This window comes from Aliikangiella coralliicola (genome assembly GCF_007004725.1).
Lineage (GTDB): Bacteria > Pseudomonadota > Gammaproteobacteria > Enterobacterales > Kangiellaceae > Aliikangiella > Aliikangiella coralliicola.
On record NZ_ML660165.1, the window covers coordinates 57,672 to 115,342 of the forward strand.

The 57,671-nt window shown below is 41.8% G+C and carries 46 protein-coding genes and 1 pseudogene (1 of these 47 only partly in view); 15 read left to right on the forward strand and 32 right to left on the reverse strand.

Translation table 11 applies throughout. The annotated features are described in order from the left end of the window. The 4 genes and pseudogenes from FLL46_RS13625 to FLL46_RS13640 form a co-directional block, all read right to left on the reverse strand. Window positions 1-3,711: the 5' portion of an invasin domain 3-containing protein gene (locus FLL46_RS13625; protein ID WP_483923581.1), read on the reverse strand. It extends 13,734 nt beyond the left edge of the window; the window shows 3,711 of its 17,445 coding nt (coding positions 1-3,711); the start codon lies at window positions 3,709-3,711; the stop codon falls past the left edge of the window. Between the two features lie 48 nt (window positions 3,712-3,759). Then, window positions 3,760-5,382: pseudogene (locus tag FLL46_RS27990) on the reverse strand (Ig-like domain-containing protein); the annotation flags it as partial. Window positions 5,383-5,757: 375 nt separating this feature from the next. Continuing rightward, window positions 5,758-6,096, reverse strand: coding sequence for a PilZ domain-containing protein (locus FLL46_RS13635; RefSeq protein WP_142894274.1), 339 nt, complete (start codon window positions 6,094-6,096; stop codon window positions 5,758-5,760). Between the two features lie 292 nt (window positions 6,097-6,388). Then, window positions 6,389-7,291 carry a recombination-associated protein RdgC gene (locus FLL46_RS13640; RefSeq protein ID WP_142894276.1) on the reverse strand — a complete coding sequence of 301 codons (903 nt, stop codon included), beginning with the start codon at window positions 7,289-7,291 and terminating at the stop codon, window positions 6,389-6,391. Between the two features lie 345 nt (window positions 7,292-7,636). Here FLL46_RS13640 and FLL46_RS13645 point away from each other — a divergent pair, with 345 nt between their 5' ends. The 6 genes from FLL46_RS13645 (at window position 7,637) to FLL46_RS13670 (ending at window position 13,955) form a co-directional block, all read left to right on the forward strand. After that, window positions 7,637-8,164: a phosphatase PAP2 family protein gene (locus FLL46_RS13645; RefSeq protein WP_142894278.1), complete on the forward strand. Its 528-nt coding sequence runs from the start codon at window positions 7,637-7,639 to the stop codon at window positions 8,162-8,164. 68 nt (window positions 8,165-8,232) lie between these two features. Continuing rightward, window positions 8,233-9,303, forward strand: a complete 1,071-nt coding sequence (locus tag FLL46_RS13650) for an MJ1255/VC2487 family glycosyltransferase (RefSeq protein ID WP_142894279.1) — start codon at window positions 8,233-8,235, stop codon at window positions 9,301-9,303. A 284-nt stretch (window positions 9,304-9,587) separates the two neighbouring features. After that, a complete protein-coding gene (locus tag FLL46_RS13655; protein ID WP_142894281.1) occupies window positions 9,588-10,337 on the forward strand; it encodes a GGDEF domain-containing protein in 750 nt (249 codons plus the stop codon). Between the two features lie 222 nt (window positions 10,338-10,559). Further along, on the forward strand, window positions 10,560-11,312 hold the full coding sequence (locus tag FLL46_RS13660) for a GGDEF domain-containing protein (RefSeq protein ID WP_168204159.1): 753 nt from the start codon (window positions 10,560-10,562) through the stop codon (window positions 11,310-11,312). A 195-nt stretch (window positions 11,313-11,507) separates the two neighbouring features. Further along, a complete protein-coding gene (locus FLL46_RS13665) occupies window positions 11,508-12,029 on the forward strand; it encodes an aminoacyl-tRNA deacylase (RefSeq protein ID WP_142894284.1) in 522 nt (173 codons plus the stop codon). A 231-nt stretch (window positions 12,030-12,260) separates the two neighbouring features. Beyond that, window positions 12,261-13,955, forward strand: coding sequence for a methyl-accepting chemotaxis protein (locus FLL46_RS13670; RefSeq protein WP_210418705.1), 1,695 nt, complete (start codon window positions 12,261-12,263; stop codon window positions 13,953-13,955). 125 nt (window positions 13,956-14,080) lie between these two features. On the opposite strand, the gene FLL46_RS13675 is transcribed toward FLL46_RS13670, so the two are convergent. The 8 genes from FLL46_RS13675 to FLL46_RS13710 all read right to left on the reverse strand — a co-directional run bounded on the left by FLL46_RS13675 (window position 14,081) and on the right by FLL46_RS13710 (window position 24,402). After that, window positions 14,081-16,516, reverse strand: coding sequence for an ABC transporter permease (locus FLL46_RS13675; RefSeq protein WP_142894286.1), 2,436 nt, complete (start codon window positions 16,514-16,516; stop codon window positions 14,081-14,083). Continuing rightward, window positions 16,516-17,292, reverse strand: a complete 777-nt coding sequence (locus tag FLL46_RS13680) for an ABC transporter ATP-binding protein (protein ID WP_142894288.1) — start codon at window positions 17,290-17,292, stop codon at window positions 16,516-16,518. Before FLL46_RS13680 ends, FLL46_RS13675 begins: the two co-directional genes overlap by 1 nt. A gap of 90 nt (window positions 17,293-17,382) precedes the next feature. Then, complete coding sequence (locus tag FLL46_RS13685; RefSeq protein ID WP_168204160.1) at window positions 17,383-18,534, reverse strand: efflux RND transporter periplasmic adaptor subunit; 1,152 nt, start codon at window positions 18,532-18,534, stop codon at window positions 17,383-17,385. A 308-nt stretch (window positions 18,535-18,842) separates the two neighbouring features. Then, on the reverse strand, window positions 18,843-19,634 hold the full coding sequence (locus tag FLL46_RS13690; RefSeq protein ID WP_142894292.1) for a LytR/AlgR family response regulator transcription factor: 792 nt from the start codon (window positions 19,632-19,634) through the stop codon (window positions 18,843-18,845). Continuing rightward, the gene (locus FLL46_RS13695) at window positions 19,631-20,794 is read right to left on the reverse strand and encodes a sensor histidine kinase (RefSeq protein WP_142894294.1); all 1,164 of its coding nucleotides are present in this window, start codon (window positions 20,792-20,794) and stop codon (window positions 19,631-19,633) included. Before FLL46_RS13695 ends, FLL46_RS13690 begins: the two co-directional genes overlap by 4 nt. Before the next feature lie 568 nt (window positions 20,795-21,362). Further along, window positions 21,363-22,532 carry a hypothetical protein gene (locus FLL46_RS13700; protein WP_142894296.1) on the reverse strand — a complete coding sequence of 390 codons (1,170 nt, stop codon included), beginning with the start codon at window positions 22,530-22,532 and terminating at the stop codon, window positions 21,363-21,365. A 274-nt stretch (window positions 22,533-22,806) separates the two neighbouring features. Then, window positions 22,807-23,823, reverse strand: coding sequence for a GGDEF domain-containing protein (locus FLL46_RS13705; RefSeq protein ID WP_142894298.1), 1,017 nt, complete (start codon window positions 23,821-23,823; stop codon window positions 22,807-22,809). Between the two features lie 141 nt (window positions 23,824-23,964). Further along, window positions 23,965-24,402 carry a DUF3293 domain-containing protein gene (locus FLL46_RS13710; protein WP_142894299.1) on the reverse strand — a complete coding sequence of 146 codons (438 nt, stop codon included), beginning with the start codon at window positions 24,400-24,402 and terminating at the stop codon, window positions 23,965-23,967. Between the two features lie 237 nt (window positions 24,403-24,639). Here FLL46_RS13710 and FLL46_RS13715 point away from each other — a divergent pair, with 237 nt between their 5' ends. Both FLL46_RS13715 and FLL46_RS13720 read left to right on the forward strand, forming a co-directional pair. After that, window positions 24,640-26,229 (forward strand): peptide MFS transporter, encoded by a 1,590-nt coding sequence (locus FLL46_RS13715; RefSeq protein ID WP_142894301.1) that lies wholly within the window; start codon window positions 24,640-24,642, stop codon window positions 26,227-26,229. A gap of 168 nt (window positions 26,230-26,397) precedes the next feature. Then, window positions 26,398-27,237 carry a substrate-binding periplasmic protein gene (locus tag FLL46_RS13720; protein ID WP_142894303.1) on the forward strand — a complete coding sequence of 280 codons (840 nt, stop codon included), beginning with the start codon at window positions 26,398-26,400 and terminating at the stop codon, window positions 27,235-27,237. Window positions 27,238-27,287: 50 nt separating this feature from the next. Here the strand turns inward: FLL46_RS13720 and FLL46_RS13725 are convergent, their stop codons facing one another. After that, on the reverse strand, window positions 27,288-28,613 hold the full coding sequence (locus FLL46_RS13725) for an APC family permease (RefSeq protein ID WP_142894305.1): 1,326 nt from the start codon (window positions 28,611-28,613) through the stop codon (window positions 27,288-27,290). Window positions 28,614-28,890: 277 nt separating this feature from the next. Between FLL46_RS13725 and FLL46_RS13730 the strand changes: the two genes are divergently transcribed. Then, a complete protein-coding gene (locus FLL46_RS13730; RefSeq protein WP_142894307.1) occupies window positions 28,891-29,436 on the forward strand; it encodes a hypothetical protein in 546 nt (181 codons plus the stop codon). Between the two features lie 164 nt (window positions 29,437-29,600). On the opposite strand, the gene FLL46_RS13735 is transcribed toward FLL46_RS13730, so the two are convergent. After that, window positions 29,601-30,443, reverse strand: coding sequence for an SIR2 family NAD-dependent protein deacylase (locus FLL46_RS13735; RefSeq protein WP_142894309.1), 843 nt, complete (start codon window positions 30,441-30,443; stop codon window positions 29,601-29,603). A 37-nt stretch (window positions 30,444-30,480) separates the two neighbouring features. Beyond that, a complete protein-coding gene (def, locus tag FLL46_RS13740) occupies window positions 30,481-31,017 on the reverse strand; it encodes a peptide deformylase (RefSeq protein WP_142894311.1) in 537 nt (178 codons plus the stop codon). A 318-nt stretch (window positions 31,018-31,335) separates the two neighbouring features. Between def and FLL46_RS13745 the strand changes: the two genes are divergently transcribed. Next, window positions 31,336-32,109 carry a hypothetical protein gene (locus FLL46_RS13745; RefSeq protein WP_142894314.1) on the forward strand — a complete coding sequence of 258 codons (774 nt, stop codon included), beginning with the start codon at window positions 31,336-31,338 and terminating at the stop codon, window positions 32,107-32,109. Window positions 32,110-32,141: 32 nt separating this feature from the next. Then, complete coding sequence (locus FLL46_RS13750; protein ID WP_142894315.1) at window positions 32,142-32,786, forward strand: site-2 protease family protein; 645 nt, start codon at window positions 32,142-32,144, stop codon at window positions 32,784-32,786. A gap of 45 nt (window positions 32,787-32,831) precedes the next feature. On the opposite strand, the gene FLL46_RS13755 is transcribed toward FLL46_RS13750, so the two are convergent. From FLL46_RS13755 to FLL46_RS13780, 7 genes are all read right to left on the reverse strand, one after another. Then, window positions 32,832-33,755: a tetratricopeptide repeat protein gene (locus tag FLL46_RS13755; RefSeq protein ID WP_168204161.1), complete on the reverse strand. Its 924-nt coding sequence runs from the start codon at window positions 33,753-33,755 to the stop codon at window positions 32,832-32,834. Further along, window positions 33,748-34,161 (reverse strand): hypothetical protein, encoded by a 414-nt coding sequence (locus FLL46_RS27000; protein ID WP_168204162.1) that lies wholly within the window; start codon window positions 34,159-34,161, stop codon window positions 33,748-33,750. The genes FLL46_RS13755 and FLL46_RS27000 overlap by 8 nt, the downstream gene beginning before the upstream one ends. A gap of 17 nt (window positions 34,162-34,178) precedes the next feature. Then, a complete protein-coding gene (locus tag FLL46_RS13760; RefSeq protein ID WP_142894318.1) occupies window positions 34,179-35,495 on the reverse strand; it encodes an ATP-binding protein in 1,317 nt (438 codons plus the stop codon). A gap of 247 nt (window positions 35,496-35,742) precedes the next feature. Continuing rightward, entirely contained in the window at window positions 35,743-36,321 is a 579-nt protein-coding gene (locus tag FLL46_RS13765; RefSeq protein ID WP_142894320.1) for a hypothetical protein, read from the reverse strand. Beyond that, window positions 36,318-36,896, reverse strand: coding sequence for an RNA polymerase sigma factor (locus FLL46_RS13770; RefSeq protein WP_142894322.1), 579 nt, complete (start codon window positions 36,894-36,896; stop codon window positions 36,318-36,320). The genes FLL46_RS13765 and FLL46_RS13770 overlap by 4 nt, the downstream gene beginning before the upstream one ends. A 120-nt stretch (window positions 36,897-37,016) precedes the next feature. Then, window positions 37,017-37,247 carry a DUF1653 domain-containing protein gene (locus tag FLL46_RS13775; protein WP_142894323.1) on the reverse strand — a complete coding sequence of 77 codons (231 nt, stop codon included), beginning with the start codon at window positions 37,245-37,247 and terminating at the stop codon, window positions 37,017-37,019. Window positions 37,248-37,255: 8 nt separating this feature from the next. After that, window positions 37,256-38,053, reverse strand: a complete 798-nt coding sequence (locus tag FLL46_RS13780; RefSeq protein ID WP_142894325.1) for a tetratricopeptide repeat protein — start codon at window positions 38,051-38,053, stop codon at window positions 37,256-37,258. A 523-nt stretch (window positions 38,054-38,576) separates the two neighbouring features. Here FLL46_RS13780 and FLL46_RS13785 point away from each other — a divergent pair. Further along, window positions 38,577-38,891, forward strand: a complete 315-nt coding sequence (locus tag FLL46_RS13785) for a hypothetical protein (protein WP_142894327.1) — start codon at window positions 38,577-38,579, stop codon at window positions 38,889-38,891. A gap of 140 nt (window positions 38,892-39,031) precedes the next feature. Here the strand turns inward: FLL46_RS13785 and FLL46_RS13790 are convergent, their stop codons facing one another. Next, window positions 39,032-41,449, reverse strand: coding sequence for a S9 family peptidase (locus tag FLL46_RS13790; protein ID WP_142894329.1), 2,418 nt, complete (start codon window positions 41,447-41,449; stop codon window positions 39,032-39,034). Window positions 41,450-41,848: 399 nt separating this feature from the next. Here FLL46_RS13790 and FLL46_RS13795 point away from each other — a divergent pair, with 399 nt between their 5' ends. Continuing rightward, on the forward strand, window positions 41,849-42,736 hold the full coding sequence (locus tag FLL46_RS13795) for a BPSS1780 family membrane protein (RefSeq protein WP_142894331.1): 888 nt from the start codon (window positions 41,849-41,851) through the stop codon (window positions 42,734-42,736). Window positions 42,737-42,744: 8 nt separating this feature from the next. Beyond that, entirely contained in the window at window positions 42,745-44,457 is a 1,713-nt protein-coding gene (locus FLL46_RS13800) for a sensor domain-containing diguanylate cyclase (RefSeq protein WP_142894333.1), read from the forward strand. 129 nt (window positions 44,458-44,586) lie between these two features. Here the strand turns inward: FLL46_RS13800 and FLL46_RS13805 are convergent, their stop codons facing one another. Further along, entirely contained in the window at window positions 44,587-45,318 is a 732-nt protein-coding gene (locus FLL46_RS13805) for a hypothetical protein (RefSeq protein WP_142894335.1), read from the reverse strand. Window positions 45,319-45,334: 16 nt separating this feature from the next. After that, window positions 45,335-45,817: a YajQ family cyclic di-GMP-binding protein gene (locus tag FLL46_RS13810; RefSeq protein ID WP_142894337.1), complete on the reverse strand. Its 483-nt coding sequence runs from the start codon at window positions 45,815-45,817 to the stop codon at window positions 45,335-45,337. A gap of 506 nt (window positions 45,818-46,323) precedes the next feature. On the opposite strand from FLL46_RS13810, the gene mgtE reads away from it, so the two are divergent. After that, window positions 46,324-47,712 (forward strand): magnesium transporter, encoded by a 1,389-nt coding sequence (mgtE, locus tag FLL46_RS13815; protein ID WP_142894339.1) that lies wholly within the window; start codon window positions 46,324-46,326, stop codon window positions 47,710-47,712. A gap of 71 nt (window positions 47,713-47,783) precedes the next feature. Here mgtE and FLL46_RS13820 read toward each other — a convergent pair whose 3' ends face one another. The 7 genes from FLL46_RS13820 to FLL46_RS13850 all read right to left on the reverse strand — a co-directional run bounded on the left by FLL46_RS13820 (window position 47,784) and on the right by FLL46_RS13850 (window position 57,639). After that, on the reverse strand, window positions 47,784-49,115 hold the full coding sequence (locus tag FLL46_RS13820) for a dipeptidase (RefSeq protein ID WP_142894341.1): 1,332 nt from the start codon (window positions 49,113-49,115) through the stop codon (window positions 47,784-47,786). A gap of 183 nt (window positions 49,116-49,298) precedes the next feature. Further along, window positions 49,299-50,789 (reverse strand): ribosome biogenesis GTPase Der, encoded by a 1,491-nt coding sequence (gene der / locus FLL46_RS13825; RefSeq protein WP_142894343.1) that lies wholly within the window; start codon window positions 50,787-50,789, stop codon window positions 49,299-49,301. A gap of 440 nt (window positions 50,790-51,229) precedes the next feature. Beyond that, window positions 51,230-52,366: an outer membrane protein assembly factor BamB gene (bamB, locus tag FLL46_RS13830; RefSeq protein WP_142894345.1), complete on the reverse strand. Its 1,137-nt coding sequence runs from the start codon at window positions 52,364-52,366 to the stop codon at window positions 51,230-51,232. Further along, a complete protein-coding gene (locus tag FLL46_RS13835; protein WP_168204163.1) occupies window positions 52,366-53,118 on the reverse strand; it encodes a YfgM family protein in 753 nt (250 codons plus the stop codon). Before FLL46_RS13835 ends, bamB begins: the two co-directional genes overlap by 1 nt. A 115-nt stretch (window positions 53,119-53,233) precedes the next feature. After that, window positions 53,234-54,517, reverse strand: coding sequence for a histidine--tRNA ligase (hisS, locus tag FLL46_RS13840; protein WP_142894349.1), 1,284 nt, complete (start codon window positions 54,515-54,517; stop codon window positions 53,234-53,236). A 238-nt stretch (window positions 54,518-54,755) separates the two neighbouring features. Beyond that, window positions 54,756-55,142: a hypothetical protein gene (locus FLL46_RS13845; RefSeq protein WP_142894351.1), complete on the reverse strand. Its 387-nt coding sequence runs from the start codon at window positions 55,140-55,142 to the stop codon at window positions 54,756-54,758. 481 nt (window positions 55,143-55,623) lie between these two features. Next, a complete protein-coding gene (locus FLL46_RS13850; RefSeq protein ID WP_142894353.1) occupies window positions 55,624-57,639 on the reverse strand; it encodes a beta-propeller domain-containing protein in 2,016 nt (671 codons plus the stop codon). Between the last annotated feature and the right edge of the window lie 32 nt (window positions 57,640-57,671).

A 57,671-nucleotide genomic window follows, 5' to 3' on the forward strand; every position in this document is an offset into this window, starting at 1 on the left:
ATCATTTCCGGAACGATTCGCGTAAAGCAGAGAGACCTGATCAGCAATCACAACGCCATTGTTCACTTCGATTCGATGGCTAGACGCACCGTTCTGAAGAAAAAGATTAGGTTCAGAACCTGACTCTAGACCAATGTGACCTTCCACAACCTTATTACTTGTTCCATAACCATCGTATCTGCCGCTATCCGAATTAGTGTCATCCCAGTAATAAATAATTTTACGCTCGCCAACCTCATTGAATCGGACCAGGGTAAAAATAGTGTAATTGCTATTATTTTCCAGGTTGGGTAAATTCCCGACGAATTCCAGGTAATCAATTGACCCTTCGTTATCTCCTCGAAATTCAACCGCAGGATTAAAATTAGCCGCAACACCAGAGCTTAAGGTATAGTAAGGTTGGTTTGCGCTTACTCCCTGCGTCGCGTTAACAGAACCGCCGGACTGATCTGTCCATGACGAAATATTGCTTCCCTCTACCGTTGTTGAAGTACCCGCATCGGCTTTAAGCCACAACTGTATATTGGGAACCACCCCGCCGGGGCCGCTAGACAGAAAAGTCACTGCTGCATTATCAGTAATCGCCGCCGCGTTAATAGTGCCGGTAATCGTCACGGCCTCGGCAACAGTATTGGTAAGTGTCGCAGTGTAAGTGCCGTCACCATTATCGACCACCGAACTTAAACTCGCACTGCCTGTCACGGCCAATAAAACAGTATCACCACCAATTATCAGATTATGACCGTTAGCATCTTTGGCTTGCACGGTAATAGTTGAAGTGCTGGTTCCATCAGCAAGTACACTGGTCGGCGCCGCGGTAATCGTAGTGTTGGTGGCGTCAGGTGGTAACTCTGTCGTGACTGAAAGCGCTGCAAGAGAAAAAATTGCACCATCGGCTAAATTCACCGCAGTTGACCATAAATCACCTGAGGTATTCGTTAAAATAACCGGGGTTTCATCGGATAAATCTGCATCACCATCAGTATCATGCACTAAATAATGGTCGGCTCCAGCTGTTAACCCAGGAACGTCAAAATCCCCATCGCCTACATCAAATTGGATATTGAGCGAACCGACAGTACCTGTTTCTTCTATTTTCCATTGGCGGGATAAAATTCGGAAGTTAGTCGGTGCGCCGGTTGATGTCCAAATGGCTGCGCCATTGTTATTACCGACTATCGCATAGTTGCCATTGCCTAAGGCCGTTCGTCCTACATCAAGGTTAGATGACGTAAAATCATTGTCATTCGCCAAAGTAACAATCGCATCAACTTCAATCGATTTCGAAACTTTCTGATTGAGTATCGAGGTATCATCCTGACCCAAACCAAAGATATCATTCCAGTAACTCACATCAGTCCAAACGTCAGCACCAGCGCTGTTTTTATAACTGGTAATGGTGGTGTCGAGTGTGATCCCGTATTTAATAGCTAGATAAGAATAGATTTGTTGGCTATAAGCACTAGTGACATTGGTATCATAAACGATAACCTCGGCAAGACGACCATCCATTTGGTTGCCGCCACCAGTCGTTGATAAACTGTCGCCTATCAACATTGTCGTAAAACTGTTGATATCTCCATCAAAATCATCAACAGAGTAACTCGCGGTACCATCCAACTTTGCATCAAGTCGAGTTGTAAATGTATTGCTTCCACTCCGCTGCAGGCTGCCAATATAAGCGATCCCAACTGATAGAAATTCAGCAAAATCAGTAGACTCACCGTCAATTTGAGTCCGTTGAACCTCTCGATTACGCCCACCAAACGAGAAATCGTTACTTCCCAGGTTGCCGATAAAGCTATTGTCGTCTGATACAATATCTAATTCATAAACGACAAACATGCTAAAAGTGCCAGAACCTGGAATATTCAGATTATCTGCAATACTCATGAAAGTTCCGGTCGGCTCTGCGCCATCAAAATCCAGTCCCGGATTGAAATTGATCGATGGACTAATCAAAGCCGGTTGAACCGATCCAGTTCCCTGAGTTGCGTGATTAGTGTTACCACTTTGGTCATCCCACTGACTGACACTACCACCGCTTTCGGTAATACCCACATCAGCTCTAAGCCACAGTTGTATATCGGAAACCACCCCGCCAGGGCCGCTAGACAGAAAAGTCACTGCTGCATTATCAGTAATCGCCGCTGCGTTAATCGTGCCGGTAATCGTCACGGCCTCAGCAACGGTATTGGTAAGTGTTGCAGTGTAAGTGCCGTCACCATTATCTGTCACTGAACTTAAACTCGCACTGCCTGTCACGGCCAATAAAACAATATCACCACCAATAATCAGGTTATGACCGTTAGCATCTTTGGCTTGCACGGTAATAGTTGAAGTGCTGGTTCCATCAGCAAGTACACTCGTCGGCACCGCGGTAATCGTAGTGTTGGTGGCATCAGGTGGTAATTCTGTCGTGACTGAAAGCGCTGCAAGAGAAAAAATTGCACCATCGGCTAAATTCACCGCAGTTGACCATAAATCACCTGAAGTATTCGTTAAAATAACGGGGGTTTCATCGGATAAATCTGCATCACCATCAGTATCATGCACTAAATAATGGTCGGCTCCGGCTGTTAACCCCGGAACATCAAAATCCCCATCGCCTACATCAAATTGGATATTGAGCGAACCGACAGTGCCCGTTTCTTCTATTTTCCACTGGCGGGATAAAATTCGGAAGTTAGTCGGTGCACCGGTTGATGTCCAAATGGCTGCGCCATTGTTATTACCGACTATCGCATAGTTGCCATTGCCTAAGGCCGTCCGTCCTACATCAAGATTAGATGAGGTAAAATCATTATCGTTAGCCAACACCATAATGCTGTCTGAACTACTTGAACGCGAAACTTTCTGATCCAGTGTAGAAGTATCGTCTTGGCCAATCCCAAAAATATCGTTCCAATAACTCACGTCTGTCCAGATATCAACGCCGGCACTATTTTTATAACTGGTTGCCGATGAACTTAAAGTCACGCCATACTTAAGCGCAAGATAGGATTCGATCTGATTTTTTTGCGTCGCTGACAAAGTGGTGTCATAAACAATGATTTCTCCGATTCCACCAACAAAGTATCGACTTGTGCTGCTGCTTGAAGCGTTGTGCCCACCCACCCTGGAGTAACCGATATTAAGTGCTCCTCCGGTAAAGGTATCAGAACTGGTTGCTCCACCATCTTGCCCGACGAATGCGGTGTTGCCGGCCCGGTTTGAATAAAACAATGAAACCTGATCGGTTACAACACTACCACTAGAAACATTAATTTCATTACTCCCCGACCCATCATTCTCGAGGTAAAAATTAGGTAGTGAGCCTGATTCCAATCCAACATGGCCTTCTAAAATACCAGTATCACCAAAACCATTGTAATCACTAGTGTCGATATCAGCTTCATTCCAGTAATAGATAATGTGACGTCCGCCGACTTCTTTGAGTCTGGCTAAAGTAAAAATGGTGTAATTGCTATTACTGTCCAGGTTAGGTAAATTGCCTGTGAACTCCAGGTAATCAATAGAACCTTCGTTATCACCTCTAAACTCAACCGCGGGATTGAAGTTAGTTGCGACGCTGGCATTTAGTGTGTAGTAAGGCTGATTGCTAGCTGTTCCCTGAGTTGCGTTAACTGCGCCACCAGATTGATCATTCCATGAAGAAATATTGCTACCTTCCACTGTTGTTGACGTACCTGCGTCAGCTGTTAACCACATGCTCAGATTATTTATTACGCCGCCAGGCGCACTAGACAGAAACGACACAGCGGCATTATCGGTAATCGCCGCTGCGTTAATTGTCCCCGTAACTGTCACGACCTCCACAACGGTATTAGTCAAAGTGGCTGTATAGGTACCATTACCATTGTCAGTTACTGAACTTAAACTCGCGCTTCCGGTTACTGCCAAACCGACGGTATCACCACCGCTGGTAAGATTATCACCGTTAGCATCAACTGCCTGAACCGTGATTGTGGAAGTGCTCACACCATCGGCCAATACCGTTGTTGGTACCGCGGTAATCGTGGTGGTGGTTGCATCTGCTGGTAAAGCAGTTGCCAGTGAAAAAATGGCACCATCTGCAAAATTAATCGCTGCTGACCATAAGTTACCTGAAGTGTTCGTCAGTGATAATGGTGTTTCATCTGACAGGTCAGCATCACCATCACTATCGTGTACCAACAAATAATTTGAACCGGTCAATAACGCTGGTACATCAAAGTCACCATCACCTACATCAAATTGAATGTTGAGTGAACCAACCGTGCCGGTTTCTTCAATTTTCCATTGGCGGGATAAAATGCGGAAATTGGTTGGTGCACCTGTTGAGGTCCAAGTGGCCGCGCCATTATTGTTGCCGACAACTGCATAGTTACCATTTCCCAATGCTGTTCGACCAACGTCCTGATTGGTCGATGAAAAATCATTGTCGTTGGCCAGAATAATGATCCCGTCTGAGTGATTCGAGCGCGAGACTTTCTGGTTCAGTGTTGAGTCGTCATCCTGACCCACGCCAAAAATATCATTCCACTAGGTTGTGTCTGTCCAAATATTAGAACCACCGCTGTTCACGTAATTGGTAACTGAGGTCGGCAAGGTCATACCATATTTGAGCGCCAGGTAACTTTGAACCTGATTGATTTCGTTCGCAGGTAAGGTTCGCTCAAATATGGCAACTTCCATAATATCGCCATCGAAACTATCGTTTGCATCGCGTCCGATACGATATGCACTTGCACCGTTATCACCATCAATCCCTAAGGTCTCAGTGTCGCTAGCCGAAACATTCGATACACTTTCAGTGAATGTGTAAGTCGCGCCATCGTAATATGAAGTTAACAGCATAGGGGCGCCGGCAGTAGGAATATTTACGCTGAGCCCATCTGCAACAAATACCCATCCAAACGTGCTATCTCGAATGACAATGGATGTCCCGCTATTAAATATTCCGAACCGGTGATCGCCTGAAGCGTCGTCAGTGGCAAAGGTGAAAAAATCATCGACGCTGTCGACAACATTGTCTTGCTGCATCACAAAAAAGGTTGTCAGTGTCGTGGTATCATCCACTCCCAGACCGTCCGGCCCTTCAAGATAATCTCCATCGGTTTGAGTTGTTGCATTGAATTCAACTGACGGGTTGAAGTTCATCTTATTAGAAATAAAGGTGGGTTGCTCTGTACTGCTTGCCTGGGTGCCGTTTTTCGCATTTGGAGACTGATCAGCCCAACTGCTAATACTGCCTCCACTCTCGGTAATACCAGCATCAGCTTTCAGCCATAATTGCAAATTGGTTTCAACGCCGCCAGGACCGGCTGCTTGTATCAATAAGGAATGTGTAATTAAAAGCCACAAAAAAAAGTGACAAAAAACTTTTACTGCCCTTTCCATATAATTCCCATGTCAAATCCACAACTTCAAACAACCAACGATTCTGAAAATCAGTTTTAATGTTTTTATTTATTGGAAGTACTTCCGTTTCAACTCTGATTGAGTATAGAAAAAATATTTAGGCAAAAACAAAAAACGAAAAAATTGCATCGAAAAACACAGGTTTCAAGAAAAAACCTCAGAAAAAAATCTCAAAACGAGAACTACGAATTAAATCTGAATGAGCTGAAATAATTTTTAATAATCACAGCTCAAATTATTAGAATTAAAAAATATTTTTTTAGAGTATTAGATTTTAAGGCTAGGAGATTAGCCAAGGATAACCTTAAACTCAGCGGAAGTTCATACGAGTTAATGCTTGTTATTTATTAGTGTTTATTCGCTGAAAAGCAGATGCCATTCACCGATATCAGTATCACTACTCTCTGAAAGTTGCAATCCAGCAAGGTACTCTTTTTCCGTGGTTTCAGTCACCCACTTGATCGTACCCACTAAATTTAAATCTTTTTGTTCTTCTTGCAAATGCACCATAAGATTCACATCAATATCTTTTTCCAATGGTTGGCGACCATGCAAACGAATTCCCTGCCTGGAGAAGTCCCGAGAATTACATTCAAAAACCAGCGGAGGAATATTAGAATCTTCAATTACTAATTCAACTTTAACCGTTTCTTGTCGAGAAATCCGAATAGCTCGTCTACGTTCGTCAGTCATAAGATTATGAATAAATTAAAAGGCGTTGTGGCAACAGTGTAAACTAAAACAATCCCGTTGCCGAGCGTGGTTTGTTAACTTTTATTTGCTAACTCAAACGGAAATTTTTTCTCTAAATAAGTGTTCCTGATCTGTGACCAGTTTCTCACTTTCGTTACCGAGTCTACTAGTATTTGTCATCCCGTACCCAAAACACTCACTGCGTTCGCGGGGCAGGCCCACCGCAGTGGAGAGGTCTCTGACATAATTCACATTTCCATTCACTCAATTTCAAGAGTAAAACAATTTTGAACTAACCACTCACATCAACCGCAAACAATTGGATAAGTTCATCGATAAAATCTCCCAAAGTTTTTGTCATTAACGCGAAATCAGCATCGAACTTTACGAGTTCGTCTTCACCATCAACATCATCATTTTCAGCTAAAAGCTCGTCTAGAAACTTAATGCTCTTTATCAACAGATCTTGTTGAATAACAGCACGAAGTTGTCCCTTATATCGGAAACCGAGTTTATTGACCAGATACCCATCCTCAATCAGATCGCCGATAACAATATTCTCGGCTTCATTATCTTTAAACTTGGCAACTCTTTCATCTTGCGGATCTTTTAATTCATAATCTCCGCTTAACTCCCACCCTTCAGGCATTCCATGTTCAACCCAGCTATTCAGAGTCTGACCCGGGTTTTCTCCGCCAACTAACTTTACTGCACCGAAAGATCCAATTGACTCGACCAGTAACTCAAAGAAAGTGTCAGCCATTTTATCGCTACCGGCGTTCAGTACCAGGTATCCCTTCTTAGTATCAACGTAAGCAAAAATATGAGTCGAACGAATAAAGGCTCGCGGTAGCATTTTACTTACGATATCTTCCTTGAGTGTTTGCTTTTCTTTCGAGTAAACTTTTCGGCCCATTTCTTCTTGAATGGCATATACTCGTTCTTCTAGCTCTTCTTTGACCGCACTGGCAGGAATCACTTTTTGCTCTTGTCGCATACAAATCAAAATACAACCGCTTGCTGCATGCACCAGATACTCTTTTGAACGATGAATAGGTGACACCCAGCCAATAGCTTCTTCAGCCATTTTAGCGCAAGGTTGAAAGCGCTTCTCTTCTAGCTTTTCTGCGAGTTGCTCAGGGGATAATTCAAAAGGAGTCGTTAAACGATAAAGGTGTAAATTTTTAAACCACATAACCCTATTTATAAACCTTGCTAATTTTGCCAAATCAAAAGACCGGCAATTATCGCTAAAAACAGCCACAATTACCAAGTTATTCGAATAATCTTTTCCGCTCGTTCAAAGAACAAAATTATTCTTTATCATTCAAGCTGTTAGCTTTTATTCACACGTTGGCAAGGTTCTATTCTTTCTCCAGACTCAATTTTGTGTCACATAAATTGACCGGTAAAGTCACATAAGCTTAACAAACTGGTCATTTTTTAGTCACACATACAGGACATACTGGCCCTGCTATGAAATCTATCAAACTCTTAATCAAACAATCGTGTTTTGAATATTATTTCAGGGTGGCTAACAATGGGTATAAATAAGTCACGATTTCAACAGGCTGATACTGACGCATTTTTGTGGGTACAGCGAAAGTTCTGTAAAAAAACTTATATGCCGATTGTTCGAATGCTCTCGCGAACCGGCGATGGATGGTTGTACGCGATTATCGCCTTTTCATTACTGGGCTACGACTATCAACAACATCAGAATTTTTTCTATTCGTGCTTACTTGGTTTTGCACTAGAAGTACCGCTCTACATGATATTGAAAAACAAATTCAAGCGAAATCGACCGCAAGACTACTTGCAGAATTTTCAGGCGAAAATCAATCCATCAGATCAATTTAGCTTTCCGTCTGGCCACACTGCTGCAGCTTTTGTTATGGCAGTTCAAATACTGATCTTTTTTCCCGCTTTTGCAATTCTAGCAATCGCTTGGGCAACAATGATCGGGTTTTGTCGAATACTGTTAGGTGTCCACTTTCCCGGGGATATTTTCGCCGGAGTCATGCTTGGTGTGTTATGTAGCTTTTTGGCTGGCGCAATCATTTTATAACCGGGCATGAATAAAACAGCTGTCAGAAAACAAATTAAAAAAATTGAACAATTAACAAGAGTCGCTTGATGAAAATATTGTACGCAGTTCAGGCAACCGGTAACGGTCATATTACTCGTGCCAGAATTATGGCGAAAGCTTTCAAGAAACTAAATATTGATGTCGACTGGATATTTACCGGGAGGCCGAAAGAAGACCTTTTTGACATGGAACCATTTGGTGACTTTCAAGTCTACAGGGGAATGACTTTCGCGATAAAAAATGGCACCATCGATTATATTGCTACGATTTTTAAAAATAATATTTTTCATTTTCTTCGCGACGTTTTCCGTGTTCGTTTTGATGATTATGATCTCGTTATCAACGATTTTGAACCCGTCACAGCCTGGGCGGCAAAGCTCAGAAAAGTAGAAACAGTTGGAATATCTCATCAAATGGCGTTTTCAAAACAAGTTCCAATTGCGGGCAAAAATTTTATCGCTAACTTAGTGCTGAAAAACTTTGCACCGAGCAGCCAGCGAATTGGGCTTCACTGGAACGATTTTGAAGAATCACTGTTACCGCCAATTATCGACAATGATATTGTCGCAAACAATCTTTCTCCAAAGGAAGTGTTAGTCTACTTTCCTTTTTGTGAAGCAGAAAAGCTAATCGAATGGTTTGCACCTTTTAATGATTACAATTTTCATATTTTTCATGGTAGTAATCAAACATCAGGCTACAATCATATTAACTTTTACCACTTTTCACGGTCAGACTTTCAAGATAAACAGAAAAGCTGTGGTGGCATTATCACTGCAGCAGGATTTGAATTACCAAGTGAAGCAATTCAGATGGGACATAAATTATTAGTGATGCCATTAGAAAATCAAATGGAACAACAATCAAACGCGTTAGCGCTTAAACAATTAGAAAGAGCGCATGTATTACATCACTTTTCAAATAAGGAACTAAAAAAATGGTTACAAGCACCTTTACAGACACCGAAACCTTATCCAGACGTCGCCTACGAACTGGCGAAATGGCTTGTCAATTCCAAAAACGAATCATTAGAAAACTTAAGCAAAAGACTCTGGCAAAAAACAGCCGAACCTATTGGAGAAAATGAGTTAAACCTCCAAAAAATTCTTTGTCAGTAGCCAAAATTCTTTCAGTCTCACTTAACAATAAAGGTGATTAAGTTGCATTGGCATCTATAAACTTCTTCGCCCCCCGCAATTATAGCACCCGCAATACTTGCAACTTGCAACCATTCTGAAATATCGACGTAATTATTTGCTACACTTCAATATAGCGATATATAAGTTACTTTAAGAAACGCCACATTCGTGGCGCAGTAAATTATTTGTCCTGATTTAAGGACTTGTTAGTGTATATCGCTGTAGCATTATCTGATTGTTAACCTAAACTCGATGCACTAAAAATGGATTTACAGAGAAAAATAATACAAATAATTCCTAAGCCTTATCTGGTGCTGTTAATTTCAACTTTCTCTATGATAATGGCGTTGGCACTGGATGTTGTGCTTGTTTGGATCCTAAATTATGATTATCGAACAGAGGATTTAATAGGCGCCATCGTTCTACCATTTTTAGTTGCGCCGGTTATCTCCTGGTATACGCTAGAAATTCTCTATGAGGTCGACCGACTCGAAGTAGAGAAAAAGAAAGCTGCGACTTATGACTCATTGACAGGCTTACTGAACCGCCGGGCATTTATTCAATCCTGTAACTCAATATTTGAGTTGGCAAAACGTAACAAGCAACATTGTTGTCTGATTGCTATTGACATCGATTTTTTTAAAAAAATAAATGACACTTTTGGTCATCAAGCAGGAGACAACGTGTTGGCGGAGTTCGGTAACATAGCCAAAACCCATGCAAAAACCTGCGACCTTGCAGGAAGGCTCGGTGGAGAAGAATTCGCTTTTTTTCTTCCTAAAACGTCACTTCAACAAGCTAAAATATTAGCGGAAAAACTTCTAAGCGCAGCAAAAACCGCAGAAATAATCTATGACAACGCGAAAATTCAATTAACGATCAGCATCGGAATAGCCACAACCAATGGACAATCCCATACTTTGCAAAACTTATTAAAAAACGCTGACCAAGCCCTTTACCACGCAAAGCATAGTGGTCGAGACCAACTATCCGTTTTCCAGCCTGTATCCTGAGTTTTTTTAACAAGTTAGCCTGATATCTCATCAAGATAAAATATCACAAATAGCAATTTCTAAACTACACTTGAATTAGCGAGGCCTAATATTAGGAATATAGCTAAGTCACACGGTAAGTTTATTTCCAAACCTCCCTCAGATAATAAATGTCATTTGAACATGGAAACTTTACCAAGGAAAACAAGCGTACATAGAGCGATTGTTCAAAAACTCGGATTGATGAGATTTATTCTCGTCTTAATGCTTGCCGCAGTCATTATGACGACTATTTTTGATTACGCCGCCATAACTCTGCTCGGACAAAGCTACAGAGTACCAGACTTTCTAGCGGCTTCCATAAGCGCTCTGATAATTACCTACGTGATTGCGCGATTCTTTGTCGGGAAGTTTTTCGACATCGATGAGCTTGAAAAAGAAATGCATCGACTAGCGACTTATGACGACTTGACCGGGCTACTGAATCGAAACGCCTTTATGCAAGCCAGTATTTATTACCATGAGCTGCAGTCAGTTGAAGAACAAAACTATAGCGTATTAGCTATCGACATCGACTTCTTCAAGCGCATTAATGATCAATATGGCCATGCGGCCGGTGATAAGGCTTTGATTGAGTTTGGTAGAGTATCAAAAGAAATATCAAGAGCCAGCGATATACTCGGACGGCTTGGTGGAGAGGAATTCGTTTTTTTATTGCCCGAAACAAATGTGAGCCAAGCCAAAAGCTTCGCAGAACGGTTAATGAATAATATTTCGGAACTCAAAATTACTGAAGAAGATAGTGAGTTTCAATTTACCATCAGCATTGGTATTACGGCCCCCCCACACAAAAACTCAACATCACTAGAGACGCTGATTAAAAAGGCAGACGAGGCACTCTATAGTGCAAAAAACAGCGGTAGAAATAAAATTTCAATTTACACGAATAACCTGGAACAAAATATTAATACTAGCGTTTCTAATCCGATTACATGATGATTCAATATTTTTATCATACTTTGAGATATCAATATTCCCCCTTACATAGCTAAAAAAACTAAAAGTGTTAACCATCAAAATAAATTGTTATCAAAGCAATATTTTCGCTCGCGAGCTCAAGCAAATCTCATTTTCATCAGGTAACATTAATAATTCACGCTGGCTTTTATTTCTTATCTCAGGTGCAAAATTATGTATACGCTCACGCCCTTTGAATATCTCGACTCGTTATTAATTGACTATACGCTAGTCCCTCACGAACCGAGTTTCACTGCGCAGGAAACAGCAGAATCAGCTCATATCAAAGGAAAGGATTTAAGTAAAGTTATCGTTGTTGGTTCAGAACAACTAATGTCAATGGTGGTTGTACCAGCCAACTGTATTTTGTTACAAACCGATCTATCTCGATTGCTAAGAACCCCAGACCTCTCAATTGTTCCAGAACACTTGTTTGCCGAGCGTTTCCCTGAGTGCGAAGTTGGTGCGATGCCCCCTTTCGGTAAGCTATACAATATGAACGTATTTTTAGCAAAAGAGTTGGCACAAAACCAGAGCATTACATTTAATGGTGGAACCCATAAATTATTAATTAAAATGAGTACTGCAGACTTCATTGATATTTCAGATGCTCGAGTCATTTCAATGGGGTATAAAGCATCAAACCTGTCAACGCCTAGAGGCGCAATGGAAAAACATAATTGGCATTGGGTTTAAACATTGAGAGTTGACTTTCCTCTGTCATCGCTTAGCAGAAAGTTCAAACTAGTTTCAAGCCCTAGCAGTTTTCTTATACTCTTATCATTTCCAGATGCCTGACTTTAGCGTAGGCATCTCGCTTTCCGCCTGTTTATTTTAGGTAAAACCATCATTTCTCTCATTAATCGATGTTAATTTCTGCAAAAAAATTCTGATTATCTATACTGTTCTAAAAAAGGATGAATTTTTATGTTAGCAAACCTCAAAATAATTCATAAAGTTTATTTAATGGGCTTTATACAAACAGGCTTCATCATTCTGATCGGCGTTATCGGTTTGATGACCATGTCTAAAATCGGCGAAGAACTTTTCGATATTGCTGAAGAAGACATTCCAATTAGTCGCTCACTTACCTTACTCACCGAGCATCAGCTTCAGCAGGCAATTTTGATAGAACGAGCGCTATTTAAGGGATTTCATGCGGCGCAAAATCATGAAAGCTCTCTTGCCGACTTTCTAGATTTAAAGGCCAGGATTGCCGAAGATACTAAGAAGATAACGCTAGAAATAAAGCAGCTTGAAGATTTTGTCGGTGAAGCGATTGATAAGGTCCACTCCGAGGCTGGTGCCAATAAGTTTAGAAATCTACTAGCTGGTTTGAAAAAAGTGGAAATTCAATATGAAGAAGTACAGACTCAGGTTTTTCAGACATTAGAGTTGATTGAAAATGGCAATTTAGATACTGGCGTCGAAGAAGCAAAAAAAATCGAAAAGCTGATCGATAGTCTGGATAAAGAACTTATTTTAATGTTAAACGATATTCAGGATTTTACCTTGCAATCAGCGTTAACTGCTGAACAAGACGAAAAAGATGGAATTAACCTGATTAGTGTTGTATTTGGGATCTCCTTATTAATCGCCACCATTCTCCCTTTTATAGTCGCCAAATCTATAGCTAACCCTATTAAAAACTTGAGTTATCGTTTAAGTGAAGTAGCTGATGGTGACGGCGATCTGACTATGTCGCTGGATGAAGCATCAAAAGATGAAACTGGTGATGCGGCTCGTGCTTTTAATCGTTTTATGACGAAACTAAGAAGTGTTATTGGTGACGTTAATGGTTGCACAACAACCTTGGGAAGCTCATCAAGTGTTGCAATGGAAGAAATGCAAGCAACGCTCAAAAATGTTGAGTTGCAACAAGCCGAGACAGAAATGGTAGCAACAGCTATCGAGGAAATGAGTCGTACCACTCAAGACGTTGCAAAAAACACCGCTGAGGCAGCAGAGGTTGCAGAAACAGTAAAACAGCGTGTTTCTGAAGGACGAGCGGCAGCGGCGGAAACCCAAGCTATTATCGAACAACTATCAGAAGAAGTTTCGAACACCTCAGCAGTTATCGAAAATCTATCTGAAGAAACTAAAAGTATTGGAACTGTGCTAGATGCCATTCGAGGTATTGCTGAGCAAACCAATTTGCTCGCGTTAAATGCAGCAATTGAAGCCGCACGTGCAGGAGATACTGGACGAGGATTTGCAGTTGTCGCTGATGAAGTTCGTTCCCTTGCGCAACGCACCCAAAGTTCAACGGGAGATATTCAGAAATTAGTCGAGACACTGCAAAGCGAAGCGAAAAACGCAGTTCAAAGTATGCAAAAAGGCTCAGACAATACCAGGTTATGTTTAGAGAAAAGTACCGCAACAGCCCAAGCTTTTGATGACGCAACTCAGTCAGTAACAGAAATTACCGCGTTAAATATTCAGATAGCGACAGCAGCCGAAGAACAATCTTCAGTGGTCGAAGAAATTAACAATAATTTACTCAATATTAAATTTGCCGCGGAAAAGACAACAACAGAAGCCCAAAAAACTTCGCAAGCAAACGAACAAATAACTGAACGACTGGTTGAATTGGAAACTTGTTTGGGGCAGTTTAGTATTTAGTTTGAATTTTTTTCACACATGAAAAAATGGATGAACCGTATCCCTCGAAATTCACGATTCAATACAAAGTGGAACCTTCAAATAACTCGAAGGTTCCTTAGCAACTTATAGTAAATATTTAGTATTTAATTACTTTTCAAAGCTCGCATTGGCTCAATAGAGCTGGCTTTGTAGGCTGGCGTAAAACAGGCAACGATTGATACGATTAGTAAAATCGATAACGCCGTAGCGTAAACACCCAAATCAAAGGCTTCACTCTCAAATAAGTATTCAGTTAGGTGAACTCCGCCGCAAAACGCAGTTATAAACCCGAGTAACAACCCAAGCAGGGTTAACTTTAATCCGTACGTCAGGATAAGTTTGATCACACTCGATTTATCTGCGCCAATTGCCATACGGATACCCACTTCTCGGCTACGGATATTTACCAGGTAGCCCATAACTCCGCTAATACCGCTTATGGTAATTAAAAGCGCGAGCCCAGAAAAAATGCCGAGAAGTTGGGTGACAAATTGCTGTAATGAAATCGAATTATCCACCGCTTGTTGGAGAGATTCTGATTTTGATAATGGCTGACGACTGTCAAGTTGGGCGACAATGTCTCGAATGTCAGCCGTAAAATCGACTCCCGCTTGTTTCGTTTTAGCGAGGATCCCAAAGTGACCAACCGGAAATTGCGCCATTGAGAAATAAATTTGAAAGTCTGCCGGACTCGACAAAAGACGTTCCTTGATATCTCCGACTACTCCGATAATGGTGACCCAATTTTCACCGTTATCAAAAGATATGCGATGATTAATGGCGCTCTTATTGGGCCACAAGTGTTCGGCGAGTGAGCGATTGATTACCGCGACTCTGCGGGCGGCTTCATCATCTTCCACTCGAATAAAGCGTCCTTGTAGTAGCCGCGCGCCAATGGTTTCAAAATACCCATGGCTTACCCGTCGGGTTACCGCGTTTTCTAGAACATCGTCCGGGTTGTAGTCGCGATCGTCGAGTCGTAATGCTTGACGAAGATTACCGAAGTTTACCGCGACGGTATCCATGGGATAGGTCATGCCTAACCCAACCGACTCGACATAAGGCAACTGCTTTACTTCGGATAAAAGCTTTTGTGAAAACTGCCACCTTTGCCGCGGATTTTCGTAAACGCTCCAATTAAGATCCATCTGGACGATTTCAACCTTTTCTGAGTTAAATCCACCATCGACGTTTTGTAGTTTATTCAGGCTCTTGAGCGACAAACCGGCACCAACCAACAAGGTAAGAGAGAGAGCAAATTGGAAAACCAATAGGCTATTGCGCACAACGCCATTGCGAGTCGAAAAAGATGCCTTCCCGCCTTCTTTCAGCGCGCTAGTCAGATTAGGCTGACTCAAACTCGGCATGAGACCAGAAATAATCCCAGCGAGTATTGATACGACGAGCGCGAATAACATCACGTTGGTATCGAGCGAAATTTCACTCGCGAGTGAAGTAAAATGGCTGGCGAAAGATTTAAGGAAGTCGAGTCCCAGGTATGCCGCGGTCAACCCAAGCAAACCACCCACCAAAGCCAACAAAATACTTTCGGTCAGTAATAGCTGCGCCAAGCGCCAGCGACTTGCCCCCAAGCTGGCGCGCACGGCAAATTCCCTTTGACGTTTCGCGTGTTGTGATAAAGTTAAGTTGGTGACATTCGCGCACGCGATCAAAAAGAGCAGTAAAGTCGTCGCCAGTAGCGTGAGCAAATAAGGACGATTTTCTTTCACCAGTTCTTCATTTAAGCTCAAAACTTGTGCATCGAGAGGGCTCTGGTTGGTGTAAGCGTCAGGATAAGCTTGGTATAAGCGATCGGAGATACTGGACAGCTCCTGGTTTACCTGGGTGAAGGTGGCCTCGGATTTGAGTTTGGCAAAGCTCCTCATCATGCGCATGCCACGATTGGTTAGCGCGCCTTCGCTGGATCGCCAGGGACAGGAAGGCACCGCCATATACACATCATTTACATCTGGAAACTGCGGAAAGTGAGGTAGCACACCGATAACTTTATGCGCACGGTTATTCATTTCCACCGAAAGATTAGTGATATCTTTGCGACCAGCGAATTCCTTTTGCCAAAATTCATACGTCAAGATAACTAGTGGTTCGGCGCCGATGGCGTCTTCATCGGTATTAAATAGGCGGCCCAGGATGGGTTGGATCCCCAGAATATCAAAAAAGTTTGCCGATACAACGCCCGTTCGGACGCGAAGCGGGTCGTCCTGCCCATACATAGTAAAGGTCATGTTATGGTATTCTGCGATCGATTCGAAGTTGCTGGACTGCTCGCGGTAGTCGAATAATTCGGGCACGGAAAGCCCGAGTCGCCTACCGGTATTTTTCTCTATCTGCTCTAGTATTACCAGGCGATCGCTATCGTCAAAAGGCGTCGCCTGTAGCAATAAACCATTAACCACCGAAAATATTGCGCTCGTCGCGCCAATCCCTAACGCTAGCATTAGTACGATTACCAGGGTTGAAATGGGTTGGGCGCGAAATCGGCCAAGTGCGTAGCGGATGTCGAGTTCGATATTTTCCATTAGCTCACCTCAGCTGTTGCTATTACGACGCTATGAGGCGTAACAGACTCACTCACTGTACCTGAAGTCACAGAAGCCAAGTGAGATTGGTCGCTCGATTCCGCTAACTGGCCATCGACCAATTGAACGACGCGCTTAGCAAAATTAGCGTAGCGACTGTCGTGTGTCACCATACAAATTGTTACACCATCGCGGTTAAGCTCGGCTAATAACTGCATTACCGAGTCGCCGTTTTTAGAATCTAAATTACCCGTCGGTTCGTCAGCTAAAAGTAAAGATGGACTACCAACTATCGCTCGGGCAACCGCAACCCTTTGTTGTTGACCACCGGATAATTGGGTGGGTAAATGACGTGCGTGTTCTAGCATATTCACTTTTTCGAGTACTTGCTGAACAAGTGGATGTCGCTCGGCTTTTTTTACACCGCGATAAATTAGCGGTAGCTCGACGTTTTGCCAGACAGTCATATCGCCAATTAAATTAAAGTCCTGAAATATAAATCCGATTTCTTTATTTCTGACTTTTGCAATTTGCGCCTGGCTCAGCTGGCTGACTTCTACGCCGCTAATGGTATAGTCGCCACTGCTCGGTTTGTCGAGTAAGCCAATGATTGAAAGCAGCGTAGACTTACCGCCGCCCGAAGGTCCCTGGATCGAGAGGTAGTCGCCTTGATTGATCGAAAGGTTAACTTGTTCCAACGCAGAAGTCGTTACACCTTCACCAGGAAAAACTTTACTCAGATTTTTAATCTCGATAATAGGTTGATTCTTCGTCATATTGGCCTTCCTCAAATAAATAAAAGTGAAAAAATAAAGGAGAAAATATGTGGTTTTGCTCGGGTAAAAAATTGTTGTCTACAGATCTCATTAATAAATATCTAACTTATCAACTGATTCGTATTGCGATAAATCGGAAAGAATCACTTTTTCGCCGGCGTTGATCCCGGTGAGTAATTGCACGCTCGAAACCGAACTCGCACCGAATGTCACTGGCGTTTTCACCGCGACGGTTTCATCTTCGAGTTTGAATAGAAAAGCGTTAGAGGACTGGCGCCAGTTGGCCGGCTTATCCACAAGCAGAACGTTTTCAAGGCGCTCGATTTCGACCCTACCTTCCACCCGCAGGTCGGGACGCGCTTCCGTTGGTAATTGTGCCGGTAAAATAACGTCAACTGTCACAGTGCCATTAACTACTGCTGGGTCGATGCGGGAAACACTTCCCTGGATTTTGCTGCGTCGTGTGTCGATAATGACGCTTTGCCCGATCTGAATATCTTTTACCTGGCCTTCCTGGATTCTGAGCTCGGCTTTGAGGTTTTTCTGGCTGGCGACTTCCGCTAATTGCGTGCCCATTGTGACTTGCTGTCCAACTTCCACAGACACGCTTTGCAATATGCCGCCCATTCCGGCTTTTACTTGTAATGAATCTACTTGGTCAGTCAATAGTTCGACTTGTAATTCCAGCTGTGCAATGCGAGCTTCTTCTACGTTTAATAAGCTTTCTTGTAATGCAGGTAATCGCTGCAGGCGAAACTGTTCGATTTCCAACTGGCGAGTCAGCTGTTCACGGCGCAAAACGGCTTCCTCATATTGATAGTCGGGAATTACTTTTTCGGCGTGTAGTTTTTGTTTGGCAGACAAGTCCTGAATGGCTTGTTTTTTTTCTATCTCTAATAGTTTGACGCTAGCCTTTTGTTCCTGAAGTGCAGTTTTCTGTTGTTCCACCAGCGCGTGAAGTTGCGCTCGGGCCACTTTGAGATCTAGCTGGGCGCGTTTATGTTGTTGCACCAGGTCGGGCGACTCTAGAACCAATATCACGTTGTTTGGATCTACCTGAGCGCCGGGTAATAAAATACGTTTTACCACACGTGCGTTAGTCCTTGCTGAAAGCCATTGTTTTTCATTAGGCACCAGGTTTCCCGGCGCGCGAACATCGCGGATCAGTTCACCATATTTAACTTGACCGATATAAATATTTTTCGCGTCGATCGTCGCTTGCGCTTGTTCTGATTGATTCACAGCGAATAGAACAACCACGACAATTAAAACTAGCGAACTCAGGCTTATTATTTTGAAGCGCGAGTTTTTAGGCTGGGACTGGAATTCAGCAAGGGTTTTCATGGCAATAGCAATACTCGTAGACGGGGACAGTTTTGATCCTAAAAAAATCATCGGAGAATTGCAGTCGCTAATCGTTGAGGCTCAGAAAGGTCAAGTTAAGAAGCAGAAATGTACGATGAATAATGAGTCGTTTAAGACCTAAAAATTGCGTTTAACTACAGTGGTAAATTGCGAAATGGCATTAGTCAATAAAAATACTAACCGCATCAACCCAGCGCATTCAGTCGCTCATAGAGTGCGTCGCGATAATTTCGGCTTAGTTTTACTCGTGTGTCGTCGCGTAAGATTATTTGGTAATCGCCGCTATCCTGAGCAATCAATTCGCGCACATATTCCAAGTTAACGATGCAAGAACGATGAACCCGCTGAAAGCCTTGCGAAGTTAACCGCTGTTCCATATTTTTCATTGTCTCCCTGACCAGGTGCGTTTTCTTTAACGTATGGACGCTCACATAGTCACCTTCGGCTTTGATCGAATAAATATCTTCCGCTTTTAATAGATAGACATGACCACCCGAACGAATAACTAACCGATCCTGTGTTTGACTTTCGCCCTGGTTGGCGAGCGGGGGAGCGGGCAAGGCCGCGTTTAATAGCTCACTGAGTTGCTGGCCACGATTGGATATCCGGTTTTTAAATATTTCTTCTTTCGCATGTGCCAGACTTTCTTCAAAGCGTTCATCCTCAACGGGTTTGAGTAAATAATCGGCAGCGTGAATTCGGAATGCTTCGATCGCGTGCTCATCATATGCGGTTAAAAATATTACCGTGGGCATACGCTCAACCCCTACCGCGTTAATCACGTCGAATCCAGTCACTTTGGGCATCTTAATATCCAAAAAAACCAGGTCAGGTTTGAGTGACAAGATACTGCGGATGGCGTCGCTCCCGTTGCCGCATTCACCGACAACTTCAATATCGGTATGGCGTTCAATTCGCAGCAGTACACCTTCTCGTGCAAGCGGTTCATCATCAACAATTAAAACGCGAATTTTCATGCGATATGTCCCGATTTATCTGCTTCGACTAGTTCAATATTTGGTGGAGTCACTGGTACTTCAATAGTCACTTTAACGCCACCGCTGGGGCGACTGTTTATTTCAAATCGATGATGGTTAGGATAAATTTGCGCCAGTCTGGCACGAACGTTTGAAATACCGATCCCTTCTTTGTAGTGTCTGCTATCGCTAAAATTGCAGCCGACGCCGTCATCACTAATTTTAATTGTAACCTTGTCGGCGGTACATTGACATTGAATGGTCAAAATACCAGGGCCCTCTTTTTCACCTAAGCCGTGCTGGACCGCATTCTCTACCAAAGGTTGTAATAACATACTGGGGAATTTAACCCCCATAGCCTTTGACTCATATTCTTCAATCACCGTTAATCGATCACCAAATCGAACCTTTTCTATCGCCAGGTATTGTCCCAGGTGGTCTAACTCTTCGGCGAGCGAAACCCAATGACCTTCGCTTTCTTCGAGGGACTGCCTGAAAAACCGGCTAAGGCGATTGATCATTTCGTTAGCCTGTTGTTGTTCCGATTTCATCACTAAAACCGAAATCACGTTTAAGGTGTTAAACAAAAAATGCGGATTAATTTGCATTTTTAGTGTCTGAAGTTGTGATTGCATCAAACGGTTACTCAACTGAGTGGCTACCAACTCTTTTTGTTGGGCGAGCTCTGAGAAGTTTTTAATATTAACGCTCGCGATAAAAAAAGTGTAGATGATCAAGTTAAACAGAAATACCGAGTCGCCGAACAGAAAGTGACCAATATGCTGCCAGGGTTCATAGGTTTTCATGGTCTCCGGCATAGTTTCAAAAAAATGATAGTGGAAGCTGATTACACCAACTTCGACAATCGATATCGAGATTAAAATAAGCGTGTGCAATATTAATGCTTTTGACCAGTTTTGTGGCGTAATCGGAAAGCGGCGACCGATCCAGATCACCAGTGGCGTCATAATAACCCAGGGAAGCCAAATTTTTAAAACCAGAAACTCCAGATAAGGCCAAAACTGATGTTTATAATTATGTATGGTCAGCAACCCCGACACCTGTGATAGCAGATTGTAGACCACTAACCCAACCAGAATGGAGCTGATTAGGGTAAAAGCGATCTTGTAATCGGTTTTAGCGTCAGATTGAAATGACATTTGCGTTTGGGTAGTTGTTAATCTTACTACTAGCTTAGCGAATTATTGCCGCGCTCGGTAGGGGGGAGTGTTAAGAGGGCCGAATTTGTCGGTAAGCTGCAGAAAGCTACGACAAGTGGTTTTTACGCTATTCCCGATACGGCCTTTTCTCGGATTAAAAGTCGTGCAGTTATCGCGTTCGTAATACTTTCAAAATTTGGTACCCAATGGACCCTGGCACTTTTAATACCTATACATTGACCTGTTCACCGATATCTTCTTTTACTGTTCCTGATGGCTATAACTAGCTCTCTGTTGAAACCGGTTGGCTTGCGCATGCTTTTCATTTTTTCATGTTATGGATTCAAATAGTCAGTGCCCCACTTAACTTTTACCGGAGAGTGGCCAGTTGGATGTCAGCTTTTCGGATAATAAAATGGTAAAAGTTTGAGGTCATTGGCTGGCAGTTTTGTGATGGTAACAGCCTAATCCTAAATTGCCATTGTCCGCTACAAGCTAAATTAAAAACTGTCAGATTATATGTAACTACTAAATTCAATTGTGTCAGATAGTGTTCAGACTAATTCAACTAATGACACATTTCAGTATAAGTAGCACGAGGATAAGTCACAGTTACTTTTTTCATCGTAATTACGATAGTTCCGTTGGCCCAGGTCGCGCTCTGTGTCCAATAACTAAATGTGACCATATCGCCGCTATAGGAATTCCCACCTGAACATTGACCTGCAAACCCCGCGTTAACTCCTCTTTGATCACTAATTGGTGTCGCAATTAACCGCATAACAGTTTCCATTTCCTCAAAAAAACAAGCGTCTTGTTCATCAAAAATATTTTCTCCGACGCGAGTTAGTGGCCCCCAATGACCTGCTCGGGAAAAATAATTACTCAATCGATATCGAGTGTTTAGCGCACCTCTAGGTGGTGTATAGCTATTATCCAGGTCCAGATAAGGTTCTTGCCCCTGAAAGACATAACGAGCCGTTCCGCCATCGCTAAAATCAATGTCAGCATACTGCCCAGTTGTCCAGGTGTAACCACCTCCCACTGTTCCGTTGATACCACCAGAACCTATACTAAAACTGCCGTTGACTTGCCTGATAGCATTTTCTCGCCGTTCGTAAACAGGATAGTTTCCTTCCTTTATTTGCTCTTGGAGATAGTTACTAACCTCATTTTTTAATGCGTCCATCGAACTGTCCATCAACTCACTACCTTCACCTTGCTCGCAATCAGGTTTATTCGAAGAATCATTATCAGCAATCACCATTTTCGCTTTTGGGATAGCTCGATTACCGCCGTTTGTGGCTTCGAAATTTTCTGCGAAACTTATTAACTGTTGAGCAATTTCAGCACGACCTTCGCTGACAATACGAGATAACTCAATATCATTGCTATTTAGAGATAGTTTTTTGATCAATAACCCATTATTACTATTGGAAGCCTGAAATTTGATGAGTTTGCCGTGGGAGTCATTGGCAAAATAATGAATTTCTGGATAATTTGGCGGAACAATTGCGATTATTGGTTCACATTGGTCGCCTCTTGGCGCAAGAACATTCGAATGTATAAATTCACAAGAAGATGGGTCCATGACTTTCGTATAATGACGAGTGATCATCCCACGTAAAACATTATCTTTGGTATTAGCGGCGTAACTCAGAAAACTCTGAGCGAATAAATGACTGGCGGAAAATAAAATTAAAGCCAAGCCCAGAAACGATTGAATTAGTAGCTTCATGGTATTTCCTTATAGCTTTCTTTAAGTTAAAAACCTATCCCTTGGCGAAGACTATTATAGTACCTAAGATAGAGTCCAATCTTTTTGTGAACAATTTAAAATTTAATCTCCTTAATCAATAAGATAATATTCCAATTTAATTATTTGGGATAAAGAATGCAGCAAAGTGTCGGCGCAATAAGTTTAAGCGAGAACTAGACAAAAAATAAAGGAGGACAATTTGCGATAAGTTTTTTTTCTGATGTGACTCGAACATCACAGGTAACATTCGAACTCAGTTTTTTTCATAAAACGAAATTTTTCCTTTGCCACTCAGCTTGGACATGTACATCGCTTTATCGGCCTGGCTAATAATGATTTCAGATTGGCTGTGATTGCAAGGTAAAAAACTAATGCCAATACTTGCGGAAACCGTTTTGACTCCCTGCTCGGTTTTGATCGGCTCATCTAAAATAGAGAGTAAGTTTTCGGCAGTCGCTTGAGCATTTTCTTTTGCCTGCGCTAGTCCACTCCCAACCATCGACAACAAAATAACGAACTCGTCACCTGCCAGTCGACAAGCAAAGTCATCTCTTCGAATAGCAATTTCCAGTCGCTTTGATACTGCCACCAAAACCTCATCGCCCACTCGATGCCCAAACTCATCATTGACCAATTTAAAATCATCGAGATCAATAAACAAAACTGCGCTCACCTGATGATGACGATTACAACGCGCATTTTCTTCATCTAAGCGTTGTTCGAGAAGTCGCCGATTAGGTAAACCAGTTAAAGGATCGTTAAAGGCAAGATGACGAAGTTTGTCTTCTTCTTCTTTTCGACTGGTAATATCGCGGGCAAACCAGATAACGGCTTCACCGTCATAGTCAGGCTTATCCAAAGGTGCAACACCGGCTTCAAAAACACAATTCCCTTTAGGTACATCCAGCTCATATTCAACGGCAACATTACGTTTTTCTAGTAGCGCTTTGTGAATTGTTTCAACAATAAAATCAGCCTTTTCCTCGGGCATAATTTGATGAACATTTTTTCCAACAATATCTTTTGAACCGCCGGCTACGAGTGAGTCGTGAGATCCAAATACATCCAGATATTCGCCGTCCTTAGATAATATAAAAGCCATTTCAGGTATAGCATCTAAAACCGATAAAAGCGTTTTGTAACCCTCGTCAGAATTCCTGATCAATTTTCTTTTCAGGTCGTCCTGATGATCAGTCATCGCCCCTCCTCGTAGTTGAACAACGGTTTCGCGGAGAATCCCTTCAACAACGGTAACTTCAATTATAGACAATAAGAATCTTATTTTGAGATTTATAACTGAAGCTTCTCAAACTGGTAATCTCAATTACAAAATGTTATCAAATAAAGTAATGCTTGACTCCAGGGCCTGCTTAACCTTTCCTGTTCGTAACCACCAAGTTTTTTCAAAAAATCAAACTGTTTTACCCTTCGCAATCTGTTCGACTATTCTCAACTGAACTTTTTCTGTCAATTTAATGAAAAGATAAGCATTCTGCTCAAATCCGGCCGCTAAATTATCTGCGGAATCAGATGTCATTCCGAAAACCAGGAAACTTTTTTCTGCGGGCCAGTCGCCGCCAGGGCCCCCACCAAATCCACACAGGAAGTGATAATTATTTTTGCTCAGATACTGTTTTAAACGATCATTATTGTCACGATTCTCCTGCTCACTTAGAAGCATACTTCTTGGGTTGCTCGCTGTGATAAAAACCGCACAACGGCATTGGAAACGCTTCAGCAGAGCATCGAGATAATGTGAGGACTGACCAACTTTAATGACTATTTTCTGTCCGCTATCTTCGACCACATAGTGCGCATTTCGGTAAGCGTTAACTAGTTGTTGGTCCACGGGTGATCTCGTTAATTTTAGATAGAAAAAGAAATATCCGTCGCAAAAACAGCCTTTTAAAAAACACTGCTCGCTACTATGTGTGTGCTGCTTTAGTATAACCCATTGCAATCATCGCTTTACTAGACATTAGTCGATAGAATACACTGCGTACAATAACAATAAATTCAAAGTCAGTTTCGGACTCAGTTGAGCATGTGATTTGAATAACAAAAGTGGAGTCAGCAGGAGAGGAAAATGAATCAGGTAAGTGCCGAGCCAAGCCTCAAGCGGACAAACGAATTTCTTGGGCATCCTAAAGGGCTTTACGTTTGCTTCTTCACCGAACTGTGGGAACGCTTTTCCTTTTATGGGATGAAAGCCCTGTTGTTTCTCTACCTTATAAAGTATCACCTATTTACCGACGAACACGGTTACAACCTGCTTGGCGCTTACGGTGCATTAGTCTATGCATTACCCATTGTTGGCGGGATCTTAGCTGATCGATATCTAGGTATGCGTAAGTCAGTTATTTTCGGGGCAATACTTCTTGTTCTCGGACATATCGGCATGGCTTACGAGGGACACAAAGCCTCGCTGGTGAACGGTGAGTTAGTGAGAGATGAAGTTGCACTACAGTTTTTTTACCTGTCACTCGCGCTGATTATCATGGGCGTCGGTTTTTTAAAGCCCAATATTTCGACTATCGTCGGCAAGCTATACAAAGAGAATGACCCGAGACGGGATTCCGGCTTTACGCTTTTCTATATGGGGATTAACGTCGGTGCTTTTATTGCTCCGTTAATTTGCGCCTACCTTGGCGAAACTTATGGGTGGAAGTATGGATTTGGATTAGCCGGCATTGGAATGTTTGCGGGACTTATCGTTTTTATTAGCGGGCAAAAATACTTATATGGCCACGCTGAAGCCAAAAACCCAGAGTTATTGAAACAAAAAATCGCAGGAATTCCTCGTGAATACTGGATTTATTTTGGCTCGCTGGTTGGGTTGTTAGTAGTATGGCTACTAGTTCAAACCCATTCTCTTACTATCGCTTTTATCGGCTGGTTACCAGCAGTATCTCCAGTTGTCTGGTTTCTTCATAGTATTGCAATTGTCGCAGGAATTAGTATTACCTGGTATATGGTAAAATACTGCAACAAAGCGGAACGCCAACAGATGATTGCTCTTTTTATTTTTATCATCGGAGGATTATTATTTTTCTCGCTTTACGAACAAACCTATTCTTCCTGGCTTGCGTTTTCTGATCGAGTGATGGACAGAACGACCTTTGGGTTTGAGTGGACAGCAGGACAACTCACTTCAACCGGCGCAATGTTCATTATTTTATTAAGTCCATTTTTCGCGTGGTTATGGCCTGCACTAGCCAGGAAAAACCTTAATCCGAGCACCCCACTTAAATTCGCAATTGGGCTCGCTTTCGCAGGACTGGCATTTGCGGTTTTAGCCTGGGGCACCATGTCACCCAATGAAGCAGGATTAGTCAGCGTATGGTATTTAATCGGTGCCTATTTTGTTTTGGAGTTAGGGGAATTATCACTTTCTCCAATTGGCCTATCTGCAGTGACCAAATTATCGGTTAAGAAAATTGTTAGCTTAATGATGGGGGCCTGGTTTTTAGGAACATCTTATTCAGAAATTGTAGCGGCAGAACTCAGCAAACTTTCCGCCATTGAAACACATGGTGGAAAAATAACGGACGTCGGAGAAGCGCTTGGTAAATACCAGGATTTATTTATTCTATCTGCCAAGATTGGGTTAGCCACTGCTTTAGTATATTTCTTGCTGACGCCATTTATCAAAAAGCTGATGCACGGAATCGACTAATGTTCTTTTAACGATAACTGGTTATGGCTTCCCTGCAGATCTCACTAAGAAGCTAAAATTATCTCACCAAAATTTTAGCAGTGAATTCACTCGCTCTAAACTGGCGACCCCAGTATATAAGGGCGAATTGGCAGATCGCTAATATTTGACTAAGCTTATTGAAAACCCATGATTCAGCAAGGTATGCCGTTGTTTGTTCGAATTTTTAGTTTTCCATTATTATTTCTGTTAACTACCTTAAGCATAAAGGTGGCCGCAACCAGTATTTCCACTGCATCAATTTCGGCGGAGGCTCATTCAAAAAAATGTCAATTAAACTACGGCTGGACTGAATGGAAACCGCTCCAATATCTCGATAAACGTGGAAAAATCATAGGGTTACAAATTGATCTGGTTGAAGCTATTGCCGAAAGTTTAAATTGTGACATAAACTTCATCAAAGGTCGTTGGAATGACAACCTTGAAAAAATTCGTACTGGAGAAGTCGACTTTACCGCTAACGCGACACCTAGCGAAAAAAGGAAACAGTTCGCCCACTTTTCTAACCCTTATCGCCAGGATTCCTTCGCCGTATTTGTGCGAATGGAGGACGTTGAAAAGTATAATGCCGGAACAATTAACGCGTTAAAATTAATTGATTTTAAATTAGGGTTGGCCAAACAGTATCTCTATGGTGAAGAAGTAGAAGCCTGGCAATCGGATAATCAATATAATTATTTACTCACCTATTCTGCAGTTGCTGAAGACAATTTTTCGAAATTAATCAAAGGGGAAATTGACGGTTTTCTAGAAGATCCTTTTGTGATTTCTTATAAATTACGCAGTAAGGATCTCACTAAAAAAGTTGTACCGCTTCCAATTAGAACAACTGGCAGAGAAGTTTGCTTTATCTTTAGTAAAAAAACAGTGAGTAAAAACTTTGTTAGTCAATTTAATCGCGCGTTAACAAAAATTAAGAACAATCCAAAATATCAGTCTATCTGGTTAGATTCTAGTTTTAATAAATAAAAAGTACATTGGCAATTGCTTCTTTCAATTGTACGCGCCGTTAGTTAAACTTATTTTAATTTTTCTGAATTATCTTGCAAACTTAGCTTGTTCGATAATAAATAAAACGGCACACCTAAACTTATCACCAACAGACTCACGATGGCTTCTTGTGGTCTCTCTTTCAAAATATAAAATAATGTCCAGCCGATTAGCACTAAAAAAATAATTGGCGGTAACGGATATAGCCAAGTCTTGTAAGGCCGTTTTAAATCTGGTTGCTTTTGCCTGAGAATAAAAATGCCCAAAACGGCAAAGAAATTATTAAGTGCCAACGCAAATCCTGAAAAAACCAGGATCGATTCAAATGTTGAGGTAACAACAAAAATAACCGCCAACGCAGATTGGAAATAGATCGCGCGTCGCGGTATGCCATGACGATTAACCACAGCTAAGGATTTGAACACAGAAAAATCCTCGCCGATCACTTGCAACACTCTCGGCCCAGCCATCGTCATGGCGCTGACTGTTGAAATCAACAGTAATGACATTACCACTCCCGTTAATGCCGCACCAGTTTCTCCAAAAATAGACTGGGCGACCACGTATCCAATTTCTACTTTACCGACCATTTCTTCCATCGGCGTTGAGTACAGAAAAACGAAATTGAGTGCTACATATGAGCACATTACTAACAAGGTACCGGACAATAAAATTTTCGGCAGACTCTGCTGCGGTCGTTCCAGCTCGCTACTAAGATAAGTGGCGGCATTCCACCCATTGTATGCATAACTCACATAAATCAGAGAAACTGCAAAGGCGCCGCTTAGTACCGCATTCAGATCTGACGATTGGGGCAAAAAATTCACTGGTTGGGGCGTTTCAACCAGGGCTATTGCGGCAACACAAAATACACCGATTAATAACAATTTAATCAGGGTGAATAACCACTGCAACCCACCGCTATTTTTTCGATTGCTCCCATGAACAATAGCCAAAACGATAATCAGCAATACCGCTAATCCGTTTTTTGACAGCTGCGAAAAAATTGAAGATAGATAAGCACCAAATGTTATTGCCGCCAATGCAACCGGTGCTGCGAACCCAATCGTTGATGAAATCCAGCCGGAAATGAAACCGGCAACCGGATGATAGCAACGCGTAAGAAAATTGTACTCTCCGCCACTTCTTGGCAGCGCTGCACCGAGCTCTGCGTAGGTTAATGCGCCGCAAAGTGCAGTAACACCGCCGACAACCCACAACATCAATAGTGCAAATCCAGATTGAATATCAATTAATTGAAAACCGAGGCTGGTAAATACGCCAGTACCAATCATATTGGCAACAACAACTGCGATCGCCGTTTTACTGTCAAATTTACTCAGGCTGCTTTTCATCTTGCTATTGGTAATGTTAGCATCTGAAGTTGTCGGTGACTTGATAGCGGTAATTGTTCAGTTCCTTTTAGTGTATTGGTTAGAACAAGCATTCATATCGCAGCATGCATTAAGAGCTGAAACCTATTTAACAACACATCATAGAATAATGATAGATCGGTTAAGAAAAACATACCTTCTATTTTTGAAACCAAAATTCCAGTCTTTCAGAACACTCAATTCGCGTTACAGAATATTGTCTGCTATAAAATCAACAAAATAAAACCCGCCGAGGACAATGATGACCAGCACAAATAAGAGAAAAGCTAATCATAATGCAATCCAACTTTCGCGTCGCTTTATATGGTTAATTGGTTTGTTTTTCGTCAACCAGATTTATGCCGCAACACCCAAACCCTGCACAACCGATGAATATCGCCAATTTGATTTTTGGATTGGAGAGTGGGAGGTTAAAAATGCGAGTGGAAAAACAGTAGGACATAATAAAATATTTCCCGTTATGAATGGTTGTGCCCTTTCTGAAAACTGGACAAGCGCCAGAGGAAACAGTGGTGTAAGCTACAATTTTTATGATCAGGCGGAAAAAAAATGGCACCAAACCTGGGTTGATCAAAATGGCGGCGTTCTCTATCTGGACGGCTCGCTGGACAATAACAAAATGGTATTAAAAGGATATCGTCCTGACAAAGAAGGGAAACAGGTACTGCATAAAATTTCCTGGACGCCTATGAAAGATGGTCGAGTAAAACAACATTGGCAATCGTCAACCGATGAAGGTAAAGCCTGGACAGAGGTTTTTGTCGGTTTTTATAGCAAAAAATAAAAAGTGTAAGGAAACAGCTTGAAGGAATATGACAACTGAAAAGATGGTAGCTTATTGTCCAAATTGGTCATAAATTAAGATCCCCTCTCCTAGAAGGAGAGGGCCAGGGAGAGGTTGAAAGCTTTGAAGTTTAAGAAAACTCTAAACCCAAATAAAAACCCCAGTCAATCATAAAAGCCGTTGCTCTGTAATACTTGCTCAATAAGCTGTAACGCCTCCAGCGCGCCGCACCTCAAACTGATACCCTGACAATTGCCAATTTGCTCGTCTCTAGGGTTAATTCTGACTAACAATCCCCGCTGTTTTTCACAAAAGTACCTGACAGTGGGAATTGCAGTACCCGCACCACATTCGATAACCACCGGATTCTGCATCAGTGATATGTTTTTGCGCAACATCGCCGCCTGCCGATCACTACGTTGGCTATTCCAGCCAAAATCACCAAACATTAATATATTGGGCCTTGCAATCTCACCACAATATTCACAAACGGGAAGCTGACCAATAGCCTGGCAACGGATGTCGTCTGTCTCAATGAGCATCTTATTTGCCGACCAAATATCGTCACAGCAAGGTCGTGAACACTGCCAATAGTTAATTGAGCCATGACATTCGTACACGCGGTCCTTCGCAAATCCAGCAGATTGAAAGTGCCCATCAACATTACTGGTAAAAACCTGGTATTGATTCGCCAGTTTTTCGCCAATTCGTTTTAAGATTTGATAGCCATCATGGCTCGCGGTTTTTCGATAAAGATTAAAACGGTGTCCATAAAACCCCCAGGCTAGTCTTGGTCTGCTCCGAAAAGCCTCAGGATTAGCAATTTCGGTAAAATCCATAACAGCCTCAGCTAACGCGGGATAGGCCCGCCAAAAACCTTGCTGGCCGCGAAAATCAGGTAAACCAGAATCAACTCCCATACCAGCTCCAGCACCGATGATCAGCCCATCAGCCTTCTCTATTGCAGAAGTGATTAATGCTAGAGCCTCAGGGTCGATGGTGCTCATGGATTTTCACAAAAATTGCATTGGGTGATTAGCTCGGTTACTGGACCGGGATTGATTCTAAATGGTGGGCGAGCTCTTCTTCAAACCCGAACTGGGACATACCTTTAATTTTCATGGGATATAGAATGCCTTGAAGATGATCGCATTCATGTTGTACGACGGTCGCATGAAACCCTTCGGCTTCTCTAACTATCGGTGCCCCATTTTGGTCAAATCCAGAGTACTCTATATGGGAAGGGCGAGAAACAAGACCCCGCATGCCAGGAATGCTCAAACAACCTTCCCAATAACTCGATTCGCTATCAGACAGTATTTTTATGGTCGGGTTAATCAACACAGTAAATGGAACAGCTTCAGCATCTGGATAACGCGGATTTTCTCCACCGCCAAAAATCACTACCTGCTGCAAAAAACCAATCTGTGGAGCCGCAAGCCCAGCTCCATTAACTGAATTCATGGTATCGACCATATCTTCAACTAATGCTTGCAGAAAAGGTGAGCCAAACTCGGTAACAGGTTGACTGGACTGCAGTAAACGAGGATCTCCCATTCGTAATATTTGGCGAATCGCCATAATAAACTCCTAACGAATTGACTGGTTATGGACTATGAAAAATTGAGCGTGTTTAGAAATTCTACTTACAACAAATCCATTTTGGCGAATCACCGAACTGACTGAAAACTAATCATTAAGTTAACATATCGTACAATAATAGCACAATTGGACAGTAAAAATTTTTATTAGACCATCGACTTTTGCATAAGATAAGCTTACTTGCAACAGGTCAGAACTGTAACAAAACACAATTGAACTGTTAATAGCGCATCACTTTCTGGTAAAGTTAATCTCATGTTCAATAATGCTATATATTTATGACAGACAATAAGATTTATGATGAACAATATACTTAGATATCTCATAACTTTAATATTTGGAATGGTTATTGGTTACTCGTTATTTTCGTTGACTAATTCTGATACAACGCCGCCGGAAATTGAGGTTGACACGACTAATGATACCTATTCAAATCTTAGAGATAACTCTGCCGTTGGTTCAGAAAAAACAGCTGACTCAAAAAGACTCGATGATTCCTCTTCGAATAATGAACAACGCCAAATCGCTGACAATGACAATCAAGATAAAGATGCCATTCAATACTTAACTCTGCTAACCCGAGAGCAACAATCAAAAATTGAGCAATTACAGCAGCAGCTAAACGCACTAAATCCGTTGTCAAAAAACGAAACAGAAAACCCTCCAAAAGAACTGCAAACACTTTCCATGGATGACTTTCAAAATAAGATGAAAGATCAGTTTGTTGAACAGTTTAGAGGTTACGCGATTGAACTTTCCGACGAACAACTGGATAGTGTTAAAAAGACATTTGAAACCAGTTCAGAAAAAGCAAACTGGAATGCTGAGTATGAAAATAGAATTACGGATTACATTCAGGAGGCCGACTCTAACGGACTTCATTTTATTGATGAGCTAACTTGTAATCAAAATATGTGTCGGCTCAAAGTTCAATCGAACGAACCGAAAAACTGGCAGCAAATTTATTCTTCGATGACCCAGCAAAAGTGGTATAACACCATGACATTGATCGAAAAAACAGACGAGCCAGGACAATTTATTTACTATATTCCTAAACCTCAAGATATTTAATTAATTTGACTAACTAGCAGCGGACACGACTAATGATTTTTACCTTAATCATGCAGGGCCAGTTCGAACAAGCAGTCCTTTTAATTATTGTCATTGTTATATCTTTATCATTTCATGAATTTGGCCATGCATGGACAGCGAACAAGTTCGGCGATAACACCGCGGAAAGGCAAGGAAGATTAACTTTAAACCCTGTAGCCCATATTGATCCTATGGGTTTGTTATTGGTGGCAATGGTTGGATTTGGTTATGCTAAACCGGTACCGACTGATCCGAGAAACTTCAATTCACCTAAGGCTTCGCTCTGGATCAGCGCGGCAGGGCCCGGCATGAATTTATTGCTTGCTTTTCTTTCTATCAATCTGCTGGTGGCTACGCAAGTTTTTCAAATCGATTTACTCAACGGCATGGGACCATTCATTTTCTTGCAGTATATGGTCTTTATCAATTTGTTACTGATGCTATTTAATTTACTGCCCATTGGGCCGCTTGACGGCCACTATATCCTTCCCTATTTCCTATCAAGGGATAATGCGTATAAGTATGTACGCTGGAATGATCAATACGGCGCTTTTATTTTACTGAGTTTGGTGGTGTTAAGCTTTTTGGGTGTTCCGATTTTTTCTTTTCTGAGTCAACTTGCCATGAGTATTGCCCAATACCTGGTAATATTTTGACCTCACGCCATGTCGTTAACACGTCATTAAAAGTAACCGTTTGAACTAAAAATCATTGTTAAAAGAAAATTTCTGTAACTCTTTTTTCAAAATTTTATGATAGTAAGGAATAGCAACCCAGGTATAAATCACTAAACCTAGCCACGCGTAGGATATCGCAGAGGAAACTCCCTGATGACCTAAATCAAAAACGACCTGCGCCAACAAGTTAAAAAATAAATAACCGGATATCAATACAAGGCTCGCCTTCATATCACCCAATGTTGCAACCCAGCTATTAAACCGCCACCAGGCACCGATAAAAATATTTTGCCTCGATTTAATATTTCCTAAAAGCGACAATGCTCTGTTTGAATCTGGTGTTTGCAGTATCACAAATCGCACATGATACATCGCCTCTTCAATGTTGCCGCGTTTCAATTGAACTTCCCCCATAAGTAGATTGGCATCACTACTACCAGGATCATTTTTCAATGCGTCTTCGGCATAGCAGTAGGCTTTTTTAACATCACCAGTCGCTAAATAAAATTCGCCGTAAGCACAAATTACTTCAACATTATCAGGAGCTAACGATGCCGCCTGGTGAATGCAGTTCAACGCATTTTTGTTATCATTTTTCAGTAAATAGATTTCACTTTTTAACAAAATAGCGTCAATCTCTTCCGGATCTAATGCAAGTGCTTCGTCACAAAATTCGATCACTTGATTGATTTTATTTTTTAGTAAACTTATCTGTGCGTAAACCACATAAAGATAGGCATAATTCGGCTCTAAACTAAGTGCAATCTTAAGTTCATATTCCGCCGCGTAGACGCGCTTTTTAGATACTAGACAAGAAGCTAACAAACCATGGCAAATTGCCGAATCAGGCTCTGAAGACAATAACTTTTTTAATAAGTCGATTGCTTGATCGGTTTGGCCACGATCCATGTAAGACCTGACCAGGTCAAGCTCATAGTCATTATTCATCTTGTTCTCGAATATACTCGTAAATTGAATAGGACGCAGATTGCATGAAAACAACGACGTACAAAGTACTAAAAAATATCGCCTGCAGGAAAATTCTAAGGTATGGCAATGTTGAATCTGGGTCATCGAATAAACTGCTGACCGATATAAATGCGGTGCCATAAAGCGTGGCAAAAAAAACCGCAGCCCCAATGATAATCGCTAGTATTTCCTTTTTTAAACTATGACTACCCAGCAGAACACCGTTAATGATTATCCAGATCATGGGCATCCAAAACCGCCCCATTAAAGGAGGATTCCAAAACAGTGGCGTTAGTATAGAAACAAACAATATTATCAAGGGGTTGAAAATCAGTGCATTAGTTCCCCTAACCTTAGGTTCGTCAACAATCTGATAGCTGGACATATCATTCGCCATATTGGTTACTTGCCGTGTTTATTCAGGAAATTCAGCACATCATTGTAACGACCGCCATCGTTGGCATACCGAGCATAATTTCTTGCAGTTGTCAGCCACTCAGTGGTTGTCGGGTTGCATTCCGACAAAGCACTTTTAAAGTGTTCAAAACCAATATCAACATCAGCTCCGGTTTCAATTGACTCGTCAATTGCTTCATCTGAGGCCATTTCTACCAGATTGAACAGATCGGCTCCGGAAAATCCGCCGGTTTTGGCTGCCATAGATTGATAATCAATGCCGCCCTTTGCCGGTCGTTCAGCCATATGATGTTCAAGTATTCCTTGCCTGGCGACTCTATCTGGCGGTGGAACAAAAAACATTCGATCAAATCTGCCTGGTCTTAAAAAAGCCGAATCAATCGCCCACGGAACATTGGTAGAAGCCAGTACCAGAACGCCTTCATTATTTTGTGAGAACCCGTCTAACTCCGATAAAAACTGACTAACAATGTTACTGGTGGAACTGTTTCGAGTGTGTTCTCGCTTACCAGCCAATGCTTCCAACTCATCAAAAAATAAAACGCTTGGAGACTCAGATCTCGCTTTCTCAAATATGGCATGTAATTTTTGTTCAGACTCACCGATGTACATATCCAGTACGTCTGATATTTCTATGTTATAGAAAGCAGCACTACACTCACCGGCAGTCGCCCGTGCCAACAAAGTTTTACCGCACCCGGGCGGGCCATAAAGTAAAACCCCACCGCCAACTTTTTTCTTAAAACGCTGAAAAAGCGATGGCTTTTGAAACGGCAAAATAATTTTTTTGTTGATTTGCTTTTTGATCGCCTCCAAACCGACAACGTCTTTGAAGGTAGTTACTGAATCTTGATAACGCCTCAAATCAGTCACGTTGCTCTGCTCAACTTTCTCTACCACACGTAACTTTGGCTTCTCACTTTTGTTCTCGTTTAGGTTAAAAGTCTGCTCCAGTTCTTTGTCTTCAAGTTCCGGTGACTTCTTCACGAGTTCCGTATAAATTTGCTTGGCCTCATCTTCTTTGTTCAATGCAACCAGGCAGGCGATCAACAACTTCGCCTGTTCGGGTTGATTCCTGTCAAAAAGATTTTCTGCCAACATGAATTCTTTGGCCGCCATAAGCTTTTCACCAATGCTCAATGCATCTTGATTGTCGAGCGGCCTGGGTAATGAGTCGAGATAAAGACGAACTCTGTCAACTTCGTTTTTTTCAATCAATGCAATGATGAGTATTTTTGCGAGCTCCGCCGATGGCGCTTGTTGATAGGCGGCTTCCAGACTGTTCAGCGTGTCATTATCCACAGTTATATTTTTCCTTGTTTTTTTAACCTATTTCCGGGTCGATAGCGGGAATGATTTTTAATTGAAAATTGTGCGCCGCTTATTCTCTGGCCAAATACTGTCTTTCAAATACAGTCTTTCAAATGCAGTCTTTATTGCTAAGGTTGCTCAATCAATGGGGATTGTATTCTGGCGTGCAGAATGTAAGCGACCTAAGCGGTTTTAACCAGGCGACAAAATATAATCGGAATTCGGTGAAAATAAAAGGCTAATCGAGGTAATCCTGCCACAAAACTTGTAATTTCTCTTGTTCTTTTTCTTTCTTTTTTTGATACCAAAAACAAATAACTCCAATCCCGCCGATCCATAAGGTGCCAAACACAAGAAAACCCAGACTTGAGGCTTTCGGATCCTCAGGCAATAAAAAACGATTAGCAGTAAACCACAGCCAAAACCCCACCAACAGTAACCAGCAAAAGTTTTTACCGATTTTACCAATTACAACCCCTGCTTCTGTTCGCTTAAGGTAAAGCTGTAACACAGCTTTCGCGGACTCCCCTTGAAAGCGTAAAATCGGCAACCGAATTTTGAAGTCCAGGTAAACGCCATAGATCAGTAATATGCCCAGGAAATAGTACCAGCTGTAGAAAATCCAGCTTTTATCTTCTTTCATGACTATGAAATAGAGGAACGGAAAATAACTAAGTATAGCAACAACATCAAACGCTAAAATGGACCACATTCGCCAGGTGACCCAGTTGATTTTCTTTTTTATCTTCTGAATGTCTGGTTGGAAAGTCTGCCATTCCGATTGAAGCGCTTCCCAGTCTTTATCCGGCTCACTCATCGACCAGCCTCCGTTGACATTAACTCACTCAACTTATTCTTAGCTCGATTGAGCCGCACCCCGACATTACTCACACTCAATCCTAATATCTTCGAAATATCTTTATAACTAATTCCTTCTAAAGCAAGCGTAACCAGTTGTCGGTCGGCCAGTGAAAGCTCTCTTAAAGCCATCATTAATCGGTTCATTTTCTGATTTTTCGACATTTGCTCACTGGGACACTTTTCCCCGGCGAATTCATAGTTACCAATATCAACTGAATTTGGCTCTTTAACATGCTTGGCAACATGGGATACCGCTCTTTTATGAGCGATACTTAGTACATAGGTTTTTATATTTGATTGATTTTCAAATTTGGCAAGGGCTTTCCACAGGGCGACTGATATTTCCTGATATAACTCTTCCTGAAGAGATGGTTTCATTTCATAACTACTGACAACCCTGGAAATCATACTATGATGATTATTCAAGGTCTCTTCAAAAAACTGGTCGTAAGCTAAGCGTTCACTTCGCGACATGGGAACTAGCTCTGCGGTCGCGATTCTTACCTGTGGTTGTGTCAGAGAAATTGCCAATGGAATTTTTTTTCATTGTAGTAATCGTATTGAATTAGTCTAACTTTTAAATTATTTATTACATCATTGGCTAATGAAATTTTGACTGCAGTGGTGATGGCCTACAAAGGTCAACAACTTCTAATCCCCAATCTTCTCGAACCTGAACAATTTTCGACCATTAACTTCAATCTGTTCGCTAAACATATCAAAGGGCCTTACCCAAAGCGCTGGTTCACCGTATAGCGGGCGATACAATACCATCAGTTCTTCCGTTTCACTATGGTACACAGTATCAATGACCTCATACTCGGGCCCTTTATAGTGGCGATACTTGCCAGGTGCTATTGTTCTATTATCCAATTCGCTCATTACTTTCGCTACTCTTTCTCTTCCCAGGCTCGATGTTGTTCGTAAGCTTCTAGTCGTTGTTGAAAATCTAATAGTCTATCTTCATCGACATCCTCCGGAAGCAATGAAATAGCCTCACTCTGAAGTGTAATTGCTTGATTAAATTCACCGGCCAATGCGTAAGCCGCAGCTCTTGTATCTAAAAATATCGATTGGGTTTCATTGGTTTGTTCAAGCTTATCAGCCCAGAACATCGCTTTTTTAGCATTGCGATAGGCCTTATGAGTGGTTGTCGCATGTAACCAGGCCAGATTATTAATGCTCATGGTGTGCCGTTTGGTCGCGGCTTTTTTGAACCATGAAATCGCTGACCCCAGATCTTTTGGTCGACCCTGACCATTATAAAACATCATACCAAGCGCAAATTCTGCTTTGGTATCATGGAATTTAGCGGCTTTAACCAACCATTGATAAGCCTTATCGAAATCTTGCTCAACGCCGTCAGCTGCAACATAGGATTCACCGACAAAAGTCTGGGCTTCAGGCCAGCCGGACTCTGCGGCTTTTAAGAACCACTCAAATGCCTGTTCAGCGGTGCGGTTTTGCTCAGCCAGATCGTAATAATAAATATGAGCTAACAACCATTGAGCTCGCGGGATACCCTGCTCTGCTGCGGTCAAGCATGTTTTGGAAGCCACCCGATAACTCTCTGCACGATAATGACTCACACAATCGGTCAGTAGCGCTTGTTCCACTTTTCTCTCATCTTCACAACCAGCAAGAAGAATAACCAAAACTACAAAAAGCCAAAACCTTACGCTTACCATCGTTGATACCACTGATCTGTTTTTGAATTAACCGAAATAAACTGGCTTAGACCTGCTTATCCTTTTACCTAACCCATATCGACGCTATAAGTCACTTATCGAGCACTTTAAAGTGAGCTCTAGCCAACAAAGCTAACCTCAGTTTGGGGTGGCTGTCCTTAATCAAACCAAAGATTAACTAGCTTTATCTATTATCGTCAAATGACAGTTATCTCTCCAGCGAAATAAAGAGGAAATTGATTTAAAAACGACAATCTTTAGAAAACGGTCTTGCTAAACGAGCCCGATTTTACCGATTATCAGTTTGTAACAGGCTGAAGCTATCAGTTTTACACATTTCTCAGATTAGGCAAAGGTCCGCTTTTCATAGCAATAACCTCTAAATAAGCGCTTTTATATTCCCAAAACAGTCTAAAACCGTGCAAGGATCGCATAATTGGGTATCTATTTAACAAATTTCTTTTTAGTGTTACCAATTTTATTTATACTCAAACCTGTTTTAGCGGGAAAAGGAAGTTCTAAATTGGCACTAGAAATTACCCCACAAGACCGAGCCTACATTTGGCGAGTAGTCGACCATGCTGTCGAGAAAGCCGGCTCCCACGCAAAATTGTTCGCAAATCGACTAGAGTTCTTTGAAGAGTCAGGCCGCATTAAGTTCCATTGGCCGGTTTGGATGCATGCAATCAAAGGCTACCTTAACTATCAATATGGCGAGAAAAAAACCGACGCAATGTTATTGTCCATATTGAGAGAAATTATGGCAGAGCCTAACTACACTGCATACCTCAAACAATCACAAAAAGGCCCGGTTAAATTTGATAAAAAAGTAGGTTAATACGCTTTTTCAAATTGGCGAAACAATGGACTCTGGACTTTGCTACTAAATAAAAGATCGGCATATATGCCGACCTTCGTTATTCACTCATTAAGTGCTTAAACTAACCCGCACTTGTAAAAGCTGACCTGAGCAAGCCATCAATTCTCATTCAGATTTCTTTCAAACAATTGATAAATTCGCGTATATTCATCTAACCAGCTTGAAGGTTGTCTGAAACTATGAGGCTCAACCGGATAAATAGCGGTCTCAAAATAGGGTGTTTTTTCCAACTCAATTAAGCGCTGCACCAATCGAACCGTGTCTTTAAAAAAGACATTATCGTCTACCATTCCATGTGCTATCAAAAGTGGTTTATTAAGTCCTTCAGCAAATTCGATCGGCGAGCTTTTCTCATAAGCGTCGGGATCAGTGCGTGGTGTATTGAGAATATTTGAGGTGTAACCGTGGTTGTAATGAGCCCAATCAGTAACAGGTCTTAAGGCTGCACCGGCGGCAAATACTTCCGGCGATTTAAATAAAGCCATAAAGGTCATAAAACCGCCATAAGAACCACCATAAATACCGATTCTTTGTGGGTCAACATTCGCATTATCGACCAACCATTTTGCGCCGTCAGTGAGATCTTCTAATTCAGGCGTTCCCATCTGCCGATAGATTGCGGTACGCCAATCTCGCCCATACCCTTTAGATGCGCGGTAGTCCATATCAAGAACGACATAGCCTCGCTCTGTTAGCATGTTATGGAACATATATTCTCTAAAGTAACCAGACCACCCTTGATGAGAATTTTGCAAGTAACCCGCGCCATGGACAAAAATAACAGCCGGCTTTTTATTATTGGCACCGACTTTTTCATTATTTTTCGCTTGATAAAAACGAGAGTAGATTGACCGTTTAATATGAGAAGAAGGCACTTCAACAATCTCTGGTTTTTGCCACTCAACAGCTTTAAAAGCAGCACTGGCAGTATCAGTGATTTTTTCAGCCGGTTGCTCGGAATCAAGCGCTTTTAAATAGAGTTCAGGTAACCTGGTGGTGGTTGAGTGCCGGATTAAAAGCTTGGTTTCATCTGGTGATAACACATAATCATTAACGCCTCCCAAATCAGTCAACGCCTGTAATTTACCTTTCAGCGAAACTTTATAAATTTCATAAATGCCAGGATGTTTTTTGTTGGCCTTAAAGTAAAGCGCTTGACCGTCTTTAGAAACAGTCACATTGCTCACTTCATACTCACCCTCGGTCAGTTGTCTTGCGCGACGCTTTCCCTTCTTAATATATAAGTGAGCATAACCATCTTCCTCTGACACGTAATAAAGAGTTTGATTATCTGGTAACCAACCGAACTCATTAAACGTCCAATCGTTAATCCACGCATCGTCAGACATCCAGTGCAGGGTCTTCAGTTTTCTTTTATTCACATCAAGGCCCACAATCCAGCGATCTTTATTATCATAAGAATAAAGTAACAGCGCGACATTATTACTATTATCGCTCCACTCTACACCACGATTTGCTGTCCAGTTATGCGCATAAATGGCTCTAGGCTCCTGAAGTTCCTTGTATTTGTAACCGATTTTTTTTGCTGCATCTTTCTTGAGATCGGCCAATGGGTCATCATTAATCCCAGGCAAGTTATCGGTGTCTATCGGGTATTTTTGCTGATTTTTCAGATCAATCAGATAAAAAGTTTCGTTAGTCGGTTTTGAAGTACCAACCAACGGCCGCACATTTCTGTTGTTAACATAGCCGTCCGCAGTGACAAATTCAGGCATATTATCGGCTTTCCCTGACTTGCTTTTCTTGATCGTTCCTAAAATTAACCAATTTGCGTCGGGTGACAATCTGAAAGTGTTAATATCAATTCCTTCTCCCAGATACCAGGTTTTACTCTGACTGATTTTGTTCTGTTTGCGGCGTTCAGCCTGAAAATCCTTTTCCTTCTCTGTTTTTTCAATGTAGCTGAGCAAGCGAGGCTGGCTTTGTTCTAAATAACTTTTTGAGGCTTTCTGTTCGGGATCAGATGTAGTTTTAAAATCTGCGATTTGCCGGGCGAGTCCAGAACTCATCTCATACAAAAAGATTTTCCGGCCTTCGAAATAACTAATGACTTCATCACTGACAAAACGTGGGTTAGATTGCCGCGCATCATCAGACGAAAACCGAGTGATTTTTCCTGACGAAAACTCGATTAAAAATAAATCGCCCTGGTAAGCAAATACTCCATTGGTGCCAGACTGATTTTTTTCAGCCTGCTGACTCGCTAGATAAAGCGCTTCATCATCAGCTAAGGCGACCACTTTTTTATCTTCAAGCTGAACCTTAAACTGGTTCTGATGGCTATGTCCCTGAGCTTTTTGAGAATAGAAGACGGCTGTTCCATCGAGTGACCAACGCGGATTGCTCGGAGCATTACCCATCCAGTCCGGATCAGCCATGATCTTTTTTAAACTCAAGACTTTTGAATTATTGGTTGTGTCAGCTGCAGTCTCAGCCAAAACAGGAGAGGCGGCGAAAAGCAGTGAAACACATAGGGTTGATTTTGATAACCACATAGTAGGAGTCCCAGAAGATTTCATATAGTTTTGTTAGTTTTCATGAAGTTAGGCGAAAGAAAATAATCCCAAAGAATAACACTATTCCCCCCAAGGGTGTAGTTCAGGCCAGAGAAATTAGCCAATGAATGGGCTTTTAAAGGTTAGTAAATGTTAATTTTCGCAGATTTCGAATATCAGCTAGCCGCCCTGCTAGAAATGGTAAGCACAATCTACCGTACAAACCGCATAAATCAAGCAATTACAAACCACCATAGCTTGTTGCCAGATAATGAATTGATTATAGTAGTTGCTTTCATCACTTTGTGCATAATTACGTGAAATCAGTCGTTAACAAAACCTGTCGACCTTTTTCAATTATCAAAGACCAACCAGACGCTAGCCATTGAGGAGATATTTGTGTCGGACAATTTGTATCAACCGCCAAATTCTGAAAATCCGGGAACACCGCCACCGCCACCTTCGAATTCCGAATTTCGAAGAGTTCAGGCAGCAAATGGTGTTTCCTGGTTAACCAATGCATTAACACTATTTAAAAATAATCCCGGTGCCTGGATTAGCTGCATGTTAGTCATGATAGTGATTTTATTTATCATGTTACTGATTCCCATTGTTCAACTGCTAGGTGGCATTGCAGTATCAATCTTTACCGGCGGAATCATGTTTGGGTGCCAGCAGGTTAAATACGGCAAAGACTTTAGTATGAATCACTTGTTTGCTGGATTTGAAAAAAATATGAACGGACTAATAATTGTTGGCGCAATTTATCTTGGAGGAACCTTCGTTTGCTCCGCAGTTGCGTTTGGTATCGCCTCGTTATTAGGTTTCCAGCCCATGGAAATCGATCCCAACAGTATCACTGCTGGAAAGTTTGATGCCGAAGCTTATTTATCTTCACTGTTGCTGCCGCTGCTGATTATGTTGGGACTAATGGTTCCAGTCATTATGGCTTATTGGTTTGCGCCAGCACTTGTCATGCTACGAGGCGTTCCGCCAGTAGACGCAATGAAAAAAAGTTTTAAAGCATGTAGTGCCAATATGATTCCATTTCTGATCTACGGTCTGGTGGCATTTATCGCGCTGATTATTGTGTCGATATTAACGGGGTTAGTTTCATTGATTATTCCGGTTGGTGCTCTTTCAGTTCTGATAAGTATTGTTACTAATCTGATTATTTTTAGCATCTTAATGGCTTCAATTTTCACGTCTTTTGAAGATATATTTCCGGATGAGACTCCATCGTTCCCTCATGAAAGTGATGATGATTCTTCGAGTTTAGTGGCCTAGAAATACCGATGATCTTAAACCCGTTAACTAAAAGCCGAGCTCAACCTGGTATTTTCATCGGTTTTATCATTGTCTTTTATTTATGTTTAAGATCACTTCAACCGGTTAGTGCAGCGCAGCTAGTCGACACCATTCCAACAAACCTTGAACATAACTGGACGGTTTGTTGGCATTTTGCATCAAGAAAATCCAGCTGTGAAAACCAGAGCTTACCGTTAAAATATCAATCGCAAAGTCATGCAGTAAAGTACCAGACATTTAGTAAGGACTTTATTCTCAGCAGCGACTTAAAAAACAAGACGATTGGCATCTGGCTTCAACATGTAGATGACGTTGATGAAGTTTACGTTAATAATCACCTCATCGGCAAAACGGGTCAATTCCTCCCTTCATTCGATAGCGGTTTTCGCTATCCAAGATTGTATCTAATCCGTGGAGATCTGCTTCACTTTAACCGATTTAACCATATTGAGATCAAAACCTTTAGCTCAAAAAACCTACCCGGAATTCAATTTCACCCACCAGTTATTGGTGACTATCTCAGTATTCAGCATAAGCTCCAGGAAAATAATTTTGGTTACGTTGTCGCAGCTACCATATTGCTTGTACTGACGGTCTTTCAAATTTTTTACTTTGTTGTTGTTAAAGGCAACTATGAAACCGTTTATTTTGCAATGTTTCTCGGTAGTTTCGCATTTGTCTCCTTAACCCGTTCATTGTTGCCACTTGACCTCGGGCTCGACCTGAGCGCAATATTTAAGCTCGAAACATTTATGCTAAATTTTTCCATCACTTCACTGGCGCTATTTATTTTTAATTTTTTCGAATTAGAAATCAGACGAATCTACTCAGCAGGGCTTTTCGCTTTAGGTATATCCGGTGTCGCCATTGTGATCTGGCCAATTACTTTAAATATTCGGCAAATTGCAGAAATCAATTACTGGCTGCTGATTATCGTCACTTTTTTTGTTATCGGTAGCGCGCTAATTATCGCGTTACATAAACAACGAAAATACTCATTGGTTATTAGCGCTACTGGCGTGAGCGGGTGGCTGGTTCTCATTTACGACGCAACAATGCAGTCGGCTGGAATTTTCGAAATCGATCTTCAAATTCGACCACTAATTTTACCGATGGTAGCAGCACTGGTTGGAATTATCTTAGCGCTGACACTGACCCATAAATATTGGCACTTTTTTAAAGGCTCCACTTACGATCATTTAACCGGCACATTATTAAGGCCTGCATTTTTTCAGCGACTCTCCGAAGAAATGCAGCGAACTCAGCGCGGTGGTAATCAACTATTGGTGGCCGTCATTGATATTCAACAAGCCAGGAAAATTAGTATCAACTATGGTTACAGCATCGGCAACCATTTGCTGACAACGATTAGCAACTCTCTAACTCAGGTGCTACGACCTTTTGATTTAATTTGTCGATTCAGCGATGAACAATTTGGTGTCGCGGCCTCAATTTCTGGACGCCAGGACGCGGAGTCTTGTTTAAAAAGAGTTTACCAGGAGCTTATTAATATTCAGCAACCCATCAACCAGGATATTGAACTTTATGTTGATGCGAGAATCGGCGGCGTGATTTACGATTCCGATCAACATCTCTCGGTTTCGCATTTACTACAAGATGCAAACTACGCTTTATCAAAGGCAAAAAGTCAATCCAAGCACAACTATCTATTAATCAATAGCCCGGCAGCAACCGCGTAAAACCCAATCAGGTTTTCTGCTCACATCGCTCTTAAGTAACCAGGGTTCAGAATAAGTAACCTGAATTCGGGATAATTAACCTCAGCTCTTATTCCAAGCTGGGGTTAACTAATAATGATTTATTACAACTCATTCGGCAGCAGGACAGTGTGCGCTTCTCTTTTCATCGAACTCGATTGATTCTAAATCAGTTAGATCTCTCAATCTAAAAATAAGCGGGTTATTCACATCAGAAAAAAAGCGGTAACCTAGTACGGAATTCGCAAAAGCCACTTTATTAGAAGAAGCTCTGGCGTCAATATCCCGTACCATAACCATTTCGGGGTGCATTTTCTTTAAGGTATCAACAAGTGCGACATACTTATCACGGTCGCCTGGTCTGATATGAGGAGGATAAATATTGAACTCTTTTTCTAACTGAACCACTCTTAACCGCCCTCGTTCGCCGTCATCGGCAACCACACGAAAAGTCACAAATAGTTTAGTTTTAGAGTCGTTTTCAACTTCTCCAGTTAGCGATAAGGGAGTACAAATTGCTTTGACTCGACTCAATTGATCTAACACCACTTGATCAAACTTTTGTAATTGAATGATATAAGGTGCAAGTTGTTCTAAAGCACTTTTGTCAGTAATTAATTTTTCATTATATTCATAATAAAGATCATCAATCGACATTTCTTTAAGTTGCGTTTTTATGGCTCGAGTGGTTTTGTAATCGACCGTTACTTTTTTCCACTCCACTTGTAATGTGTCAACATCATCACCGATACAAATATTTTCAAGACACAAACGGTCTTCGGCTGTACTAAACGGGCTTAACAGCGTAGCGCTAATAGTCGCTAACAAAAACCATGTTTTCATTGAACAATGACCTCTTTTAATCTCTGAAGTTATTAAACTGCAACGGCCATTCTAATGATTCTTCCTTGATCAAACTGATGGCAGTTTGCAAGTCGTCTCTCTTTTTTCCAGTCACTCGAACTTTGTCACCTTGAATGCTGGCTTGTACTTTTAGCTTGGCATCTTTAATCATCTTTACGATTTTTTTCGCCAAAGCCTGTTCGATACCTTCACGCACAGTAATTGATTGATGAACAATTTTACCTGATGGTTGAACCGGTCCTAAGTCCATACATTTGGCATCGATATTACGTTTGACCATTTTTGTTCGCAAAATATCCACAAGTTGCCGAGCCTGAAAATCTGCATCAGCGGTAATCTTAACGACCTTGTTATCCAGCTCATAATTCGATGAGGTGCCTTTCAAGTCGAAACGAGTCGAAAGCTCGCGTATAGCCTGGTCTACAGCGTTGCGTAATTCATGGCTATCAATTTCAGAAACAATATCAAAAGACGGCATTTGCTCAATCCACAAACAATATTAGATTGGCGCATTTTTACACAGGAGACAATAAAAGGCTACTGGCAAGTTATCGAATTATTAACACATATCGCTAATGTTAACGCCATTTAGCCGATTATCACTAAACGCTATATAACCTGAATGCGGATAAGAGCTCAGGTTAAACATCATTACTCAACCAGCAGATGCCGGGGGTCTTCCCCTAAAATATGACCAAATACAGCATATCTGAATTTGTGACTATACTTGATCACAACAAAAGACTTGTAGATGGCAAACGTCTGAGGAAAGCAAAAACAACAAAGTTAAAAACTAAGAAATGATATTGTTCGGCGAATTTTGGGATAAAATTCTCTCAAGTAATCCCTCAATATCTCGTATTCGAAATAAAAAATTGGACAGATTTTCAATAACTTGTGATAATTTCGTCTGTCTGTATCCCCAACTCGCGAGACTCTCTTTCTCGCACTAACTAACTATAAGACGCAATAACCATAAGAATCATGCCAATACTGGAAAACTTCGAAAACGAATACAGTAGCGATCACTTACAACAGCTCAATGAGGCGTTGCAAAGTGGTATGTTTGTGCAAGTTCGTATGATGCTGAATGAGTTGCCTGCAGCCGATGTCGCCCACTTTCTCGAATCAACTCCACCTAAAGAGAGAGACCTTCTTTGGCGTCTGATCAATACCGAACGAGAAGGTCAAGTTCTCCAGTTTCTAGATGACGAAATTCGAAATGAATATGCCTCAAATATGGATCCAGCCGAACTGGCGGCGGCCACTCGGGATCTGGATATTGATAATCAGGCAGACATACTCGGCGACTTACCTGATCGAATTGTGAAAGAAGTGCTGGCTTCAATGCGAGTGCAAGATCGTCACCGAATCGAGCACGCTCTGGGTTATCCGGAAGATAGCGCCGGTGGATTAATGAATACCGACGTAGTGACCGTCAGGCCACTCGTTACTATTGAAGTTGTTCTTCGTTATCTAAGGATGAAAAAAGAACTACCGGATAACACAGACAGTATTTACGTGGTCGATTCTGAAGACAAATTTATCGGCGCAGTAAAACTTTCCTCTCTCATTATCAGCCAACCGGAACAACCGGTTGACGACGTTTTAGACAAAGATATTCAACCCATTCCAGTGTCTCTACCTGACGATGACGTAGCAAGGCTTTTTGAGAGGCGTGACCTGATTTCTGCGCCGGTTATCGACGAAAACGGAAAATTACTCGGTCGTATTACGATTGACGATGTTGTCGATGTCATCATTGAAGACGCTGATCACTCTTTGATGAGTATGGCCGGACTTGATGAAAACGATGATACCTTTGCTCCGATTGTGACTAGCGCAAAACGCCGCGCCATATGGCTTGGGATCAATTTAATAACCGTGATGGTTGCCGTTGCAGTGATTGGTGTTTTTGAAGACACAATTAAGGCAGTCACAGCTTTAGCGATTCTGCAGCCGATCGTTCCTAGCATGGGTGGAATTGCCGGAACCCAGACGCTCACTTTGGTGATCCGTGGACTCAGCGTTGGTCATATTAGTAGTATTAATTTTCGCTGGTTAATGCTTAAGGAACTAGGTGTCAGTGTACTCAACGGTTTACTCTGGGCCTTAGTCGTCGGTTTAAGTGTCTATTTGTTTTTTAGCTTAACCAATGAATACTCGTCAAGTGCACCGCAGCTAGGTATCACAATCGCCGGAGCAATGATTATTAACCTGGTGGTTGGTGCAACTCTGGGCGCGGTTCTTCCAATGATTATGACCAAAATGAAAATTGACCCTGCGCTGTCCGGTGGCGTTGTGTTAACCACTGTTACCGACATGGTGGGCTTTTTCTCCTTTCTTGGGCTCGCCACCTTGTTTTTTGCCTAGGGCGTGTTTATCTTTCGTTCTTTAAGATTGCCGACCTGAGTATCTCCCGTGATAGACTGACCGTGTGAAGACTACTTTTGCTTTTCTGCGTAATCTTCAACTTGCTTCCAGACACGCATTAAATTGCCGGATAAAATTTTCGCAATATCAGCTTCACTATAACCTCTATCCATCAACCCTTGAATTAAATTTGGATATGATGAGACGTCTTTTAGATCAACCGGAAGACTGTCACCCACACCATCGTAATCAGAACCTACCCCAACATAATCAATGCCGACTAGTTTCACCACATGATCAAAATGATCCAGCACATCACTTAAACCCGCATAGGGGAAAGGTTTCTCAGCTAAGTAATCGCTGGTAAATTTCTTTACCTGCTCGCTACTCTGCTCAACTTTATTCTTTTTCATAAAGTCTTCTCGGGCAGCCTTAAACACATTCCAATGCTCAAGCGCAGGTTTAGAAATAAATGTCGATCCGAAGTTAATTTGAATAACACCACCATTTTTCGCTAATAACCGGATCATGTCATCACTCATGTTTCTTTCAAATCCAGGTGTGAAATGTCGGGCCGACGAATGTGATGCAATGACGGGGACTTTGCTGATTTCCATCACCTGGTAAAAAGCTTCATCAGAAATATGTGATACATCGATCATTACACCGGTATTATTCATTGCTGTTACCAGCTTTTTGCCAAACTCGGTTAAACCTTTGGCGGGTCGGCTTTCATCATAGGAAGAATCAGAAATATGATTAGCTTTAGAGTGAGCAAGCGTTATGTAACGAATACCACGTTGGTAAAAGTGTTGTAAATTTTCTAACTTACCCTCGATAGGACTCCCATTTTCCAGTCCCATCGGTAATGAAATAATTCCTTTCTCAAAATTACTTTCAACCTCAGCCGTAGAATAAGCAAGTGCGTATTTTTGCGGTGCCTTTTTAACAATGCCTTCAACCATATCGATCAATTTGTCGGCCAACTCCTTGCTCCCGCCGGTTTCCTGTAATGACGCGGGAATATAAATCGACATAAACGGTGCATCTAATCCACCAGCAACAGCTCGCTGATAATCAAAGTCTCCTCCTTCTGTCGCCTGACTAATATCTTCGAACTTTTCTTCTAGTCGATAAGGCACGTCAATATGGGTGTCTGCAATAATATATTTTTTGGCAATTTCTGATGCTGTCAGCTTTTTGGTTTTCACCTGTTCTGATAAAACTTGCGTCGGTTTTGCCTTCAATTTATCTTCAGCAACCGACGCCTCTTTTTGCTCCTGACATCCTGCAAGACCTATTAAAGCGACTAGCGACAAAATTGGCTTAACTACTCGTCGAGATGATTTTGAATCGAATTGACTTGTTTTGAAAACTAGAGGTTTGAGTTGACTCAGAAGCATTGTTATTCTCTCGTAAGTTCAAAGCGAATAGGCACTTTGCCCTTGCGAGACTGAAATGTCAAATAACCCCGCCACAGCTTTGTTATTGGACAAGAGTGGCGTGTTGAAGAAATTTCACGCTGAAACGATTGTAGATTTTAACTAATACAGAAGTGGTAGCCCAATCATCGCTACCGTTCCGGCTTATTTTTTCTTAGAAAGTTTTTTAATCTTTTTTCGGTTTCGCCGAGACTTTTCTAACAGCTCTTCGGTTACTTTCTTTTTACGTCCTTCATAAGGATTCTGGCTTTCTTTCAGTTCAAATTTGATTGGCGTACCTATGATTTTCAGCGCTTCCCTGAAACTCTTTTCCAGATAACGAATATAAGAATTCGGTAACGACTTAGTCTGATTGCCATGAATCACAATTCGAGGTGGATTGTGGCCGCCAGGGTGAGCAAAACGTAGCTTAATCTTAAATCGGCCACCCGCCGGTGGTTGATGTTTAGCAACGGCCATTTCTAAAATACGCGTCAGCTTTGAGGCATTCATTTTTACGCGAGCGCCCGCATATGCTTCATCTACCGCTTCCCATAAATGACCGACATTAGTGCCATGTAATGCCGAAATAAATTTCACCCGGGCAAAATCAGCAAAGTGCAGGCGGCGTGTAATCGCTTCTTTGACGTCAGTTCGTTTGTCTTCCGGTAAATTATCCCACTTATTAATACCGAGCACTAATGAGCGACCTGCATCAATCGCAAAACCGAGTAGATTTAAGTCTTGCTCTGTAATTCCTTCGCGAGCGTCAAAAATCATAATGACAACATTGGCATCGTTGATCGCTTGCAGTGTTTTTAATACGGAAAACTTTTCGACGGCCTCATGCACTCGGCCTCGCTTTCTTACACCCGCCGTGTCGATCAGCGTATATTTTTTATCACGCCTTTCCATCTCAATATAAATGGAATCTCGCGTTGTACCCGGCATATCGTAAACGACGACTCGATCTTCGCCTAACATACGATTAACCAGAGTAGATTTACCAACATTAGGTCTTCCGATGATAGCGAGTTTGGGGCCGAGTTCTATTTCATCGGTTTTGGTCGACTCCTCACTTTCGGAATCAGCCGAGTCTTCCGCCGATGCTATCAGTTGCTCTTCTGAAAACTCAGGCGTTGGCTCAGGTTCAATTGCGCTGAGATTCGCTGCAGGCAGAATAACATCTTCAACCAGTCGACCAACACCGCGACCATGAGCAGCGGCAATCGCGGAAACAGACTCAAAACCAAGGGAGTAAAAATCGGTTAACACTGTGTTCTGATCAAAACCATCGACTTTATTCACAACAAGATTAATCGTTTTATTCTCTAACCTTAACTGTTGAGCAATGGATTCATCAATGGTCGTTAACCCATCTCTTGCGCTAACGATAAAAAGAACAATATCGGCTTCGCGAACGGCCTGCATTGACTGCTCAGCCATTAAACCATCAACCCCGACTTCACCACCGGTAATACCGCCGGTATCAATGATGATAAAAGGATTATTTTGTAATTTAGCATGGCCGTATTGTCGATCACGAGTCAAGCCCGGCAGATCAGCTACCAGTGCATCTCGGGTACGAGTGAAACGATTAAACAGCGTTGATTTACCAACATTGGGGCGCCCAACTAGCGCAATAACAGGCAACATGATTAGAACCTTATGTGCATTTGAAACTACTCTACTTTTAACCAATACGCTTGAACGCCGCACTTTAACATCACTATACGCCGTGTACACATTTAGCAGAATGGGTGTTGCATTGATGAAGTGTTGATTAAAACACAACGATCAACAATCGTTTTTAAAGATAGCAGTTTAAGTAACAAATCTCTAAAAAGCGTATTTTAAAAAGAATACCTCGTGTTAAGGCATTGATGAAAACAATTTTATTAAGCAGACTCAACTAAGTCAGAGATAACTATTAAAGCTCGTCGACAAGGTATTCGGATAAACAAGGTATTTGGATAAACAAAGCACTTGAACAAACAAAATACTTGGGCCAACGAGCATTTAATTTTAGCTGGATATTGATTATTGTCCTAAAAACTCGATTAACATAGAACAGCTTCAAACAAAATTGGCAACTGCTATTCTTGTTTTACCGCGTAAAGCGTTCCGCTATTTCCTAATAAAATAATCTTATCTTCGATAACCAATGGAGCTGCGCTAATCCCATCAGAATCAATTTGCTCTCGACTTAACATTTCTCCGTTCTGTCTGGAGAACCAATGAAGGTAACCTTCAAAATCTGCCGCCGCAACTTTGTCGCCAACGGCCACCGGTGGCGTTAACTGACGACGGTGTAAACTCTTCTGAGTCCACAGGATAATGCCATTGTCACGGTTAACCGCCGACACAAAACTGTTTTCGTGAGTCACTAATAATATCAACTCTGAAACAGTAATTTCTTGAAAGGTCGACAATTCTCGCTGCCAATTTACCTCTCCATTGCGTGCGTCAAGGCTCGCTAAATTACCATTGTAGGAAGCTACATAAATGTTAGCACCGGCCACTTGAGGACGAATATCAACGTCAACCAGCTTTTGAATTTCAGAGCGACCAATCGGTGCAGTGATAGTTTTTTCCCAGGCCATTCTGCCATTCTGTAGAAGAAAAACAGCTAATTTTCCATTCGAAAATCCAGAAATAGCGCCACCACCAGCAATAACCGGCGACGAATTACCGCGCAAAGTTAAACTGGGAATAAGCTGATCGTAAAACCATTTTTGCTCACCGGTTTCGGCATCAAACGCTGTTATCTTGCCATCAACAGAATTAACAACAACGTAGCCATCGCCGATCGCAGGGCTTGATATCACTTCGCTGGAAACCGATTTGCGCCACTTGATACTGCCATCTTCTGCGCTTAACACAACAAGCTCACCGTGTTGAGTACCAACGGCAACAAGATCGTTAGCGACTGCCGGACCACCGCCAATTTCAGTTTCTAATTCAGTTCTCCAGACAATGTCGCCATTTTCGTGGTTAACCGCTGCAATTTGGCCAGAGTTTTCCGCAACAAATATTTTTCCGTAGGCGAATACTGGAGAGACTTTAACGGTTGTGTCAGTTGTGCCGTCGCCAATCGATACTGACCACAATTCTTCGGTTTCAAACTGGTTATCAAGCTCAACTAATGGGTCTGGTTCATAAATATCAACTTCGTCGCTACAACCTGACACCAATATAACCGCAACAATTATTCCCCAGAAAATCAATCGCATTATTTGGCCGCCTCCTGAGGTTCTTTCGACTCAGTTTCAGATTCTGCCGAAGTCTCATCTTGTGAGGTTGCGGTGGCTTCAGCTTTTGCCGCAGTTTCAGACACTTCTTTGCTGATAAACGCCGCATCAGTTTTATTTAGCTCATCTATTTTTACCTGCAAACTAGGATGACGCGCTGAGATCGCTGTATCAGCACTGGCCACTTTATAAGCTTCCAAAGCTTCTGTTTTTCGCTCTAACGCCATTAATGCGTCGCCTTTAACCAGGCTTGCTAAGGTGTAATAACCTGACTCTTCATCAAGTGAAACCAACGTTAAGGCTTGCTGCGCTTTATCTTGCTGGATAAAAATTCTGGCTAGTCGAATTTTCGCAATTGCAGCCAACTCGTTACCGGCATGGTTGTCAACAACCCAGGTCAATTCCGCGACAGCTTTACTCAAATCATCTGCTTCAACCGCTTGCTTCGCTAATTGAAAAGCAGCCAGAATCGCATAACTAGACTCTGGATATTGCGACTTTACGGCTAAAGCATTCTCAGTTAAGCCTTCTTTTTCTTCAGTCTTTAGACTATCGGTTACTTTAATATAAAGGTCAGACGCCGCTTCCTGATAAGCAACCTCTTGCTCAGTCCAATATTTCCATCCGCCAAACCCGGCTAGTCCAAGTACTGCGCCAACAATCAGTGGCGTACCATTGTCACTCCACCATTCTTTTAATTTTTCTACTTGTTGTTCTTCTGTATCGTAACTCACTGTAAACTCCTGATTTGTAAATCTTAAATTTGCTATATACTGTTAGTAATCTATGTCTGTCATTTCATTTGGCGACATAAATCAAGTTAATCTAATTTGGGTTGCTTTCATCAGCCTAATCGCTTAGCAGACTCGGCAACTCGTTTAACAATTCTTGTTGGGTTAATGTTTTCTGCTCAATATTTTCACGTAAAAACTTCAAAGTGATATTTTGAGCCGCTACCTCATCTTCACCTAAAATTAATGCGATACGTGCCTTTGAACGATCAGCTCTTTTAAGCTGTTTCTTAAAATTTCCACCGCCGCAGTGCGCTTGCAGACGACAACTCGGAACTAAATCTCGCAGTTTCTCAGCAAATTGAATACCAGCTTGTTCGGCAGCATCTCCCAGCATGCACAAATAGACATCAACCGGCGGCGAAAGTTTATCGCGGAATGCAGATTGTTGTTCCAACATTAAGATAATTCGCTCCAGGCCCATCGCAAATCCGCAACCTGTAGTCGCCTGTCCTCCTAACTGTTCGACTAATCCGTCGTAGCGCCCGCCGGCACAGATGGTTCCTTGAGAACCTAAGCTTGTCGTCACCCACTCAAAAACGGTGCGATTATAATAATCCAATCCACGCACTAGTGTCGGGTTTATGCGGTATTGAATTCCGAGTGAATCCAGGCGACTGCAAACGCCTTCAAAATGAGTTTTGGAGGCCTCATCAAGATGCTCATTCAACTTTGGCGCTGCAGCTATCAATTCAGCCATCGCGGGATTCTTGCTATCTAAAATTCTGAGAGGGTTAGAGTGCAAACGTCTCTGGCTATCTTCATCAAGGGAATCCTGATTTGCAGCAAAATACTCAACAAGAATCGCTTTATAAGCTTCTCGCGCCTGGTTACTACCTAACGAATTAAGCTGTAACTCAACTTCATCAGCAAACCCTAGTTTTTTCCATAAACGCGCTGTCAGTGCAATAAGTTCAACGTCTACGTCAGGCCCTTCCATACCGAAAGCCTCCGCGCCAAACTGAAAAAACTGACGGTAGCGTCCTTTTTGCGGGCGTTCTCTTCGAAACATTGGACCCATGTACCACAGGCGCTGTTGCTGGTTATAAAGCAAACCATGCTGGATACCGGCACGAACACACGAAGCGGTGCCTTCAGGTCTTAGAGTAAGACTGTCTTCCCCTTTGTCCACGAAGGTATACATTTCTTTTTCAACGATATCAGTGACTTCGCCAATTGACCGGCAAAAAAGCTGAGTATTTTCAACAATAGGCATACGAATTTCAGCATACCCATAACTTGCCGCAGTTTCTCGCAAGCAATTTTCCAGATACTGCCAAGTTGGCGAAGCATCGGGTAAACAGTCGTTCATGCCTTTGATGGCTTGAAATGCCTTAGTCAAAAGATTTCCTACTCTGGTTAAAAACAAACGCGCAATTATAGCCTAATTTGTGCGAGGAAACAGGGGGAGAACCGCTTATTTTGATGTAAATAAGTCGTTATTTAATGAAATTATGAGAAGTTTATGGAAATGCTATATGGCGAGTATTGCTATTCAACGATTGTATAGACTTGAAGCTCAAACAACTTAGAATCTGGAACTTCCAAACTGTTTGAGCGCGATTAATAACTTTGAATTCTTAATTAACAGAAAAACGTGGATTTTCAGTGGTCTCTACAGGGTTCTTAACTTGAACCTGTTTATTAAGATCCAGACCTAAGTGCTTGAATGAATACTGTAAAGAAACATTACGGGGTTTCATACCGCAATCGTCAGGACGAGTTCGAATCACTTCCAGCGCGTTATCGTCTTTATCAGCAACAGCCACTTTAAAACTATTAAAAAATGTACAGCCGTATCCCACAGCTTGAATGGTAATAAAACCATCTTTTAGCTCATAATCAGCTAAAATAGCAACTTCCTGTTTAGTTTCAATTTGCGTCTCCTGAGAGAGCAACGGCGTATTACTGCACCCTAAAGTGATAAATGTCAAAAGTGCTAACGCACTTAATTGATAATACCTCATCTTCTTTTCCCAAGTTTAAACGTGTCTTACACGTTTGTTTGTTACACAATTAAAGTTTCCATACCCTTTATAAACTCTGCCTAAATTCATGTTGTTGATCGAAGTCGTCGATCACGCCGTAAGTTACAAGAAGCATGCTGAGCAACTTGCCTGGGCAACATTTCATATCACGACAGTATTTTTATAAGGCCGTTATTATAATATTTAAGTCAATCAATTACAGAAGAATTGTTATCATTTTCAACAAATTTTGACCTATTTATTACAAATCAGAGATTTAAATTTATTAAATCTCATCAATTAGTCTATTTAGCAGCTATTTATTTTCCACATAACGGTTCCCCTGTTGTTTGGTTGACCAAGAACATCACAAATTTAATGAGATGTTTTTCAAATAAAAGCCATATTTCAAAGTAAACAGCGCTAATTGAGTGTACAAGTCCAATTACTCAGTACCGATTAGTTTGTTACTTTATTCCAATTAAAAAGGGCCAAGCACTTGAGAAATATCAGTTTGCATACCTGACCAAAGCTGATTTCCCTGGAAATAGTAAATAGCATCTGAATGAATCAGACTTCTACCCACTCCCCAGTGAACAGGATAACTTGTGGAGCCGTTAATTTCCGTGATCATTTCGCCACTTAGCGACAGATCTAGCTCATTATTTTCTAAACCAGATAATTCAAATACAAATAGACCTGAATCAACCCATTCAATCTGATTACTAGCCTCATTTTTCTCATAACGATTTGCTGGAAAGGCAATTTGCTGCCGATCATCATCCAGTTGCAGCAAACTAATGCTTTTCAGATTTTGAGTAGCCTCTGTCCAGGAATTCCTGCCGCCAAGTACGATGCTGTTTTTTACCGCCGGTGCTTGAGGATTGCGAATATCGTAAAGTTCTATTTTTATACCGCCAACAAGATTGTTTTCAACTTGATGACCGATGCCGATTAACCAACCGTCAGCAACTGGATGTAAATACCTTGAAAATCCCGGCATTTCTAATTCGGCAGAGATAAAAGGTGTTTGTGGATCCGATAAATCAATTTCATAAAGTGGGTCAATTTGTTCAAAGGTGACGATATAGGCCTTATCCTCCACAAACCTGACGGCGAAAATATCTTCTCCCGGTTTTCCGATTGGCTCTGGAGAGGCAGAGTTTGGTAAAGTCGCAATGCTCTCTAATAAATTACCTGTCGACTCACTCATAACAAATAGTTGATGAACTCTTTGACCATCACTCCATTGGGAGGTTACGACTCGCAAGTTATCTTGATATTCGCTCATTCTAAAAGACGGTTCACTCCATCCTAAACTACCCTCGACAAAACCACTCGCTTTGTATTGAACACCATTTGGTTCGAGTGCAAATTTATGAATGCTGGTTCCTGAATTATCAACCACCCATGAAACCGAACCGCTCGCACCGATATAGAAATTATCAGTCGAACTATAGATGCCTTGAACATTTGCATTAAGACACACCGATGACTCAATGGAGCGGCTGTCCAGGTTAATGCTAGTGAGTGTAATCACATCCGCGTAGCCTTCATTGGGTTGCAAATCTCCAGCAACGAAGCAGTCTTCAGCAGTCACTAATGATCGAATACCCCCATCATTTACCTGGTAGTGTGGGAGTAAATCTGAAACTGGCGTTTTAATAATTAATCTTTCATTGGCAATTCTCTCGGCCTCAGTTTGAGCGCTCATATTAAGCCCATCAACTTGCGGCACATAACGATTAACCAGATACAATTTATTGCCAACTTTGCGGCTTCCCTCCAGGTTTCCTTCGATCTCTATTTTCCACTCGAACTGAGGATCACTTTGATCGGTGACGTTATGCAAATTAACCACCGTTTTGCCGCTGGTCCAATTCCAGTCAGAATCGATCAAAATAGAAAACCATTCAAAATATCGGGTAGCAGACAAACTCACTAAATACTGAGCATTGCCTTGCGGGTGTAAATATATTCCGGTGACATCAATATCCGATTCACTATTCTCAATGGTCGCGACTTCTTCCGCTAAAGCATTTTCTGTTGTGGTTCGCATTACTCGAATGACCGGCTCGCTTGAATTATGTGTTGTGGGAAAGTACCGGTCTTCAACCAGAAATAAATGAGTGCCATCAAATTTCAGGCGGTCATCTTCATCAACACCAAGCTCATGAACATTCGTTGTAGAAAACTGACTCTGTATTTGACCCGCGTCTGCCGTTTCGGCAAGCGCCAAAACCGAGCCAGAGCCACCTAGTCGCTGTCGGATGCCATTTTTAAGGTATTGGGTAAATGCGTTCGAAGAAACCGATTGAAGTGGTTTGTTTTTAATTCCGGCTAGTGAGATCTTGGAATAGTCAATATTAATCGTTTCTTCATCACTGCTAGAAAAACTACAAGCCAACATGGAAGTTGCCAACAATGGGACCAAAATGATCTGAAAATGGCGCGCAATAGAATTATTTCGTTTCAGTTTTCTTATCGACTCCATCATCGACCTCGCAATCAAGCATATACTATCAACCG

Excerpts from the sequence above, each read along its gene's own strand:
- FLL46_RS13715 (WP_142894301.1), top strand. The coding sequence starts at position 24,640 with ATGAATCAGGTAAGTGCCGAGCCAAGCCTCAAGCGGACAAACGAATTT.
- FLL46_RS13805 (WP_142894335.1), bottom strand. The coding sequence starts at position 45,318 with ATGAAAACATGGTTTTTGTTAGCGACTATTAGCGCTACGCTGTTAAGC.
- der (WP_142894343.1), bottom strand. The coding sequence starts at position 50,789 with ATGTTGCCTGTTATTGCGCTAGTTGGGCGCCCCAATGTTGGTAAATCA.
- FLL46_RS13665 (WP_142894284.1), top strand. The coding sequence starts at position 11,508 with ATGTATACGCTCACGCCCTTTGAATATCTCGACTCGTTATTAATTGAC.
- FLL46_RS13850 (WP_142894353.1), bottom strand. The coding sequence starts at position 57,639 with ATGATGGAGTCGATAAGAAAACTGAAACGAAATAATTCTATTGCGCGC.
- FLL46_RS13675 (WP_142894286.1), bottom strand. The coding sequence starts at position 16,516 with ATGGAAAATATCGAACTCGACATCCGCTACGCACTTGGCCGATTTCGC.
- FLL46_RS13695 (WP_142894294.1), bottom strand. The coding sequence starts at position 20,794 with ATGTCATTTCAATCTGACGCTAAAACCGATTACAAGATCGCTTTTACC.
- FLL46_RS13730 (WP_142894307.1), top strand. The coding sequence starts at position 28,891 with ATGATGACCAGCACAAATAAGAGAAAAGCTAATCATAATGCAATCCAA.
- FLL46_RS13645 (WP_142894278.1), top strand. The coding sequence starts at position 7,637 with ATGGGTATAAATAAGTCACGATTTCAACAGGCTGATACTGACGCATTT.
- FLL46_RS13845 (WP_142894351.1), bottom strand. The coding sequence starts at position 55,142 with ATGAGGTATTATCAATTAAGTGCGTTAGCACTTTTGACATTTATCACT.
- FLL46_RS13780 (WP_142894325.1), bottom strand. The coding sequence starts at position 38,053 with ATGGTAAGCGTAAGGTTTTGGCTTTTTGTAGTTTTGGTTATTCTTCTT.
- FLL46_RS13680 (WP_142894288.1), bottom strand. The coding sequence starts at position 17,292 with ATGACGAAGAATCAACCTATTATCGAGATTAAAAATCTGAGTAAAGTT.
- FLL46_RS13725 (WP_142894305.1), bottom strand. The coding sequence starts at position 28,613 with ATGAAAAGCAGCCTGAGTAAATTTGACAGTAAAACGGCGATCGCAGTT.
- FLL46_RS13640 (WP_142894276.1), bottom strand. The coding sequence starts at position 7,291 with ATGTGGTTTAAAAATTTACACCTTTATCGTTTAACGACTCCTTTTGAA.
- FLL46_RS13820 (WP_142894341.1), bottom strand. The coding sequence starts at position 49,115 with ATGCTTCTGAGTCAACTCAAACCTCTAGTTTTCAAAACAAGTCAATTC.
- FLL46_RS13790 (WP_142894329.1), bottom strand. The coding sequence starts at position 41,449 with ATGTGGTTATCAAAATCAACCCTATGTGTTTCACTGCTTTTCGCCGCC.
- FLL46_RS13810 (WP_142894337.1), bottom strand. The coding sequence starts at position 45,817 with ATGCCGTCTTTTGATATTGTTTCTGAAATTGATAGCCATGAATTACGC.
- FLL46_RS13635 (WP_142894274.1), bottom strand. The coding sequence starts at position 6,096 with ATGACTGACGAACGTAGACGAGCTATTCGGATTTCTCGACAAGAAACG.
- FLL46_RS27000 (WP_168204162.1), bottom strand. The coding sequence starts at position 34,161 with ATGTCCAGCTATCAGATTGTTGACGAACCTAAGGTTAGGGGAACTAAT.
- mgtE (WP_142894339.1), top strand. The coding sequence starts at position 46,324 with ATGCCAATACTGGAAAACTTCGAAAACGAATACAGTAGCGATCACTTA.
- bamB (WP_142894345.1), bottom strand. The coding sequence starts at position 52,366 with ATGCGATTGATTTTCTGGGGAATAATTGTTGCGGTTATATTGGTGTCA.
- FLL46_RS13660 (WP_168204159.1), top strand. The coding sequence starts at position 10,560 with ATGAGATTTATTCTCGTCTTAATGCTTGCCGCAGTCATTATGACGACT.
- FLL46_RS13720 (WP_142894303.1), top strand. The coding sequence starts at position 26,398 with ATGATTCAGCAAGGTATGCCGTTGTTTGTTCGAATTTTTAGTTTTCCA.
- FLL46_RS13750 (WP_142894315.1), top strand. The coding sequence starts at position 32,142 with ATGATTTTTACCTTAATCATGCAGGGCCAGTTCGAACAAGCAGTCCTT.
- def (WP_142894311.1), bottom strand. The coding sequence starts at position 31,017 with ATGGCGATTCGCCAAATATTACGAATGGGAGATCCTCGTTTACTGCAG.
- FLL46_RS13690 (WP_142894292.1), bottom strand. The coding sequence starts at position 19,634 with ATGAAAATTCGCGTTTTAATTGTTGATGATGAACCGCTTGCACGAGAA.
- FLL46_RS13650 (WP_142894279.1), top strand. The coding sequence starts at position 8,233 with ATGAAAATATTGTACGCAGTTCAGGCAACCGGTAACGGTCATATTACT.
- FLL46_RS13735 (WP_142894309.1), bottom strand. The coding sequence starts at position 30,443 with ATGAGCACCATCGACCCTGAGGCTCTAGCATTAATCACTTCTGCAATA.
- FLL46_RS13700 (WP_142894296.1), bottom strand. The coding sequence starts at position 22,532 with ATGAAGCTACTAATTCAATCGTTTCTGGGCTTGGCTTTAATTTTATTT.
- FLL46_RS13765 (WP_142894320.1), bottom strand. The coding sequence starts at position 36,321 with ATGAGTGAGCCGGATAAAGACTGGGAAGCGCTTCAATCGGAATGGCAG.
- FLL46_RS13755 (WP_168204161.1), bottom strand. The coding sequence starts at position 33,755 with ATGAATAATGACTATGAGCTTGACCTGGTCAGGTCTTACATGGATCGT.
- FLL46_RS13745 (WP_142894314.1), top strand. The coding sequence starts at position 31,336 with ATGATGAACAATATACTTAGATATCTCATAACTTTAATATTTGGAATG.
- FLL46_RS13655 (WP_142894281.1), top strand. The coding sequence starts at position 9,588 with ATGGATTTACAGAGAAAAATAATACAAATAATTCCTAAGCCTTATCTG.
- FLL46_RS13775 (WP_142894323.1), bottom strand. The coding sequence starts at position 37,247 with ATGAGCGAATTGGATAATAGAACAATAGCACCTGGCAAGTATCGCCAC.
- FLL46_RS13670 (WP_210418705.1), top strand. The coding sequence starts at position 12,261 with ATGTTAGCAAACCTCAAAATAATTCATAAAGTTTATTTAATGGGCTTT.
- FLL46_RS13800 (WP_142894333.1), top strand. The coding sequence starts at position 42,745 with ATGATCTTAAACCCGTTAACTAAAAGCCGAGCTCAACCTGGTATTTTC.